The organism is Gangjinia marincola, from assembly GCF_039523415.1.
Classification (GTDB): domain Bacteria; phylum Bacteroidota; class Bacteroidia; order Flavobacteriales; family Flavobacteriaceae; genus Gangjinia; species Gangjinia marincola.
The window spans coordinates 1-57,671 of record NZ_BAAAFG010000012.1; the positions used below are offsets into that span (position 1 = coordinate 1).

40 protein-coding genes are annotated in these 57,671 nt (G+C 38.8%); 25 read left to right on the top strand and 15 right to left on the bottom strand.

Annotated elements, in window-relative coordinates; all coding sequences use genetic code 11:
- Positions 1-252: 252 nt before the first annotated feature.
- The 4 genes from ABD000_RS04635 to ABD000_RS04650 form a co-directional block, all read right to left on the bottom strand.
- On the bottom strand, positions 253-969 hold the full coding sequence (locus ABD000_RS04635; protein ID WP_343764459.1) for a sugar isomerase domain-containing protein: 717 nt from the start codon (positions 967-969) through the stop codon (positions 253-255).
- Positions 970-1,194: 225 nt separating this feature from the next.
- Entirely contained in the window at positions 1,195-2,103 is a 909-nt protein-coding gene (locus tag ABD000_RS04640; protein WP_343764461.1) for a hypothetical protein, read from the bottom strand.
- A gap of 584 nt (positions 2,104-2,687) precedes the next feature.
- Positions 2,688-5,045, bottom strand: a complete 2,358-nt coding sequence (gene tamL, locus ABD000_RS04645) for a translocation and assembly module lipoprotein TamL (RefSeq protein WP_343764463.1) — start codon at positions 5,043-5,045, stop codon at positions 2,688-2,690.
- On the bottom strand, positions 4,984-9,912 hold the full coding sequence (locus tag ABD000_RS04650; RefSeq protein ID WP_343764465.1) for a translocation/assembly module TamB domain-containing protein: 4,929 nt from the start codon (positions 9,910-9,912) through the stop codon (positions 4,984-4,986). The genes tamL and ABD000_RS04650 overlap by 62 nt, the downstream gene beginning before the upstream one ends.
- Positions 9,913-10,206: 294 nt before the next feature.
- Here ABD000_RS04650 and ABD000_RS04655 point away from each other — a divergent pair, with 294 nt between their 5' ends.
- The gene (locus ABD000_RS04655; protein ID WP_343764467.1) at positions 10,207-10,701 is read left to right on the top strand and encodes a phosphoglycerate mutase family protein; all 495 of its coding nucleotides are present in this window, start codon (positions 10,207-10,209) and stop codon (positions 10,699-10,701) included.
- On the opposite strand, the gene ABD000_RS04660 is transcribed toward ABD000_RS04655, so the two are convergent.
- A complete protein-coding gene (locus tag ABD000_RS04660) occupies positions 10,698-13,091 on the bottom strand; it encodes a TonB-dependent receptor (protein ID WP_343764469.1) in 2,394 nt (797 codons plus the stop codon). The genes ABD000_RS04655 and ABD000_RS04660 overlap by 4 nt on opposite strands.
- A gap of 185 nt (positions 13,092-13,276) precedes the next feature.
- Here ABD000_RS04660 and ABD000_RS04665 point away from each other — a divergent pair, with 185 nt between their 5' ends.
- From ABD000_RS04665 to ABD000_RS04690, 6 genes are all read left to right on the top strand, one after another.
- Positions 13,277-13,876: a hypothetical protein gene (locus ABD000_RS04665; RefSeq protein WP_343764471.1), complete on the top strand. Its 600-nt coding sequence runs from the start codon at positions 13,277-13,279 to the stop codon at positions 13,874-13,876.
- 6 nt (positions 13,877-13,882) lie between these two features.
- The gene (locus ABD000_RS04670; RefSeq protein ID WP_343764473.1) at positions 13,883-14,941 is read left to right on the top strand and encodes a sensor histidine kinase; all 1,059 of its coding nucleotides are present in this window, start codon (positions 13,883-13,885) and stop codon (positions 14,939-14,941) included.
- Positions 14,938-15,663, top strand: coding sequence for a LytR/AlgR family response regulator transcription factor (locus ABD000_RS04675; protein ID WP_343764475.1), 726 nt, complete (start codon positions 14,938-14,940; stop codon positions 15,661-15,663). Before ABD000_RS04670 ends, ABD000_RS04675 begins: the two co-directional genes overlap by 4 nt.
- 109 nt (positions 15,664-15,772) lie before the next feature.
- Positions 15,773-16,621, top strand: a complete 849-nt coding sequence (locus ABD000_RS04680) for a GLPGLI family protein (RefSeq protein WP_343764477.1) — start codon at positions 15,773-15,775, stop codon at positions 16,619-16,621.
- 43 nt (positions 16,622-16,664) lie between these two features.
- Positions 16,665-19,373, top strand: coding sequence for a carboxypeptidase regulatory-like domain-containing protein (locus ABD000_RS04685; RefSeq protein ID WP_343764479.1), 2,709 nt, complete (start codon positions 16,665-16,667; stop codon positions 19,371-19,373).
- A gap of 90 nt (positions 19,374-19,463) precedes the next feature.
- Positions 19,464-20,570, top strand: coding sequence for an adenylate/guanylate cyclase domain-containing protein (locus tag ABD000_RS04690; RefSeq protein ID WP_343764481.1), 1,107 nt, complete (start codon positions 19,464-19,466; stop codon positions 20,568-20,570).
- A 12-nt stretch (positions 20,571-20,582) separates the two neighbouring features.
- Here the strand turns inward: ABD000_RS04690 and ABD000_RS04695 are convergent, their stop codons facing one another.
- Positions 20,583-20,846: a SemiSWEET family sugar transporter gene (locus ABD000_RS04695; RefSeq protein ID WP_343764483.1), complete on the bottom strand. Its 264-nt coding sequence runs from the start codon at positions 20,844-20,846 to the stop codon at positions 20,583-20,585.
- Between the two features lie 95 nt (positions 20,847-20,941).
- Between ABD000_RS04695 and ABD000_RS04700 the strand changes: the two genes are divergently transcribed.
- The 4 genes from ABD000_RS04700 to trxB all read left to right on the top strand — a co-directional run bounded on the left by ABD000_RS04700 (position 20,942) and on the right by trxB (position 23,977).
- Positions 20,942-21,523 carry a TetR/AcrR family transcriptional regulator gene (locus tag ABD000_RS04700; protein ID WP_343764485.1) on the top strand — a complete coding sequence of 194 codons (582 nt, stop codon included), beginning with the start codon at positions 20,942-20,944 and terminating at the stop codon, positions 21,521-21,523.
- A gap of 67 nt (positions 21,524-21,590) precedes the next feature.
- Positions 21,591-22,007 (top strand): antibiotic biosynthesis monooxygenase family protein, encoded by a 417-nt coding sequence (locus tag ABD000_RS04705; RefSeq protein WP_343764487.1) that lies wholly within the window; start codon positions 21,591-21,593, stop codon positions 22,005-22,007.
- Positions 22,008-22,027: 20 nt separating this feature from the next.
- Complete coding sequence (locus ABD000_RS04710) at positions 22,028-22,780, top strand: glucose 1-dehydrogenase (protein ID WP_343764489.1); 753 nt, start codon at positions 22,028-22,030, stop codon at positions 22,778-22,780.
- 216 nt (positions 22,781-22,996) lie between these two features.
- Positions 22,997-23,977 carry a thioredoxin-disulfide reductase gene (trxB, locus tag ABD000_RS04715; protein WP_343764491.1) on the top strand — a complete coding sequence of 327 codons (981 nt, stop codon included), beginning with the start codon at positions 22,997-22,999 and terminating at the stop codon, positions 23,975-23,977.
- Between the two features lie 187 nt (positions 23,978-24,164).
- Here the strand turns inward: trxB and ABD000_RS04720 are convergent, their stop codons facing one another.
- The 6 genes from ABD000_RS04720 to ABD000_RS04745 all read right to left on the bottom strand — a co-directional run bounded on the left by ABD000_RS04720 (position 24,165) and on the right by ABD000_RS04745 (position 31,845).
- Positions 24,165-27,197 (bottom strand): CHAT domain-containing protein, encoded by a 3,033-nt coding sequence (locus tag ABD000_RS04720; RefSeq protein WP_343764493.1) that lies wholly within the window; start codon positions 27,195-27,197, stop codon positions 24,165-24,167.
- A gap of 373 nt (positions 27,198-27,570) precedes the next feature.
- Positions 27,571-28,110 (bottom strand): hypothetical protein, encoded by a 540-nt coding sequence (locus ABD000_RS04725; RefSeq protein ID WP_343764495.1) that lies wholly within the window; start codon positions 28,108-28,110, stop codon positions 27,571-27,573.
- 181 nt (positions 28,111-28,291) lie between these two features.
- Positions 28,292-29,995 (bottom strand): gamma-glutamyltransferase, encoded by a 1,704-nt coding sequence (ggt, locus tag ABD000_RS04730; protein ID WP_343764497.1) that lies wholly within the window; start codon positions 29,993-29,995, stop codon positions 28,292-28,294.
- A 32-nt stretch (positions 29,996-30,027) separates the two neighbouring features.
- Positions 30,028-30,549: a hypothetical protein gene (locus ABD000_RS04735; RefSeq protein ID WP_343764499.1), complete on the bottom strand. Its 522-nt coding sequence runs from the start codon at positions 30,547-30,549 to the stop codon at positions 30,028-30,030.
- Positions 30,550-30,703: 154 nt separating this feature from the next.
- Positions 30,704-31,174 carry a hypothetical protein gene (locus ABD000_RS04740; protein WP_343764503.1) on the bottom strand — a complete coding sequence of 157 codons (471 nt, stop codon included), beginning with the start codon at positions 31,172-31,174 and terminating at the stop codon, positions 30,704-30,706.
- Between the two features lie 80 nt (positions 31,175-31,254).
- Complete coding sequence (locus tag ABD000_RS04745) at positions 31,255-31,845, bottom strand: acyl carrier protein phosphodiesterase (protein ID WP_343764505.1); 591 nt, start codon at positions 31,843-31,845, stop codon at positions 31,255-31,257.
- A 471-nt stretch (positions 31,846-32,316) separates the two neighbouring features.
- Here ABD000_RS04745 and glmM point away from each other — a divergent pair, with 471 nt between their 5' ends.
- The 4 genes from glmM to ABD000_RS04765 all read left to right on the top strand — a co-directional run bounded on the left by glmM (position 32,317) and on the right by ABD000_RS04765 (position 41,239).
- Complete coding sequence (gene glmM / locus ABD000_RS04750) at positions 32,317-33,705, top strand: phosphoglucosamine mutase (protein WP_343764507.1); 1,389 nt, start codon at positions 32,317-32,319, stop codon at positions 33,703-33,705.
- A gap of 29 nt (positions 33,706-33,734) precedes the next feature.
- Positions 33,735-35,330: a helix-turn-helix domain-containing protein gene (locus ABD000_RS04755; RefSeq protein ID WP_343764509.1), complete on the top strand. Its 1,596-nt coding sequence runs from the start codon at positions 33,735-33,737 to the stop codon at positions 35,328-35,330.
- Between the two features lie 83 nt (positions 35,331-35,413).
- Complete coding sequence (locus tag ABD000_RS04760; RefSeq protein ID WP_343764511.1) at positions 35,414-38,002, top strand: T9SS type A sorting domain-containing protein; 2,589 nt, start codon at positions 35,414-35,416, stop codon at positions 38,000-38,002.
- A gap of 78 nt (positions 38,003-38,080) precedes the next feature.
- A complete protein-coding gene (locus tag ABD000_RS04765; protein ID WP_343764514.1) occupies positions 38,081-41,239 on the top strand; it encodes a right-handed parallel beta-helix repeat-containing protein in 3,159 nt (1,052 codons plus the stop codon).
- Between the two features lie 176 nt (positions 41,240-41,415).
- Here ABD000_RS04765 and ABD000_RS04770 read toward each other — a convergent pair whose 3' ends face one another.
- Complete coding sequence (locus tag ABD000_RS04770) at positions 41,416-42,504, bottom strand: M42 family metallopeptidase (protein ID WP_343764517.1); 1,089 nt, start codon at positions 42,502-42,504, stop codon at positions 41,416-41,418.
- Between the two features lie 105 nt (positions 42,505-42,609).
- On the opposite strand from ABD000_RS04770, the gene ABD000_RS04775 reads away from it, so the two are divergent.
- The 5 genes from ABD000_RS04775 to ABD000_RS04795 all read left to right on the top strand — a co-directional run bounded on the left by ABD000_RS04775 (position 42,610) and on the right by ABD000_RS04795 (position 48,167).
- Positions 42,610-43,296, top strand: coding sequence for a DUF4294 domain-containing protein (locus ABD000_RS04775; RefSeq protein ID WP_425545348.1), 687 nt, complete (start codon positions 42,610-42,612; stop codon positions 43,294-43,296).
- A gap of 428 nt (positions 43,297-43,724) precedes the next feature.
- Positions 43,725-45,047 carry a M24 family metallopeptidase gene (locus ABD000_RS04780; RefSeq protein WP_343764519.1) on the top strand — a complete coding sequence of 441 codons (1,323 nt, stop codon included), beginning with the start codon at positions 43,725-43,727 and terminating at the stop codon, positions 45,045-45,047.
- A gap of 60 nt (positions 45,048-45,107) precedes the next feature.
- Complete coding sequence (locus ABD000_RS04785; protein WP_343764521.1) at positions 45,108-45,674, top strand: DinB family protein; 567 nt, start codon at positions 45,108-45,110, stop codon at positions 45,672-45,674.
- Positions 45,675-45,780: 106 nt separating this feature from the next.
- The gene (locus ABD000_RS04790; protein ID WP_343764524.1) at positions 45,781-46,638 is read left to right on the top strand and encodes an OmpA/MotB family protein; all 858 of its coding nucleotides are present in this window, start codon (positions 45,781-45,783) and stop codon (positions 46,636-46,638) included.
- 305 nt (positions 46,639-46,943) lie between these two features.
- Positions 46,944-48,167, top strand: a complete 1,224-nt coding sequence (locus ABD000_RS04795; RefSeq protein WP_343764527.1) for a S41 family peptidase — start codon at positions 46,944-46,946, stop codon at positions 48,165-48,167.
- A gap of 200 nt (positions 48,168-48,367) precedes the next feature.
- Here the strand turns inward: ABD000_RS04795 and ABD000_RS04800 are convergent, their stop codons facing one another.
- Positions 48,368-49,996, bottom strand: a complete 1,629-nt coding sequence (locus ABD000_RS04800; RefSeq protein ID WP_343764529.1) for an acyl-CoA carboxylase subunit beta — start codon at positions 49,994-49,996, stop codon at positions 48,368-48,370.
- A gap of 160 nt (positions 49,997-50,156) precedes the next feature.
- Between ABD000_RS04800 and ABD000_RS04805 the strand changes: the two genes are divergently transcribed.
- The 5 genes from ABD000_RS04805 to ABD000_RS04825 all read left to right on the top strand — a co-directional run bounded on the left by ABD000_RS04805 (position 50,157) and on the right by ABD000_RS04825 (position 54,647).
- Complete coding sequence (locus ABD000_RS04805) at positions 50,157-50,315, top strand: hypothetical protein (protein ID WP_343764531.1); 159 nt, start codon at positions 50,157-50,159, stop codon at positions 50,313-50,315.
- Positions 50,302-50,484, top strand: coding sequence for a CAL67264 family membrane protein (locus tag ABD000_RS04810; RefSeq protein ID WP_343764533.1), 183 nt, complete (start codon positions 50,302-50,304; stop codon positions 50,482-50,484). The genes ABD000_RS04805 and ABD000_RS04810 overlap by 14 nt, the downstream gene beginning before the upstream one ends.
- Before the next feature lie 32 nt (positions 50,485-50,516).
- Positions 50,517-50,906 carry a four helix bundle protein gene (locus ABD000_RS04815; RefSeq protein WP_343764535.1) on the top strand — a complete coding sequence of 130 codons (390 nt, stop codon included), beginning with the start codon at positions 50,517-50,519 and terminating at the stop codon, positions 50,904-50,906.
- Positions 50,907-51,037: 131 nt separating this feature from the next.
- Entirely contained in the window at positions 51,038-52,732 is a 1,695-nt protein-coding gene (ettA, locus tag ABD000_RS04820) for an energy-dependent translational throttle protein EttA (protein WP_343764537.1), read from the top strand.
- Positions 52,733-53,021: 289 nt separating this feature from the next.
- Entirely contained in the window at positions 53,022-54,647 is a 1,626-nt protein-coding gene (locus tag ABD000_RS04825) for a DUF4139 domain-containing protein (protein WP_343764539.1), read from the top strand.
- A gap of 376 nt (positions 54,648-55,023) precedes the next feature.
- Here the strand turns inward: ABD000_RS04825 and ABD000_RS04830 are convergent, their stop codons facing one another.
- Positions 55,024-57,603: a phosphoenolpyruvate carboxylase gene (locus ABD000_RS04830; RefSeq protein WP_343764541.1), complete on the bottom strand. Its 2,580-nt coding sequence runs from the start codon at positions 57,601-57,603 to the stop codon at positions 55,024-55,026.
- Between the last annotated feature and the right edge of the window lie 68 nt (positions 57,604-57,671).

Below are 57,671 nucleotides of genomic sequence, written 5' to 3' on the forward strand. Positions count from 1 at the left end.
ATAGACAATTAGATTCAAATGGGGTGCGATGTACAAATCCCGTTGAAGGCGATGGAGCAAAAAGGGAAACGCACAGCGTGCGTGATTTTTGCGTCCCCCTAGGGCCATTGCCTTCAACGGTCTGGGCTATGCTCAGTGCGGGGTTAAAGGTCAGTATCTTTCAGTTTTCTGGCCCGATTTTCAAGAGATAAGTCTCTCAAAATTAATGTATTGCCCGCATTGATTATAGCCGTTGTTAGCATTAGTTCTTTTTTAAAGATGTTTAATCCTTGATTCAAATCTTTCATAAAGTCTGTCATTATCAGTCTCATCAATATTTTGACTTTGAAAAATTGGTACAGATATTCCTTGTTTACGATTAATTTTTATTGCTTCGGTCGTAAGAATGTTGACAATCAAAATGCCAAGAACAGATGACGCAGGCCCAATAAGCTTTTGGTCAGACTTCATTACTCCGTCTCCAGAAGGAACGCAATTATCAATTACTAAATCGGCAATCTCAAAGAGTCTTTTACCGCTTTTATGTCGTGATTCATATTTCTGGGATTGTTCAAGAGACGTGATCGCAATTACTTTAAGTCCTTCGTTTCTAGCTTTGATTGCCATTTCGATTGGTATCGCATTTCTTCCAGAATTAGATATTACAATTATCAAGTCTGATTTTTGGATTTTATAATTGTTCCAGAGTATTTCTGCAATACCGCTTACTTGTTCAATTTCTGCTGATCTTCTTGCTCCACCAGTGAGTAGCACTAAGTCGTCCATAATTGCATTAACATTCGCTATATTAGATGCCCTTCCAAACATTTCCATTGCAATCATTTGAGAGTGACCGGTTCCGATCGTGTGAATAATTCCGTCATCGGCAACAATTTTTGCTACCATTCGTGATGCAGTTTTTAATTTCTCGCTTTGTGTCGCTGAAAGTTTATCTATTAACTTTTTGATTTCATCTAAGTATTCAAACATTTTAATCGTATAGTTTTAATTAATGCTAACGGTTGAGCTATGAACAGTATGGGAGCAAATTAGCGTTTGCTTTCCGCCACGCACATAGCGAAATCTTATTGTTTTGATTTATTTTTTCTTGTCCAGAGCAAAATCCATAAGATTTTGCGGACTTCATAAAAATACGCAAACCTTTCGATTGAGCCCGAAGCCCTTATTGTTTATAGGTTGTGTTGTAAAACGTTTTTATTTCAGTCCTTTTACGATTTCTTTCAAATCTTTTATCTCCGACTTTTCTTCATTTATTTTTTTTATCACAAACTCAAGCAGAACTAATATTTTGCTAGCTTTTTCTAAAGATTCTGATTCTGTTAAAGAATGAAGTCCTTCCGAAGTTTGGTTATACAATAACTTAATTGGATTGTCCCCAAGTACTTTCAACGAACTTGGTAAATGTTCAAATATGTTGTCGTAGATAGTGCTGACTTTGGGGTTTTCATTATGCTTATCTAATAGTTTTTGAATTTCAGAATTATGAGAATCAGGTAGTTTTTTGATACTCTCAACAATATGAATTAGTTCCTTCTCAACGATTCTGCGAAAGTATGCTAATGCTCCTATGCCAAAATTTTGAGCTAACGCATTAATACCTTTGTAATACCATTTATTGGATTCTCTGTCAAAATAATTTTTGATTATTTTGTTAGGAAGAATACTTATTTCTGGAGAAGCTCCAATTTTTTCTATTAAAATGTCAGGCTTATTTTTAGGAGGAGGAGGTTCGGGAATATTAGAAATGGGCTTACTAATACGACCCAAATCTTCTAGTATAACATTGTTAGAATATACATGAAGTTGAAATTCTACGTGATACTCATTGCAAGACTTACACTTACATATTGCTTTGAAAGTATGATTTAATTTTCCATCTATTATAAAATCATTGGATAAATTGTACATAATCCCATAGTAGGGTTCGTAGGATGGCTCTAATTCAATTTCAAAAGTTCTATATGCCTCTTCCTTTTCGCATTTGTATTCAAAGGTTTGTCCAATAAAATCGGTTGGAATGACAAATGTTTTCCCTCCTGGAGTATATTCTTTGTGTAGTACAAATTCTTTGTAAAGACCATAGTCTTCTAAAAACTCTTTCATTTATTTTAAATGTTTTACAACGGGATTTGTGTATGGCGTGTGGGGCGCAGCGCCACGGGTAGCCATCATCGCGCCCCATAGGGTATACACTGTGTTGAAGGCAGTGCTTTTTGCCTTTACACCTTGGGATAAAAATAGACAATTAGATTCAAATGGGGTGCGATGTACAAATCCCGTTGAAGGCGATGGAGCAAAAAGGGAAACGCACAGCGTGCGTGATTTTTGCGTCCCCCTTGGGCCATTGCCTTCAACTCGTTTATATCAGCAATACTACTAAAAAAATGATATAAGACATCGTTGTAAATGTAAAATTATGACAATCAATATGTTGAAAATACAGAATTTTTGATATTGCGTATATCCACCTAGTTGTTGATATACTCCTTGAGGAAGAGTTATTTCACTATATATCCAAAATATTAAATTTTTAATGTGCTAAAAAATAATGGAATACAAATAAAATTAGTTTTAAACATGATGATTGTGCAAAGATATGTCGATATACGTATAGAATTGATAATATAGGTTGTCAAGTACAATGTCAAAAAAGCGATGGATGTAAATCAAACAAAACCTTGAACCATCTAAAAAGGATACCCAATCGCAAAGTTAAACACGGGTTCATCCCACCTAAAATCCCAACGTTCGCCTTCGTCAAGCTGAGGGTCGTGAATGGGAGCTGCTAAGTCAAAACGAATCACAAAACTCTGGATGTCAATCCTAATTCCTGTACCCACGCCAATACCCAGTTCATTGATAAAATCAGATTCAAAGCGGCTACCGCTGAGTTGGGTATTTTCAGGAGCGTTCCATACATTACCGGCATCTCCAAAGACCGCCCCGTTTACAAAGTTAAACAGCGGGAAACGGTACTCAATGTTTGCCTCCAGTCTAATATTCCCTGCCTGATCGTAAAAGCTGGTCTGATCACCATCCTCTGGCGTGTAGGTTCCCGGTCCTAAGGACCTGATTTGAAATGCACGCACACTGTACGGTCCACCACTAAAATACTGCTTTAAGTAGGGGAGGACGTCACTGTTGCCATAGGGTTTACCATAGCCAGCAAATAAGCGCGTAGCGATCTTTTGGCGTTTGGCGAACTTAAAGTGATAACGCACATCTACATCTGCCTTGGCGTACTGGGAATATTGCAGCCCAAAGATGGTCGCAGGATCATCTGGACTCCCCCCGCCACTAAACAGGCTTAGGGAATTACCGGCGGTATCCAGGTTGAAATTAAAGTAGAATTGGTGCGTATCCTTAGTGTCTACCATCCCATTGTAGGTAAACGAATACCGCATCCCGCTAATGAATTGCTGATCAAAACTACGCTGTAAGAACTCATTGTCATCCAACACCTCTTGGAAATCAGTCGTAACGTTACCCAGATTTACGTAGGTGCTCTCTACAGGAAAGAATTCGTGGGTGACATAACGGTTAGCCTGCCATAAATACCCCAGTTTGGCATTGAGAGAAGTAAGCGAAAACAACTGGCTGCGGTTTAAATATTCTGCTCCCAGACTCATCACCGTTTTTGGGATGGCGTAATCAAACCAATCTGTATTAATGGTAAAGGGTAAAATCATTCGTGGGAAGGTGAGCTTGCTTTCTACGCCTAGTAGCAAACTACTTGTTCCTAGATTTTGTTTGGTAGAGCCCAATTGTACTTCATACCCCACATTGGCCGATAGGTCCAGGATCTCTCCGCCTCCAAACAGATTTCGGTTGGTGTAAGAGGTTGAAAAATTTGGTCCGGCAAAATTATTAGATTTCGTCACTGCTTTTAACTCTGCCCTTAGTGAACGTTTGTTCAAGGGTGAAAGATAGATGTTGGCCTCCAGCAGTCCCAGGCTGTCACTGGGATTAGTATCCAGCTCATTGTATTCAATATTGATGAACTTATATAAACCGATAGAGGAAAGCCTTCGGCTGGTGTTGGAGGATTTTTTAGGACTGTACAAATCACCTTCTTCAATCAAAATAAACGGATCCAGTCGCTTGGGTTTAAAAAAAACTTCTTTTTGAAAATAATTCTTTTCGGCATACCTGTCTTTAAACTTCCGCGAAAGCGAATCTTCCTCAACCGAATAATGCGGATAGATATTGACGGTTTTGATCTTATAGGGAATGGTCGATTTTTCGGGGATTTTATTCTTCAGGCGTAGAAAGAGGTCAAACCTCCTGGTATCGTATTGATTCGTATCTGCCTCAAAAATTAATAATCCGGCATTGAAATGATAATATCCTTTACTCCTAAGTTCTCTCTCTAAACGTTCTCTTTCCGCCTTGAGCGCACTCAAATCAAAGCGCATCTTGTCTTTGATGATGTTGCCCGGCAGCTCTTTTTTAAGTTCAGAATAAATCAGCATGGTATCGGTATCCAGCTGATACGATTTAAGCAAATAGGGATTTAAGAGTTTTACGCGATAATCAACGCTGGCTTCTTTATTGGCGGTGTCGCGCTTAACATCTGACGCGACCACACTGTAGAAAAATCCATTATTCTCCAGCTTGCCTCTAATGAGATCTTCTACCTGGTAGGGTTCAACATCAGACAGGTATACAGGTTCCTTCCCGAACTTATTATTGAGGAATTTATTGATGAAACCGGGTTTTTCTCGTTGGGCTTTATAGTGAAAATACAACCCGGGATACATGCCTAAAAACTTGTTGTTGGTGGCAGGGATTAAACTGGCCGTCAGTGCATTTTTTAATTCTCCTTTGTCCTTAATAACTGTATCGCTCACCACTTCTACATTATCACTGGTATACAGGTATTCCCCCTCTGGTATAAAACGCTCTACGCTACAGGAACTTAGTCCCAATAGAAATATCCCCAGGACCAGAGCGCAGCAGATTCTTTTTGTATATGGGTAGCGATTATTCTTCACCAGATGATTTAATTTTTGTTTTTGTACTAAACAGGGAACGCCACAATTCATCAAATTGATTGAATTCGCGCGTAAATATGAGCGAAATTCCATTGACAATCAACTGCCCGTCAATGATGTTTTCAAATTGATTTCTTCTAAAGCCTTTTAAGCGATAGCGCCCGTCTTTAGTAAGTAAATAAGCGATGCTCACGTTACCAATCAAAGGTGTGGTTTCAGTATCGTTCGCATTGTTATTGCCGCCTTCTACATCTACCTGGCTGCCCACTCTAACCACTAATCGATCATCCAATAATTTCTTTTGAGCAGCGACATCCAGGGTGGTGCGTTGCTCTGGATTGTCTCCCTGATAATCGGTGTAGCTGTCCAGTCCAAAGTCCAGTGAAAAGCCGCTGTCTCCTAATAATTTATCTGAAAATACATTTAATTGATCAGAGATTGCGTCATTAAGGTTATCCCGCGCAATATTGGCACCGCTAATGCCTGATCCGTCACTGCCTGAAGCCGAAAATTTATTCAACACCAGCAAGCTAAAGACTTGTTTATTGAGCTGCGCCTCTTGTTGGTTGACCTGTTGCACATAGCCATAAACTTCTCCACCGGCTAATCCACGCTCACTCTCTGGCATGTCTAATCCAAACGATATTTTAGGCTGAAGGATTTCACCGTCAATATTTAAATACACATAGAACTCAGCTTCCTGCCTAAACCGTTGACTGTCAGCGCTACCTAACGAACTAGTTTGCAGCGCCATTAATCCTGAAGCCGAGGTTTCTACATCATATCGTGCTTTTACGTCCAGTTGAGCTCCCAAAACGTCTCCATACCAGCTTACTTTACTGCCTTCCAGGATTTCAAACCTGCGCTTGACCAGATTGTAGAGGCTCATTTCATAAAACCCATCGGTGATCGTGTAGCTTCCATTTAATCTCATCCTGCCTGAAGCATCCATCCCAAAATCCAAATTACCGTTTCCTTGTACCTGTAGTTGATCCCCGGTTTGTTCGTTGAGAATTATGCTCACTTTAGCCCCTTTATTGATCAATAATTTAGCGGTGATGTCCAGTCCCGAAACGGTGTAGACTTCTTCTTCAGACTCGGTTAAAATACTATCGGGGTTTTCTTTGTTTACAAACATGACAACACCCTGCATAGACGCGATTTGAGTTTGTTGGGGAGGCAGCACATAGGAGACATTGGTGTCCTCTTTCACCACCAGTTTTCCTTTTAACACCGGTAATTTGAGATCGCCGGTAAGTGTGGCATCGGCATTAAAACTTGCAGTTCCATAGAACAGATCAAAATCATCTTCATCTGAGTTTAAGATGTGAAAATCATCTGCTTTGAGGGTTAAATCAAATGTTGGATTAAGGAAATTTTCTGTTCCTATTTTTCCGCTAACGACCAAGTCATTTTTCTTTTCATCGGTAATCGTGAAACCATTCATAGCAATCGCTTCGTTGTTAATCTTAATGCGTTCATTGGCAAGTGTAAACGCGGCATTGAGTTTTTTAATTAAAAAATCTGCTTCTTTAAAGTTGAGTTGACCGTCGTACTGAGGATCTGCTATGGTACCATCAATGTCTATTTTACCTGTAATCTCACCTTGTGCATTTTGAAGTTCGCCTAATGAAAACGCCTCGACTGCTTTCATATCAATACGATTGAGGTTTAAGTCCAGGTCAATTTGAGCAGAGGTAGGATTGGGGCGATAATCCCCGGTTAAATCTATGTCAATGAGTCCGCCATTTATCTCCATGTCGGCCGTGTAGTCGATCCCGTTTTTTGATTGAGCATTCAAGGCAATCTTGCCCATATCTTGCTCCATCACCTTAAACTTATTGACCGTTAAGTCTGCCACTAAAGCAGGCTTTTCAAATGGAAATTCTACTGCGAAATAACCGTTTACATCACCTTCGGCGAGTTTTTCATCCGGATTTAAGTAAGTAAATAAGGTTTGAAACGGCCAATTTCCCAATTCCATTCCAATATGTTCTCCTTTGATATTGGGAACATTGTTGACTAATTCAACTCGTTTGGTATTTCCTGCTTGACCTTCAGGTTGGCGAGTTAGTACAAAATCGTAGGCTTCAATATTGGTCTTTGTAATGACGAGTTTATTATTGGGATTAACGTTCCATTGGTTTCGGTTAAAAATTAATTCTGAAGTGTCTAAACTAAATTCATACCGTTGCTCTTGGTTTTGAATGATTTTTGATTTTATATGGATGAGTTTTTCGGCGTCTGCATAGGAGATAAAGTCAAGATTGACCACATTATCGGCCACCTTGCCGTCAAACACCGTTTTTTGGATATCTATGGGCCCCGACTGAATATTCTTAAACGCCAGTTCAAAATCTAAATGTTCTTTGTCGCTATCAACCACCGCATGAAGGCTATCTACCGTAGTACCCGCGTAAATAATGAGCGGTGCATGAAGACTGGATGTTAATTTACGCTCCTTTTCTTTAAAATTCATGTTGATGGAAATGGTATCCATCTCAGTAATGCCCGGTAGGAATACCTCACTCAAAATAGGAGCTTCACTTAAGGTAGCACTCACCGTGAGGTTCACAGGGTTTGTAATTGTATCGGTTTGAGGAGTTTCGGTGACGTAACGCTCAAAATGGTTTTGGAGCGCAGCGCCTAATCCGCCGGGATCTGTATTTGAATTTAGGGTAAGATCCAATATTCGGTTTTGTATCTTCACAGCTGTGGTATCTGGCTCAACGTGAGCCTTGAGATCAAAATTCCCCAGCAAATACGCTTCATTGTTTAAGACAGCGACGCCATCGATAATTTCGGCATCAACATCATAATCTTTGGTGTTGCCTTCAAGACTGGCATCTAATTTAAAAGCTGTTCTTACATCGCGTCTGGTAAGACCTATGCCTTTTAAATTTGCACCTATAACACCCAGGCTAAGATCAATTTTTGAAGTAATAGAATCTAACTCCACGCCTGCCGTAAGGTTGAGGTTTAAGAATTCATCGGTGTAATCAGATCGTATTTCTCCCTGCCCGTTTTTGATATCTCCGGTTAACGTGAGATCATTAATGTTGTAGTCTTCATAGGTGAATCCTTCTACAGTTGCATCTAGTTTGGCATCCAGATCGCTTAGGGTTGAACCGCTGCCTGTAGCCGTAAGACTAAGGTTGAGCTTTCCTAACTTTTCATTTTCTAACAGCGTGCCCAGGTTAAGGGAATCCACGTTAAGTTTTCCATCAAACGCGAGTTGATCCCCAAAGGCGGTAGATGCATCCACTGTGATACTTCCTTCATTTGTAGCCAAAAGGACATCTGCATCTACCTTAGTCATGGTCCCCGCTATATCCCCTTGAAGACGTATTTCCTTCGGAAGATTTATACTGAGTTGATCCTGCGGAACAAAAGCCAGGACATCTGATTTTTGCGTGGTAATCTGTACATCTGGCAGACGAAAGGATAAGGAGTCTGGGACAGTTGGATGTTGTAGTGATCCCGAAGCCGTGATACGGGTCGTCCCTCCCCAATTAAAATTAATTTCTTTAAATTGAATATCATCCATTTGACCCGAAGCAGTCACATATCCCGTAATATTCTTTTTCGCTAAGGTTTGCACGTATGGGTTTTCTTGTAACGCCGGTTGAAAACGATACAATTCCTCAAGATCAATTTTTATTTGGTTGAGATCAAGAGCGGCGTTTACTGTGCTGGGACGATCCATAATCGCTTCAAGAGAAGGATAACTCATCGTAACAGAACCTGCCAATCTGTTACTATTGACTCTTGCGTTTAAACCTTTAAGGTCTAATCCTTTGTTTGAGAGTCGCGCATCGAACTGCAATTGATTTACGCTAATACCAGATCCTTCTTTTAGAAAGAGATGTGCCAAATCCAGATTCACAAACCTATCTTTCAAAACAAAGTTCGTGGCGTTGAGTTGTAATTGGGAGAGCCGGATAGCATTAGGGTTAAAATTACCTTCACTTACTTTTGCACCATTGAGGTAATACTCAAACGTATAATCATCCAAACTCAGCCGATCTACGTCAATATCAATGGGTGGCCACGGAATTTCACCAGAGGTGGTCTTATCTGTCGCCGCATCATTCGATTCTGTCATATCAAGGCGCAGATCACTGTTGTTCATCGTTAGCGAACTTGCCTTATAGCTCATTTCACCTAAGTTTACCTGAGCTTCTTGAACATTTAAGGTACTAATATCTGTGTTGAAATCAAGATTGTCTGGGGTAGAACTATAATCAATGTTAGTATTTTTGACTCTAAAATCTTCTACCACAAAGCGAGGTAATGGGGTAGACGTAGAATCATTAGATTCTGGCATAGGACCGGTCTGCTCAAAAGAAAAATCAGTATCATTAAGATAAACCCTGTCTGCCACAAAAACCATACTGTCAAGTTTTGTTTCGCTCATGCGCAAGTCAAAACTTCCTAAATCTACCTGCATGTCCATATTGGTCACCTCGTCTACATAACTCACCTTAATATCTTCCAGTTCAAAATCACCCAGGGTCAGTTGTGTTGATCCAGATGAAGTCTCTTCATTTTGAGGTGTTGTTTGTGATGGATCACCGGCTAACGCATCGATTAAAAACTGAAAATTATATCCACTCATCGTATCCTGGCGTGAGATATTAGCCCTTACGTTACTCCATTCTACATCATCAATGGTAATCCCGTTTCCTGTAATTAGATCCCACAGGGGTATATCAGCTTCCAGCGCTCCGGAATATAAGAGTGTATCGCCTTTTTTATCTTCAAGGTACAATCCGTCTAACGCGACATCTCCATCAAATGTGATGAATAACCTTTCAATCTCGACTACGGTGTTCGTTTTATCAGATACGTAACTGGTGAGTTTATTCTTAATGATATTTTGACCCCAGGGACTGCGAATGAACAGTATAATTGCCATAAAAAGAATTACCAACGATAAAAGTACGTATAGAAAAATCTTTACGGCTTTTCGTTTTTTAGAAGACTTCTTTTTACGTGAATTGGAATTTGACGTTGCGATTATAGTTTACTTAAAAGTAGAACAAAATTAACACTATAACGCGGGTAGGAATGGGATAGCTTATTAAAACCTTGTTATAATTATACCCCGGCGCGTTAAATAATCCTAAATATTCTATATTGCCCGCCAAAGTTTTATGATAAATAGCCACATAGTTTTATTTGTAGTAATTTTGACCTAAATAAAATAGTCATGAAACGTTTTTTACTTTTATTCGCCTTAGCTAGTTTTTCATTCTCATATGCCCAAACCGAAGATGACAGAACAGTTTATTATTTTATACGACATGCTGAAAAAGCTACTGTAAAATCTGAGAATCCTCACTTATCGGGAGCTGGCCTGGAACGGGTGGAAAAATGGAAAACGTACTTTGAAAATAAATCTCTGGATGCTGTTTTCTCTACCAATTATCATCGCACCATGGAAACAGCAACGCCTATTGCTGAAATTCAAAACCTGGAAGTGAGAAACTATAAAGCTGAACGTTTAAACGTAAAGGATCTGGTAAAGAAACCAAAAGGAAAACGCATTTTGATCGTTGGACATAGCAACACCATCCCAATGCAGGTGAATGCCCTGATTCAAGATGATGTATATAAGGATATGGATGAGAGTATTTACGACAGGCTATACATTGTAACATTTCAAAATGGAAATGTGAGCCATAAGGTTACCGAGATCAACTAGCCCCCAATTCTGTTTTGTTCGTCCTTTGCACTGGATTCGCGATTACGCTTATTTTTAACCTCTTTATTACCAAAACTATAGCTCAGGTAGGCTTGTACGGTACGGCTGTCGCTTCCTCCATTCCCATCAATAAATAGATCACCAAACTGGGTCTCTCCGCGCCATGGGATGGTATATAAAATATCATTGGCCGAAAGTTTTGCTGTCCAGTTAGTCCATTTTTTTTGAACACCTACGTTTAATGAACCTAAGGACTCTGTTTGATATGTTCCTCCCCAAATGGATGGACTGCTGTACCAACCACTAATTTCAATCGTGAAATCTTTAGGCAAGCTAAAGGTACTCTGGGCATAACCGCCATAGGTGGTTTGATCTACGGCCAAAAAAGCAGGATTGGTGGGAGTATATTTACTGTAATATCCATAAAGGCTCACATAAATATTCCACCATTCCTTAAGTTTCTTAGGATAGGATACGCTCAGGTTATAAATCTCCTGATCAGCTACGTTTCTCGTGCTTAGGAAATTTTGATTTTCCCCGACCGCCTCAGTCACTTGTGCAAAGAAATCACTTACATAAGAATAGCTAAGACTTGTAGTTAAAGTGTATTTGTAGGTATGTGATAGCTTCACATTCTCAGTATATTGAGGTTGTAAGAAAGGATTGCCTCGTCTAAAACTCAATTCATCCAGCTGATACTCAAATGGGTTGAGATCCTGGTAATTGGGTCGCTGTATTCTTCTGCTATAAATAAAAGCTAATGAATGATGTTGACTCGCCTGATAGGTAAGTCCTCCAGATGGAAACCAGTTCGTGTAATCCCGTTCTACCAGTTCATCATCATTTTGGGTCATGGTGGTTAATTCTCCCAAAGAATGTGTGTTTTCCATACGTATTCCTGCCTGAATTTTCCACTTCTTCATAGAAACATTATAATTGACATAAGCAGCCAGGATGCGTTCATCGTAGACAAAATTATTGCTTCGGGTGGTATCCAATATGGCTTCATCATTTTCAATGCTAAAAAACTCAAACGTATTATCTGTATTGACTTGAGAGAATTTACCGCCGGCGGCAAAGGTACCCTTGCCTAGTTTTTGTTCGTAATCAGCCTTAGCGACATAAATAGCAATGTCTATAGGCGTATTTTGAGCGGTGATGTTTTGGTTAAGTATTTCATCTTGAGGAGTAAGATAAAAATTGGGCTGGTCATTAGTTCGTTCGCGGTCAAAATAACCATACGTAAGATCAACATTTAGACTCGTGCCCAGCGTATCTTTGTATTGATAATATAAACTGGTATTTGTATTTAGGCTGTTGCTTTCACTTGAATTAGGTGCAAATAAAATACTATCTACAGCGTTAGTACCACGATCAATAATAGGAGTTCTTGACGTAGATCTGGATTCAGCATCCCTCCAGTTGGCACTAAATTGAGCTCCTACAGTATTTTTTGTATTGACAACATAATCTGCAGAGGTCCTTATATTATTGTTGAATCCATCAAATTCTGATTCTGTTTGTGCGTCGAATATTTTGTCTCCCTGTATTCTAAAAAGATTAATAAATCCGGTTGATCTACCGGTATAGTTGGAATAATTCAAACCCAGATTCCACTTTTTTGTTTTTTTCGTTAGCGCAAGACTGCTATTATTTCTAAAGAAATCACCATAGGTCAATGTACTGGAGATGCTACCTCGTGTCCCCAATCCTTTTTCTCGTTTTAAGCGAATGTTAATGATTCCCGCATTACCGGCAGCATCGTATCTGGAAGAGGGTTGAGTAATAATTTCAATGGATTCTATATCATCGGCTTGCAGTGATTGAAGAAATGCGGTAAGATCATCTCCAGATAAAAAGCTTTGTCGATCATCAATGTAAATAAGCACTCCGCTTTTTCCTTCTACAATGATGTTATCATTGTTATCAATGCGAACACCCGGTGCTTTTCGTAGTAAGTCAAGGGAATTATTTCCGGTTGCGGTGATGGTTTCAGATACATTAAATACGGTTTTATCCGGCTCAACCTGTACAATAGGTTTTCTTGCTTTCACAACAACTTCTTCAAGCGCTTCAGCATCTTCTCTAAGTATAATGGGATCTAATATTTTATCGGTCTTTCCCATGTTGAGTCCATTGCTGTAAGTGGTGTAACCCACAAAACTTACATTGATCTTATAGTAATCTTCAGGAATATCCTTCAGGATGAATTGACCATCTTCCTGCGTTACTCCGGCTTTGATGAGGTTACCATAGGCATCATTTAGTAGGATGTTGGCAAAGGCAATGGGTTGATCCTTTTGATCAACTACTCTTCCGCTTAAAGACTGACTGTAATACGCTTCCGCGGAAGCGAAAAAAACGATGAGTACAAGAATGTATTTTTTCATGGTAGTTTTATTTGAGTTCAAAGATGGATCAATGACAATCCACACTCAATCGATTTCTGCCGAAGCGCCCAATGGGCAGTTAAACGGGCGATGGACAATTCATCGGCCTATAGTGCAACTCAACTTTTTAAGTTTTATCAAAGGGGATAAGGAGGGTAAATTTGTAGCAAACAAAATATATAGACATGAAAACGATTATCACACTACTCATTAGCTTACTAAGTATAAACGGGATCGCTCAAAAAAAATCGTATTTAAAAATAAGTTTGGACGATAACAACAGTGAAGTGAATTATCCACCTGATACGCGCTTTATTTTACAAGATGAACAAGGAGAGACGATTTTGAATCATGAGGAACTTGAAAAAATCAAATCCTATGAGGTAACATCTCCATCGACCTTATACATTTTCACCACCTGGAACACTGAACCCGATCGTTTTGAATTAATGAATTCAACCCTAACATTGCCTGCATCTGCGACTGTAAAGGAAAAGAGGGCTACGCAAAATTTTCAGTTTAGTGAAGTTAAATATGGGGACCCTATTTCTATCGAGAAAAAGCGACTCATATCTTCTTCTAAAGAGAATATGACCAATCTTAGTTTGGTTTTTAGTAACGGTATAATTTTTTATTTTAAGGACGGCAATGCGCAAGCCTGGCTGGATGGAACTGAATTAGAGATCAAAGGAGAATACATAATAAATAGTACCTTAGGGACATTAAAACTAAGTTACGATCCATATACGACAGATTTATGGTATGTATTTGAAGCTGCTAAATAACACGCTATGTGGAAAAAAAGAATTAGAGGAATACAGATAGGCGAGATAGCGATTGTCATCGCCATCTATCTGTTAATGGCCTCTATGTATCGATTGACAATCTGGAGAAGTTACCCCGATGAATATAGATCGTTAGATGAATTATTTAATGCCTGGGCATGGCTTGATGGAGCAGGATTACAGTACATGATCATGTTTGTAGGAATGGCGGTAATCTGGACCCTTATTTTTAAGGTGTTTAGGCACTGGAGATTAGCCTATCGTCTCCTGATCCATCTAGTAACCATGCCGTTGTACATTGTGCTGGCATGGCGAGGGTATTACGCTATTTGTGATTATTTTGGAATGGGCCACTTGGGCGGTAACGGTCAGGTTTGGGATGTATACATTCCGGGATTGGTGTATCTCCTGCAGTTTGCAGCGTTTCATGCGTATGAGTACTACGTATCGAACCAACGCCGACTTAGAAAAGAAATTGAGTTGAAGAATATTGCCCTTAAAAGTGAGCTTAGTGCGATTAAAGCGCAACTCAACCCACATTTTTTATACAATGTATTTAATACAATTAATGCCAGTGTACCGGCAGCGATGGAGGATACACGTGAGATGATTGCAGAACTTTCAGACTTATTTAGGTATCAATTGCGCGCCAGTCGTGAGGATGTTGTGCCACTTAAGGACGAACTGGATTTTGTACAAAAATACCTTGATCTGGAACAAAAACGTTTTGAAGATCGGCTGGAAATATTAGTAGACGTTCCCGGTGAATTGCTGGATAGAGAAGTACCTCCAATGATACTACAACCATTAGTTGAAAACTCTGTAAAGCACGGTATTTCTCCGTTAGTAGATGGTGGTAGAGTGACTATCAAAGTGGATGAAAAAGAGGGTAGACTTCATTTTGAAATCAAAGATACGGGAGTAGGAGTAGTAGACAAAAGTGAAGTCATGCATACGGGTGTGGGATTGAGTAATACTCAAAAACGACTTGAGAAAATGTACAACTCTGGTTTATTTTTATTGGATAATTCACCGCAAGGCTTAATTGTTCAGTTTAGTCTATGAAAAAAGTAGTAATAGTAGATGATGAAAAGTCTGGCCGTAATCTTATCAAAGAATACTTGGAGGCGTACCCTGATCTAATTTTGGTTGGCGAGGCAAACAATGGTGTAGACGCCATTAAAATCATCAATGAATTTAAGCCGGATCTGGTTTTTATGGATATTCAAATGCCGGGAATGACAGGTTTTGATGTTTTACAACACCTGGATGAGATCCCAAATATCATATTTAGTACTGCGTACGATCAATATGCTTTAAAAGCCTTTGAAGTACATGCGATTGATTACTTACTTAAACCATATACTAAAGATCGGTTTGAAACGTCCATTAAAAAAGCATCACTGGGAATGACAAAAAAAATCATTCCTCTCGCCGAAGAACACATGGCGAAAAAACAAGACTTTCCTGAACGAATTATTGTAGAAAAAGGGAATAAATACGTCACTTTATCCACAGCAGATATACATCATATTGAAGCTTATGGGGACTATTCTAAAATACATTCTGCAAAGGAAACCTATTTGAGTAATCATGGGATTGGCGCATTAGAGGAGCGTTTACATCCAACGCGATTTTTGCGTATTCACCGTAGTAGCATTGTACATTTAGAAAAGGTGGCAGAAGTGGCTAAATATGGTAAGAGTTATCTACTTGTTTTAACGAATCAGGAGAAAGTTAAAGTGAGCAGAGGCTATGCAGATAAAATTAAGGAATTGATTTTTTAATATATGCTGTGTTAAACCTTTTGACCAAACAAAGGTTAATAGTATACCAAAGGCAGAAGATGTATTTAGTTCAATGTGTATCTTTTTCCGAATTTTTATTTTACTATCTATGAAATCAGTACTATTTAAGTCGTTGGCAATCTTTGGTCTTATTTCCCTTTTCTTTTTGCCAGACGTAAACTTTTCTCCCGTTCAAGAGTTTCAAGGGCAGGCCATTTACTCCTACAAAGCAAAAATGGAGCTTGGTAGGTGGGGAGCACGAATGAGTGAAGCCCAAAAAAAACAGATGCAGGCACGACTTCAAAATAGGCTGGAAAAAACCTACGTCCTTAATTTTAATAAAACAGAATCTGTTTTTGATGAAGAAGAAAAACTGGACGCGATTTCTGGAGCAACAGATTCTTGGGGAAAGAATTTTTCACAGGGTGAACAGTACAAAAATGTAAAAGATGTGGCATTAGTGCAGAGCCAGGAATTTTATGGAAAACAATTTTTAGTCAAAGACAGCTTGCAAAAGATTGACTGGAAAATGGGCAAGGAGTCTAAACAGATTGGTCAATACATGTGTTTTAAAGCAACGGCATCTATCCCTACAAAAGAATTAACCTGGTACACTTTTTCTTGGAGTGATTTACGAAGAGCAACTGAAACGGTCAAAGATTCTACCGGCGTAGCCAAAGAACCAGAGGTTGCCATGACAGATGTTGAAGCGTGGTATACTCCGCAAATACCGGTAAGTCATGGACCGTCAGAATATTGGGGATTACCCGGATTAATCTTAGAAATAAGTGCAGGAAATACAGTAATGTTATGCTCTAAAATTGTACTAAATCCTAAAGATAAACTGGACATTGAGGCACCAAATAAAGGAAAAGAAATCACCAAGAATGAATACCAAGCTACGATACAAAAAAAGATGCTTGAGATGAGAAATAACCGCGGCAGGCGTAGGAGTTAGATCTTTCATTGCTAGCTTATGACCATTAATCTCAAACACCCTTATGAAAAAATACCTGTTGATCCTTCTGCTTTTCGCAGTCAATACGTGTATTGCTCAAGTAAAGCTGAGCGGTGTTGTGCAAGATAGTCTAAAAGCACCCTTAGAAATGGCCAATGTCATTGCCATTAATCAAGCGACTAGTGGTTTAGAATCCTACGGAATTACAGATGCTCAAGGACGATATTCTCTGTCTTTGGGTAAAAATGGCACCTACAAGATTCAAATAAGCTACATAGGATATAAATCCGTTGATCAATCAATTATCACTAAGGAAAGCGATCTCACTAAAAACTTTATTCTACTGCCAGATAATGCACTGGATGCCGTAGAAATCGTCTATGATATGCCGGTTACTGTCAAAGGCGATACGCTTATTTATAATGCAGATTCTTTCAACACAGGGACGGAGCGCAAGCTGGAAGATGTATTGGAAAATTTACCGGGAGTTGAAATTAATGAAGATGGGCAGGTGGAAGTAGAAGGTAAGATAGTAAACAAACTCATGGTCAATGGCAAAGATTTTTTTGATGGGGATACCAAGTTAGCGACCAAAAACATTCCATCTAAAGCGGTAGATAAAATAGAGGTCTTGCGAAATTATGCAGAGGTAAGGCAACTTAGCGGAGTTGCAAATAATCAAGACAATGTGGCCCTTAATATCAAACTTAGAGAGGGTAAAGAGAACTTTTGGTTTGGTGATGTTACGGTAGGAGGCGGGGCTTCACCAGATGAAGGTCGTTATTTGGTACAACCAAAGTTATTTTATTATAACCCAACATACAGCATTAATTTCATTGGGGACGTTAATAATATTGGTGAACTTGCCCTCACCCGAAGAGATATTAGAAGTTTTGGTGGTGGCTTTAGAGCTCCAAGCAGGAGTAGTGGTACTACCTTAAATCTTGGTGATAACAGCCTTAACTTTTTAACTAATCAAACCAATGCGGTAAAGATTGAAAATCAATTGGCCGCAGCCAACTTTAGTTATGCGGCAAAAAAAACGCTGGATTTTAGCGGTTTTGTGATCGCTAACAGCAGTCAAATACAATCCAGAGAGATTAGTGAATTACGGTATACAAATATAGATTTAGACATTCCAGATGAATTTACAGAGCAATCCACAATGGAGCGCTCCAATCAAGGATTGGTAAAGCTTAGTGCCTCCTACCAGCCTAATTTTAGTAATCAATTGGATTACGATGTACTAGGTAGATTGTCAGATGATAGTCAGGACCAAACCTTACTCTCATCGGTAGTAGGGAACACAACTCAGTTAGAAGAGGTGACACCCTTTAGCCTAAATCAAAATATAAATTATTATTACACCCTTGATGAGAATAATATTTTCGCGTTAGAAGCACAACATCTTATCAAAGATGAAGATCCGTTTTATAATGCGCTAATCCCAAATGATCCTGATTCACAAACTGATGCATTTGATGCAACAGCCGAAGCGTTAGGGCTGGACACAACCGAAGACAACTATAACTTAGCCCAGGACAGGCGGATCAAATCCAATCAGCTAGATGCTAAATTGGATTACTATCGTATTTTGAACCCCAAGAGTAACCTTAATTTTACGCTTGGTACTATTTTAAGTCGCCAAGAATTTTCATCTGCTATTTTTCAATTTTTGCCGGGGATGAGCCTTCAACCCACACCCATGGAGGGAAATGCCACCAATGATACCGACTATAATTTTAGTGATATTTACCTGGGTGCTCATTATAGATTTAGAAGCGGAAAGTTTACCGTGACTCCGGGATTTTCGGTGCATGCCTACGGGAATAAAAACACCCAATTTGGTGAAACCTATGAGGATGATTTCTTTAGAATATTGCCCGATGTTGAGACACGTATTCAGTTTAAAAAAAGTGAATCACTCACCTTTAGCTACAACATGCAAAACCAGTTTACCGATGTTACTAGATTGGCAGAAGGTTTAGTATTAAATAGCTACAATAGCATTCAATCTGGGGAACCAGAGTTACAAAATGCGCTCTCACATAACCTGAGCTTGTTTTACAGCAGCTTTAATTTGTTTAATTATACTAATGTTTTTGCCCGCGCAGCCTATTCAAACAATGTGGATCAAATACGAAGTAGTACAGATTTTGATAACGTCATACGTACCAGCAGCTTTTTCAATTCTAATTTTGCAGATGAGAGTTTGAGTGTTTTTGGGAGGATCCAACGCACTTTCGGCAAAGTAAGAGCTAGTCTTAGGACAAGCTTTAACTATACTAAAATCAATCAATTTATAGAAGATGAACGATCGCTAAATGAGGGTTTTACGCAAACCTATACGCCAGAGTTACGCACCAACTTCAAAATTGCGCCTAACGTAACCTTTAGATATAATTACAGCATAAATGACAATAACCAGGGAAATAGAAAAACTCAAATTATTACCAATTCACCTTCAGTAGAATTTGATGCTTATATCTGGAAGAAAGTTACCATAAGATCTAACTACGCCTATACGAATCAGGATTTAGGCGATGATAATTCGCAATCATTTCAAACCTGGGATGCAAGGATATCTTATCGAAAGGATCGAGATGCAAAATGGGAATATGAGCTCAAAGCAACAAACCTATTAAATATAGACGCTCAGGTAAGAAATAGCGCTAATAATGTTGCTGTAATTTCTTCTGAAACATTTATCCAACCAAGATTTGTAACGTTTCGATTTATATACACGCTTTAGATAGTAAACAGGGTAAAATAGAGACAACATATGCTGCTGCATTTGTTTTACATTATCTCATGTAATACATTGTTATTCGAATTGTAGCATATGCCAAAGAATTTCAAACGAAAGAGACTTTTATACAGCGCACTTACTTTTGCTTTGGCGTGGACCTCATTTGCGCTCATTTACGCGATGATTGAACGCGGAATTTTAGGATCTTCGTCGCACTATCCGGGTACGAAAAACCCGTATAATTTTACCGATAATGTACTTTACGTTCCGGCGTTTTCTTTTATCATCGGTTTTATACAAGGATGGCTTGAATTTACACTACTTAAAAACTGGCTAAGATCGCGGCCTATAATCATAAGAATACTGGCAAAGACATTATTTTATGTCATTTTCATTGTCTTTTTTATGGTTATGATGTCATTCATCATTAATTCTCGTGCACTGGGTTTGTCTCCATTTGATCTTAAAGTCATTCGCACAGTAGGTATATTCTTTAGGGATTTCGCGTTTTGGAGTATTATCATTTATATCTACGTGGTTCTTAATGTCACCCTATTATTTTATGAAACTTCTCATTATTTAGGTCAAACCACATTTAAGAATTTGGTTTTGGGAAAATATACTCGCCCCTTTGAAGAAAGTCGCATTTTTATGTTTTTAGATATGAAATCTTCTACTAAAATCGCAGAGCAAATTGGGCACGAAGCTTATTTTAATTTACTTAAAGATGTATTTAGTGACATGACCCAAGCCATTGAGCATAACGCAGGTGAAGTCTATCAATACATCGGAGACGAAATTGTCATTAGCTGGAGTGAAACTACTGGCATTAAGGATAATCGCTGTTTACAATGCTTTATTGACATTTTAAATCAGTTTGAGCGTAAGCAATCTAGCTATTTACAGAAATACCAGGTAGCACCTGTTTTTAAAGCAGGATTGCACCTTGGGACAGTGGCAACGGGTAAGATCGGTATTTTAAAAAAGAATATTATCTACACGGGAGATGTGCTTAACACTACGGCACGTATACAGGAGCTATCTAAGAAACTAAAGGTGTATGTATTATTTTCTGAAGACTTAAAAAGAAAATTGAATATCCCTGAGAGCTTTAGCGTAGTGCCTCACGGGCAATTCGAACTACGCGGAAGAAATCAGCCCATTGAATTATATAGTTTAACTATACCAGCAAGAATGTAATTTGATCTTGGATTAAGTCTTCTTTAGTGTATTCTTAATTTTCACAAACAAAATAAGGGCGGCCAGGACTATAGTAATGCTATTAGCAAAAATGATGGGACTATTTTCAATCTGAATCCCATAAATCAACCAGCTTAATACTCCCAAAAAGAAAATAATGTACATGGTGAGTGAAATTCCCGCGGTATTTTGGGTTTTTAGCGTAATATACGCCTGGGGCACAAAAGAGAAGGTAGTTAAAAAAGCTGCGATATGTCCTAAAGTTTCACTTGTCATCAGAACTGCAAAGTAACATCAATTAATTAAAATATTTCAAAAGTTAGTTTTGTACTGTTCATTTCAGTATATTTGTACTGTTCATTTCAAACAGTATGGCTAGGACACTTGCTTTTAATAAAGAAGATATTTTAGATAAGGTAACTAAACTGTTTTGGTTAAAAGGGTTTAATGGTACTTCTATGCAGGATCTGGTAGAAGTAACCAGGCTAAATCGTAGTAGTATCTATAATACCTTTGGAAGTAAGGAAGAGCTCTATCAGGCAGCACTCAGTCATTATTTGTCGAAGAATCAGGATCATTTTAAGCCGGCTGTAAATGCAACCTCAAATTATAAAAAAGCCATAAGAGCTATTTTTGAAAGTTATCTGGACGAAATAACCACCGATAAAGATCAAAAAGGATGCATGACCATTGGTTGCCTTACCGAAATGGGAAATCAAAACACTACGATCGCAGAATGGCTTTCGCATAATGATCAGCAGATGCAAAAAATCTTTGGAACATTAGTACAAAAAGGAAAGGAGAGCGGGGAGATCATAACCACTATTGAAACACCTATTTTAACCAATTATTTAATCAGTTCGTTTCAGGGTTTACGCGTTCGCGGAATGAGCATCACAGACCGTAAAACTTTACAAGGAATTATCAATACGATTATGAACGCAATACATTAATCATTTTTTTTAACCTATTCTGAAATGATTGTTTCAGAATAAATTTTATTCACTTAATTTATTTATTATGAAAATTAAACTTTTATCACTAACACTTATCGCGACTACGCTAATTAACGCAGCAGGATTGATGATCAGTTCATCCCCCAAAGCGACAATTTCTACCGCTGGTTCTCATTTAACAGTAGTTAATGTGCTTAGTCCTAAACCTGAAGAACAGCAAAAGATAGTCAATCTTTTACAAGATGGTATTTCAACTGTAATCAGCAAACAAAAAGGGTTTATTTCAGCTTCGATACATAAAAGTATGGACAGCGAACATGTTGTTGTTTATGCGCAATGGAAAGATCAGCAAGCACTTAACAATGCTGTAAAACTTATTGAGGCTGGAGGTGCCCCGTCTATGTTGCAGGTATTTAGCAGCGCTAATCCAGATTATCATCCCTATAAAGTAGTATCAGTGAATGAATTCAATAAAAAATAGAAACAATTAAATCAAAGATTATGAGTAAATTAAAAAACAAAGTAGCCGTTATTACCGGCGGAAATTCAGGAATCGGTTTTTCAACCGTACAATATTTTTTAAATGAAGGGGCCAAGGTTGTTTTCTCCGGAAGGAGACAAGAAGCATTGGATCAGGCATCTCAAGAGCTTTCAGGAGAGTTCATCACCGTATTAGCCGATCAGGCAAAGCCGGCAGATAATGCAAAACTTATTAAGAAAGCGGTAGATGCCTATGGAAAAATTGATGTGCTTTTCGCTAATGCAGGAGTGGCTCAATTTATGCCCAGTGATCAGGTGACTGAAGATTTCTTTGATAATCAATTCGATATCAACATCAAAGGACCGGTATTTTTAGTGAAAGAAGCAATTCCTCACCTTAAAGACGGTGCCAGTATTATTTTCAATACCTCTATTGTACATCAAAAAGGATTTGAAGGAAGCGGTGTCTACAGTGCTTCAAAAGGTGCATTACGTGCATATGCACGGGTACTTACAGCAGAACTTGCTCCAAGAAAAATACGTGTAAACAGCATCGCACCTGGACCTATTGGCACGCCAATTTACAGCAAAATGGATGGGATGAGTGAAGAAGAAGTAGAACAAATGGGCGCCAATATGGCACAGAGTGTACCACTGAGTCGTTTTGGTGAACCCCAAGAGATTGCCGCTGCAGCAGTATTTTTAGCGAGTGATGATGCGTCTTATGTCAATGGAATTGAACTGGAAATTGACGGGGGAATGAGTCAAATTTAAGTCTCACTAGAATATCGGTCAAGATATACCTGTCTCTACCCAATTGATTTTTCTGCCTGAACCTCTCTTGTACACAAGAAATGTTCCAAAGGTCAATCAAAATCGTAGAGACAGTTTTTCGTTGAAATTCTTGATAGTTTGATCATAACTTTCAATCTATTTCCTTTTCCATAACGAGACATTCTCGTTATTTTTGACACAACTTAAATTACTCTTATGTCTGATACGATAGAACGACTAAAATGCTTAATTATAGGATCTGGTCCTGCGGGATATACAGCGGCGATTTATGCAGCCCGTGCTGATATGCAACCGGTGATTTACACAGGGATGGAGCCCGGCGGACAATTGACTACCACAACCGAAGTGGATAATTTTCCCGGTTACCCGGAAGGAATCGATGGACCGACAATGATGGTGCAACTCCAGCAGCAAGCAGAACGTTTTGGGACAGAGGTAAGAATCGGAATGGTGACTGAAGTTAATTTCTCAACCGAAGAAGGTGGTATCCATCGCATTACTGTTGATGGCGATAAGCAGATTGAAGCACAGAGTGTGATTATATCCACAGGGGCTTCTGCAAAATACCTGGGCCTACCCAGTGAGCAGCGTTTACGTGGCGGCGGAGTTTCAGCCTGTGCCGTGTGTGATGGCTTTTTCTACAAGGGGCAGGACGTAGCGATCGTTGGGGGAGGAGATACCGCAGCCGAAGAAGCTACCTATCTCGCTAAGATTTGTAAGAAAGTGACCATGCTGGTGCGTAAAGATTATATGAAGGCCAGTAAAGCCATGCAACATCGGGTGACTTCTACGCCAAACATTGATTTACGTTATAATACTGAAATTGATGAAGTGCTTGGAGAAAATGTGGTAGAAGGTTTGCGTATGGTCAACAACCAAACCGGAGAGAAAGAAGAAATTGAGATCACCGGTCTTTTTATTGCCATTGGCCATAAACCCAATACCGATATTTTTAAAGGTCAGGTTGATATGGACGATACCGGGTATATCATTACAAAAGGTAAGTCAACGCACACAAATATTCCCGGTGTATTCGCCAGTGGAGATGTACAGGATAAAGAGTACCGCCAGGCGGTTACCGCTGCAGGTACAGGATGTATGGCCGCGCTTGATGCAGAACGTTATTTAGCAGAGGTTGGTGCCATTGAAGAGGTGAGCACACAAACCAACTGGTAAACCATCAAGGTAAGAAGTAATGAAAACCCGTTTCAACTCAATGAAACGGGTTTTTACTAATTGGTAGTTTTTAGAAGGGCTATATGTGCTCACTAGTAACGCAATGAAAAATCATCTACAATCAGAGCAACTTTTTTTGACGCTGTATGAGAGCGGGTTCTATACTAAACATAAGGATTCGTCCTATTCAGCTGGTCCTCTTTCTCAATTTCCTCTTCCAATAAAAAACACTGATTCCTAAAACTAGCATAATCACAGCTACAAGAGCATAGGTGTAATAATTAGGCGTAGATACTCTACTAACATCACCAGAAATGATAAAACCAGCCCAATAGTAGGGGTGTTTTAATTTTTCATCATCTGTCTCTTTTAAGTAGGTGAGCTTAGCTTTTTGTAATGCAGTGTCTTTGTTCATCCCATTCTGTAAATTTCTATAGAATCCAATCATTAGAGTGGAGGTTTGTGCATCACTAATATTCCAAAGGCTTGTGAGCGTACTTGTAACTCCTGCATAATTGAAAGCTCTTGACAAACTCATCAAACCGTCGCCATTAGAAAACGTTCCATTACCCGTATTACACGCGCTTAAAACAGCTAATTTGGCAGATAAATCTAATCCATATATTTCTTGAGTAGTCAATTTGACTGTTTGTTCTTCTTCATCATTAAAATTTGAAAATAAAAGGTGATTATTCATAGGGTTCTTATGATCAAGCACCCCATGTACAGCTAAGTGCAATAAATCATGCTTGGGCCCTTCTTCTAAGAAGTTTGCTTTAGTTGCTAAGCTGTCCACGCGTGATACTCCCTCCATGAGTTTTGAAATAGCATCAACTTCAGTTTCGTTTGAGGGTAAGGGCAAATCTTTATAAGTACCTGCATATCCCAACCAGTTGTTCGTACTAGTTCTATCTTTTTGTCGCGTTTGCTCAAAGAGCAATTGTACAGAACCACCGTAGCGAACTGGCATGGATTGAATCAAATAATCATTTTTGAAGGTCAAAATCTCCATCGGTATTTTGGTTAACATACCATCTAAAATAAAGGTTAGCCTTTTAATGCCATTAGGTATTTGCGGTAAAATAACGGGTGAGATCGTGTTCAATAGTTTATCTAAAGGCGCCCTATTCAGAATTTTTTCTCTTAATAAATTGAGCTGGTCTTCAAATAAATGATTTATACTTTTTTTTACAAAATTTACATCTTGTTTGGTCAGTGTTAACGTATACAGGTCAGTTGGTGTCAAGAAGTATTCAACTAACATTTCATCATCTGCTAATAAACGGTCTTGATAAAAGGTAATGTTCTCTGCCAATTCCAGTGACTTTACTTCGTGGAATTCGGGATACTTCTGTTGTACCAAGATACTCAGACTATCCAATTTGGTTTGAAAGTAGAGTTGTTGGTTTGTTAAAACCTGTAATTTTTCCGTATCACCCTTATCTGAGTCTTGAATTTGGTTAAAGGTATTATCTAACTTAATCATAGAGTCTTGAACAGCACTTTTTAAAGCGATAATTTTAGGATCAACTTGGAATTGCATAGCAAGTTCTTTTTCTCTTAGACCATCCAATAAAGCTGAGTTTTTGTTGATCTCCATTAGCCTCAAAGCATAATCAAAATCTTGTTTTTCAGCCTTAACAGTATTTTTTAAATAAATTAGTTCAAGTGATTTTTCAATAGAAGGAATTATTTCTGCCCCATAGAAAATCTTAGATTTTTCACTATCGTACTTGTTTTTACTTTTGACCAGAAGATGAATTAATTGATCTAAGTTGTTTTGCGCTTTTATGAGTTGGGTGATGTTTTGCGTTTTCTTAAATTGTTTGATCTGGAGATCTACCAGAGCCGTTTGAGTGTCTCTAATGTTTTGCTCCATCCCTTTAAATTGCTCCCACCCCATAGAAACAGATTTAAGTAAAGATTGCGCTTCAGTAATCTGATCTAATCCTAGTTTTGCTTGGGCTCTATAAAGTTGATTTACATAAAACTTTACAGATAAAGTGTCCTTATTTTCAATGAAAAGTGCTTTTTCTTGATCTAAGTATTCTTGAGCCCTCTCAAATTTTCGGTTAGTGATAAGATAAAAATTGTATTCATTAAGTGCCGCCGTAACAGAGTATAGCCTCCCCGTATTCCTGGCTATTACAATCGCTTTTTCGTAGTATTCCTGGGCCGTAGAATGATCTCCTCTTGCGGCTTTAACAGTAGCTAAGTCAATTAAAAAAGCAGAGGTAATTGAATCAGCATCGCCATAGTTTTTAAGTGCGCCTTCGTATGCACGCTGTGCGAAGTATTCAGCTTTTTCATAATTCCCTAATGAGTTATAGACTCTACTAAGACTTGATTCTATCAATCCATTAAGATAAGCATTATGAGTTTTCAACGTTGAATTGGTTAGTGCAAAACCTCTTTCAGCATATATTTGAGCACTTTTGATGTCATTGTTATAGAAATAACAATCTGCCAATAGCGCATATCGTGATAGTAAATAGGGATTTGATGGATCAACTTCTTCCATATATTCCAGCGATTTTTTTAAATAAGGTATTGCTTCATAATACTCACCTTCGCTTACAAAGAGTACACCGATATTCCATAGGTCTTTGGTGAGGTATTTTTTTTCAATATTTCCACTTTTAATACGTTCTTGATAAGCACTCACAAAATCATTTCTAGCAAAATCTCGTTGTGCATTTTGGTAGTAGGCATTTCCTCTGGAATTGTATATACTAGAGGGATTGAAGTCGTTTGGTTTTATTAATTCAATTGCGGTTGAAAATACGCTTATGGCCTCATCATAACGTTTATTACTCGAATAATTGCTTCCAAGGTTAAAATACAAATCTGCTAACCACAAATTTTTTGATTCAGCATAAGGTATTGTAAGCCTTTCCAGAACATTTACATTAGGTAAAGTTTCGACTTCAAGAATTGTTCTGTAGGCATCAACAAGTTCTTCTATGCCATCAAAAAGTTTCGGCGAGAAGCCTTTTATGCTATCTATTGTTTTTACAAAAGGCGGATGCAAAATTGCATAAATAAGCGCGTGTTCTTTTGATAGTTCTTGAGAATTTGAAGAAACAATCGAGTCGATGGTACCCTTAAGGTTATTATTATCCTCAAAACTCAGTTTAAAATATAATTGTTCAATCGTGGTAGTCGTTTGACCGAAAAATTGAAGAGAACATAATAGCAGCAGAAACGTAATTTTTTTCATTCACTTTTTTTGCTAATATAATTAGATCAAGGCGAGAACTTTACATATAGGAGAAAATATTAAACTAACCGTTAAGAGTATAGAAAATTTGCGCGTTATAGAAAGTAAATTGGAATATACCCATATCGTTTGGTTCAAACTCTATGTATGGGGAAGAAGCAGAGTTGGGTTGTATGGCCGTATTAGATGCAGAACGTTATTTAGCAAAGGTTGTTGCCATTGAAGAGGTGAGCACATAAACCAACTGGTAAAACCAAAAAGCGTAAAGCAACATCCCTATTCAATGCGTTGGATAGGGTTTTTTATGTCATCAAAGTTATAAATTTATAATTTAAATTGATCCAACTTCTATTTCTCTAATCATATTCTCCACTTACAAATCCCCAAACCCATAGATCGCAGCTTCTTTTTGAAATAATGGGAAAATCACGTTTAATTTTTGGGTATTATTTTCTTCGATTAGTTGCTTTATGATTTGCTGAGGTTTTCCAGGTCTATTGAAGCCTAAATTTCTGGCTAGATGTGCCTCTACCGCAGGTAGAACAAAAGGGTAGTCCGGGCTTAAATCTTTAGCGTTTGTCAGCAACTTTTCATGTTGTTGGGTGGCGTAGTATTCATATAATTCTGAAAACGTTTTAGTATCCTTTATCTCCAGCTTTCGCTGAAAGGCTTCCACTAATTCTTTGGTATTGCATGCAGCAAAACTAAAAGGAGAATCTGGTTTGGGTCGTACGAGATACACTAGATTCCTCTTCGCATGTTGCTGAAGAAAATATACTAAGAACCAAAGATTGGTCTGACAAAATAAATCTTCTTCAAACCGGCAATAGATGGTATCTTCAGAACCATAGCCAATCAATTGGTTGAGCTGAGATCTTATCATAAGATCATAATCAACTTCTACATTCTCCATACGTTTGTGTAAGATAGTCTGCTCTTTGTTGAAAAAAGACTTCGTCTATCGTGGCAGATAATGGACCTTCAACCAAACATTCACGCATGATGAGTTGCTCTCCTTCTAACGCTTTTGGAAAAAAGCCAGCTAGCGCATCACCATTAAGACATGAACTGTTTTAGTTAACATCATAATTTATCTAAAAACCCACCGCCGCATCATCGCCCCTGCGGTCGGCTCCACCTTCCAATTTTCCGTTAGGCAGTACTTTAATTCCGTCGACTTTTCCAATGATAGGCGACTGATTTTGATTGACATTGTATCCTTTCGCCTTAAGGCTATCTAACACCGCTTGCTCAAAACTTTCAGGTTCAAATAGCACCACATCGGGCAACCATTGATGATGAAAACGCGGAGCGTCTACAGCTTCTTGCATAGTCATATCGTATTCGTGTACATTTAAAATAGTTTGCAGGACAGAAGTGATGATCGTAGAACCGCCCGGCGTGCCAAGCGTCATCCATAGTTTACCTTCTTTCTCAACAATGGTTGGAGTCATAGAGCTAAGCATACGTTTTTCGGGAGCGATTTCATTGGCTTTTGCTCCAATTAGTCCAAACATGTTGGGAACTCCGGCTTTTGAACTAAAATCGTCCATTTCATTGTTTAAAAAGAAACCTAACTCATCGGCATACAGCTTAGAACCATAGGCACCGTTGAGGGTCGTGGTTACTGCAATAGCATTTCCAAATTGATCTACAATTGAATAATGCGTGGTTTCATTAGACTCGTAACCCGGTATTGCTCCGTAGGTAATGCTGGATGAAGGTGTCGCCTGCTCAAAACTAAAGTCACTCAAACGATCCTTAAGATAGAGCTGACTGAGTAATGTATCTGTGGGGATTTGTACAAAATCTGGATCACCTAAAAAATAGTTGCGATCAGCATAGGCGCGCCGTTCAGCTTCAGTGAGTACTTGTATGCTTTTTTGCGAATTATGCCCGTAACTTTCAAGCGCATAAGGTTCGATCATACGCATGATCTGCGCCAAAGTGATTCCGCCACTAGAGGGAGGAGACATGGAAATAATTGTTAAATCGTCGTAGGTAAATTTAACCGGTTCCCGCCAAACAGCTTTATAGGCTGCTAAGTCCTCTTTGGTAATAATGCTGCCGTGGCGTTGTAAGAAAGCCACCAAAGAATCGGCGGTTTTACCTTTATAAAACTCAGATCGACCATATTGGACAACACGACTTAAGGTATTGGCAAGAGCTTTATTTTGCACTGTGTCATTAACATTAATATGGTCTCCGTAAAGAATTTCTTTTCCATTTACGGCGGTGACAATAGAATCGATATTGGCGAAACGCTGTGCTTGGCTTTTAGTCACCACGTACCCCTTTTTCGCCAATTCAATGACCGGCGCTAAAAGTTGATCAATAGGAACTGTTCCAAATTTCTCATGGGCAGCAAAGATTCCGGCTACGGTACCCGGCACGCCTACGGCCAGACCACCAAGTGTGCTTTTGTTTAGGATAACATCACCGTTTTTATCCAGATACATATCTCTTGTAGCTGCTTTTGGGGCTTTTTCACGATAATCCAAGGCGCCTGTTTTACCATCAGCCAGGCGATAGACCATAAATCCGCCGCCGCCAAGATTCCCGGCAAAGGGATAGCACACGGCTAGTGCCATTTCTGTCGCAAACATGGCATCAAAGGCATTTCCTCCCTGCTGCATGATTTGCGTACCTATTTTAGAGGCTTCTTCACGTGCCGAAACAACCATGGCACTATCAGTCACCATCCCTAACTTTTTTTTTGAATGTGACTGTTCTTGAGGTGGATTTTTACAGGTGGTGAGCAACACGCCACATAGAAGAACTACACTAAAATATTTCATAAATGTTGGAATAGAGAATTGGTTGATCGGTTTTATGGTTCTATTAATTCAGCACTTAAAAACCTATATTTTTTATCGTCAATGGTTACAATGATCTGATCTCCGCGCAGTTTTTGAAGTAACTCACTACTGCTATCGTAATCAATCTCAAGGGTTAGTAAAACCTGGCTATAGTTTTCACCTTTGGTGGACACAGGCTGATCGGTAATTTTTAACGCTCCAAACTTTTTAGATGTAGCAGTAACCTGCCTATGCTTTATAGGGATTCCGGTATTTTCTGCATCCCTGATCATGACAACCAACACATTCTTATTTGATCCTAATCTTCTCTCAAAATCAACGATGAAATTGTAATTTTCAATTGAGTTATATCCTAGGTTATAAAAGTCACCATCAATTCCATTAAACTCTTTAGAAATATTGTAAAACAAATAGGGAACAAGATCAAAATAGTTGGACTTAAAATCTGCTTTTGGTGGGATAAGATTTTTTTGAAGTAATTGCGCAACGCTTAACTCTTTCTTTACATACGATTTATCCTGAGCTAATCTCAAGCCGCATGATGTTGATATAAAGAAAGCAAACAAAATAAATATACATCTGATCATATAGAAATTAAAGATAGCAAAAAGGGATTTTTATTTTACAAAATGCCAACAGATTTTTGAAGTGGTGGATTTTACCTCGCTTCACTAGGTCATACTAATGCTATGATACGAGTATATATATTAAGTTGCCCGTACTAAGTACAATAAGTACAAAAGATAGCATTACATATCTTGTCGGAAAGATCAAACTGGTCATGAATACTAAGATTGCAAGTAGTGGAATCACCAGACCTGAAACATACCGCAAGGAGTAAATTTCACTTGTTGCTGAAGGTATGTGCGTTACCCGATTGATTTCCTTGAATAGACGAGACTCTTTGAGCAGCAGCATATCGCCTTTGTTTACGATATTCGCTAAATCTTCAGATGAGAAAAGGATAAAATTTTTGGTGATTAAATGATGGCTGTAGTGGACATTTTGAGCAGCGTTATAATAGCGTTGCATCTTTCTCTCTTTTTCAAGAACGCCCTCGGTATACTCCTTCCCCGGAAGGGTAAAATCAACTAATATCAGCAAGCATATCACTGCGCTGATAATTTTCGCCCATTTAAACATATGGTCAACCATCAAAGCATACGTGTTAAAAGAAAGGGATTTGTTACAGTACGATTTAGAAACGCGATGAACTTTTATGAAAAAGGATAAATATATTAAGAATCTAATTTGTCCATCTCGGCCTGGACGAATGTAATTAAATCTGGAAAAAAAGTAAAAAACTCATTTTTAAAAAGGGCATAATCAGCCTCAATCTCTGTAATGGATTGGTCCAGTTTACCTTTTTCGCCGGTACGCCTGTTCATCTGTCCTAGAATCTTTTTAAGGCCGGGTAAGGTAGTATAACTTCCTAACCAATTATCTCTAATCATATAGGGATAGAAGTTTTTGACCCGATTGGGCAAAACTTCAGCATTTGCGCTAAGTAATTCATAGAATTGTTTAATATAGCTTTCTAACTCCTGTGTATGAAAATCATTCCAGTATTTTGCCAAAAAATGATCGTATAATACATCGATGATGACACCACTGTAATGGCGATAAACAGGAAACAATCTACTAATGCTCTGGCGAACAACAGGGTGTGTATCAGTATAATAATCTATGGCGCGGTGCAGAATAATCCCATTTTGAATCGGCTTAGGATACGTAAGGTATTTTTTACCTTTTACAGCATCTGCCATAAAATTTCCCAGCATAAGCTCAGGGTCTTCTCCTGATAAGTAAATATGTGCGAGAAAATTCATGCTACGAAGATAGGGCTTGTTTTTTAGTATCCAGTATTCAGGATGCAGTCGTAGTATTCAGTTTTTATAGTGACTGGATTGTAGTCTATTGATAGAATTTGGTTGACAGTAAATTCCAAAAATTAAATCTTAAATACCAATTTCTTTAACGTTACAGTTAAATAATGTAGTTTTTAGTAGAAAGGTTTCAGCTTAATAGCTATGATCATCAGCCATTACAAGGGAATTAGGAATGGCTATAATTTCTAATATCTCATTTCTATTTTCTTTTTTCTATTTTTTGTCCTCAATTTCTATTAACAACTAACCCAATAATCGAATAACCCCAATAACCTAATAACGTATAAACCAATAACAAATCACAAATAACAAAACTCCAAGCCATAGGCAAAAGGACATCATCTTCGACCTCCTCAGGCTTGCCTTCCAAAAAAAATAGTAATAGTTTCGCAAGACTCAAATACGAATCACATGACACTTATAAAATCAATTTCAGGAATTAGAGGAACCATTGGCGGTGCAGTAGGAGAAAACCTAACTCCAATTGACGCAGTAAAATTTGCGGCAGCATACGGTACGTGGCTTAAGCAATACCGAAATAAAGACATCTACCGGGTGGTTATTGGTCGGGATGCGCGAATATCTGGTGAGATGATCCAACAGTTGGTGATGCAAACACTGGTGGGTATGGGCATTCATGTGATTGATCTGGATCTTTCTACGACTCCAACAGTAGAAATGGCCGTACCTATGGAGCATGCCGATGGCGGAATCATTCTCACGGCAAGTCATAACCCAAAACAGTGGAACGCCCTCAAACTCTTGGATCAAAAAGGAGAATTTCTAGATGCTCAGGAAGGAGCTAAGATTTTGGCTTTCGCCGAAAGTGACGCGTTGGAATTTGCAGCCGTAGATGATTTAGGAAAAATTACGCGTAATGATGCATACATAGATTTGCATATTGAGGAAATTCTAGACCTTGAATTTGTAGATCAAAAAGCCATCAAAGCTGAAAAATTTAAAGTGGTGGTTGATGGAGTAAATTCCACAGGAGGTATTGCCATTCCACGATTACTAGAAGAGTTAGGTGTTGATGTGATTAAGCTCTATTGCGAACCTACGGGACACTTTCCGCATAATCCTGAGCCTTTAAAGGAACACCTTACCGATCTTTCTAAAAAAGTAGTAGAAGAGCGCGCAGATCTGGGGATCGTTGTCGATCCAGATGTGGATCGTCTGGCGTTTATGGATGAAAAAGGGGAGATGTTTGGCGAAGAATATACGCTGGTCGCTGTGGCTGACTATATCTTAGGAAAGAAAAAAGGAAATACCGTAAGCAATATGTCTTCTACCAGAGCACTACGCGATGTAACCGAAAAACATGGCGGCACTTACCAAGCCAGTGCGGTGGGAGAGGTGAACGTAGTCAAAATGATGAAGGATACCAATGCAGTCATCGGTGGTGAGGGAAATGGCGGAATTATTTATCCAGTGCTTCATTATGGTCGAGATGCTTTAGTTGGGGTAGCTTTTTTCTTAACCCATCTGGCTGAAAAAAGAATGACCGTTTCAGCATTGCGGGCAACGTATCCATCGTATTTCATGAGTAAAAATAAAATTGAGCTTACGCCGGAATTAGATGTAGATCTACTTCTTAAAAAAATGGCAGAGAACTATGCCGGTGATGAGATCAATACGATTGATGGAGTGAAAATAGACTTTGCCGAAGAATGGGTGCACTTAAGAAAATCCAATACAGAACCCATTATTCGTATTTATACTGAAGCTCAAACCCAGGATAAGGCAGATAAATTAGCCAAAAAGATTATGAAGGAAATTGAGACTATCGCAAATTCATAGACGACATCTAATAACTTTTAGTACGTTGGATGAAAATAAATACGCACCGTAGAAAAATTATCTTTGTTGTATGTTTTTTAGTAGCATCAACCTGTTCTGTTGTGGCTGGAGCTACCGCAAATTCTGTTATTTCTTTAGATCAATCTTTGTCTGCTGATCCTAAGCAAAAAGCACAAGGATATCTAGCGCGTTTACAAGAACGATATGCCAAAGGTGATTTTGAGGGACACAAAAAATACAGTGATTCTCTTTTGAACATTGCGCGAGAACATGATTTAATTGAACTGGAAATTGTCGCTCTTTCTAATTTGGCCGTATCATACAATAACAAAGGAGAACGAAAGGAAGCGATACGATGCTATCAACTGGCCTTGGATCGATGTGAGATGATCCCTAATAATCCTCGACCTAAGATTATTGCGTTGATCAATTTGGGAAACACCTATAATGAAATGGATGCTTTTGAAAAGGGCTTAAGCTCAATGAAAAAAGTGTTGAGCATAATGGATACGATCAACGCGCCAGATCATGTTAGGGCAGGAGTTCTGATAGGAATTTCAGAAAGCTTTATAGGCTTAGCTAACTTTAAGGATGCTGAAAAGTATGCTAGTCAAACCAAAAATATTGCCGAAAAGGAAGGAAATCAAGCTCTCTTATCTGCATCCTATAATAATCTTATGGATGTATACATCAGTGCCGGTGATTATAATGTTGCGCTTAAAATTGGCGAGGAAGCAAACCAGAGAGCAGTTTTTGAAGAGTCTTCTAAACGAAAAGCATGGTACCTCTTGTTTATGGGTATTACACATTATCATTTAGATAATTTGAATAATTCACTGGATTATCTAAAGACTGCTATTACACTGTCCCAAGATATTGAGTTAGCCGAAATTGAGATGAGAGCTCATGAGATGTTGGCTAAAGTATACGAAGCTAAAGGTGATTTTAAACAGTCTTTAATCGAACAAAAAGAATACGCCAGACTTAATGAAAAATTACTTTTAGATAGAGCAGAAGCTTCGGTTCAGGATGTTTCTACTGATAATACCTCCAAGACATCAAATGGGCAAGGAGATAGTAAAGAGCGTTCCACATACACTTGGATTTTACTAACGGGTATTGTTATTCTTTTAGTAGTCGTTGCGGGATATATGTCAAAAAAAATTCTATCGGCCTCCTCTCAAATGATGATTAAAGATGTTGATGAGCTCAAGACAGAGAACGTTCAAAAAGATGATCTTCCGTATCAAAACTCATCCCTTACACCGGCAAAGCGTGATGAGATCAAAAATGACTTGCTTCAATTGATGAATGAGAAAAAACTATACCTTGATGCAGAAGTATCACCTCATCAAATCGCAGATGAGCTCAGGATTAGCAGCAATCATTTATCTGAGGTGTTATCATCTTCTTTTCAAAAAAACTTTTACGCCTTTATCAATTCGTATCGAGTGAATCATGCGAAAAGTTTAATTGATTTATCTATAGAGGAGAATACAAAGATTATTGCGATTGCTTTTGATTCAGGTTTTAAAAGTAAAACGACGTTCAATCGCGTATTTAAGCAGACCACGGGATTAACACCGACAGCATATCGACAACGAATAATCGATAATTTGAGTTAAAAGAGGTTCCATTCACGTGAATGGTACGTTTGGAACGGCTAAGAAGATTAGTATTGCGCTATTAATTTCAAATAGCCCTCTACATGAAGAAGTTTTACCTACTCGTATTTTTTATTCAGATTTTAAGTATCAACGCGCAAACCTTATACGTTGATCATAGTGTCGCTTCCAGCGGAAATGGTTCCAGTTGGTCACAGGCTTTTCAAACTATTCAAGAAGCCGTGGATGCTGCGACGCCAAATGATGAAATTAGGATAGCTGAAGGAATTTACCAACCCGACGATCAAATAGATATTGATATACCTCTAACCATTAAAGGAGGATATCCTGCAGGAGGAGGTGACCAGGATATTGATCAATATGTCACTCAACTGCAAGCGGATGCCAATCCTAATAATTTAGAAAGTACGCTTATTAGAATATTTCCGGATTCGCCTACCAGTATTGATGGGATTAAAATGCAAACTGTAGAAACAGCTATATTTCTACAGTCTTCTTTATCGCTCTCACAAATGATATTTGATGATGTGATAGAAAATGCCGTAGAAATTTCTGGGACGATAGCCTCACTATCCGTCACAAATTGTAGTTTCTCTAATGCACAAGATGAAATTATAGATGGATCATCAGGCAGTGCATTTATTGGTGATTTACTGGTTTCAAATTGTACATTCGAAAATAGTTCGAATCGCGCTTTAATCATTAAAAGTACGGTAAGTGCTTTAATTGAAAATGTTGAGATAAGAAATTACACCGATGGTGATAACATTATTCAAATTTCTGGACCTAACACAACCATAGATAATCTCTTAGCCGAAGATAATCAGCAAGTTGATGAAATTGTAAGTTGTAGTAATACAACTACAATAACTAATTCAGTTTTTCAAAATAATATTAATGATAATTTTGGAGGCAACAGCACAGTTTGTATTACAGCAAGTGGTACTGTCAACGTGGATAATTGTGATTTTTTAAATAACACGCGAACAAACAATGCAAATGTTTCTAAAAGTACCTCAACGAATGAAATAATACGTTTGGTGGATGCTAATTTTATCATTTCAAACTCAAGATTTCAAAATAACATACACAACACATCAAGCAGTTTCAGTAGAGTCATTGGTGGCACTGGAGGATCAAATCCAAATCGAAGTGCACGAATAGAGAACTGTGAATTTGTGTCAAATAGTAATGTAACTGATACATCTGCTGGATTAATCTATTTTAATGGATATCTGTTCGAGTTTGAAGACAATTTGGTTCAAGATAATAGCTATCCCATTAGCACAAACAATAACTTGATAGAATTAGAACGAGTTCCAAATGCCTCATTTATAAATAATGATTTTATAGATAACAGTTTACCTGATGCAAACCTGATATATTTAAACAAAGCTTCGTTAGATGGTTTTAATGACTCGTTTGTGCTAATAGAGAATAATATTTTTACTCAAACTGATTTTTCGACCGTTGAAATTGAAGAATTTAATGAAGTCCTTGTACAACAAAATACCGTTTTGGCAAATTTAGAATTCGATATAAAAGAAATAGGAAACTTATTAGTTAGTGATAATTATATTCAAGGTAATACTGGTGGAGAAAGATTCATGTCGATTGAAAGTACAAACACGACAATAGAAAATTCTGCTTTTATCTCCAGTTCAACTGTTGGAGAGCACGAAGTTATATATACTAGAGGTTCTTCTAATATAACTATTAAAAACGCTACATTTTCGGCGATTGATAATGAGGTAAATGTCGTTATGCGTGGATGGCCTTTCTCTGGAGATACGCCATCTGTCAGCATTCAAAATTCCATATTTTGGTCTAATGACCTTAGTCAAAATTCTATTACAGGTACTTTTGAAAATTACGCTGCAGAAAACTCTTTAATCAAAGGTGAAAACCCAGCTGGTGCAGGAAATCTTGATGGAACAGATGCAAACAATGCACCTTTTTTCATTAATCCAGCCGAAGGCGATTTTAGAGTATTTGAATGCTCGCCAACGGTTAATGCCGGGAACAATGATTTTGTTGACTTTACATTAGATCTGGCAGGCAATCCACGTATCTTTGACAGCACTGTAGACATGGGGGCTTACGAGAATCAGGGAATTTTCACCTGTAGTCCGCCACCTTGTACAGTGTTATTAGATCCAATGCCTGATAGTATAGATATTGATCCTAATAGTGATCTTACCTGGGAGAGTATAACAAATGCTGATGGGTACACCATTAATGTAGGTACTTCTCCCGGAGGTTCAGATATTGTCCAGGATGAACTGGTTGAAGATGCTACTATACTAGAGTTACCCACACTGCCATTAAGCACCGAAATTTTTGTGCAAATTAATTCCTTCAATACGTTCGGTGAAGCTCAAAACTGCTCAGAATTTAGTTTTACGACAGATAATGGACTAAGCATATCACGACCAGAAGTTCTAGATCAGTTAACGATTTATCCAAATCCTTTACGAGATATGTTACATATAAATACCCCCGATAATATTGCTATAGCTCAAATTGACATCTACGACCTTAGCGGAAGAACAATTATAACGGCAATAAATCCTCCTGCAAAAATTGATCTTTCGTCCCTTCAAACGGGGAATTATTTGGTACGCATTTTGACAAACGCAGGATCAAAAATTCAACAATTAATTAAGAAATAAGCTAGTTACTATTTAGCTGTATTCAGGGAGTGTTGAGTTACTTTAATAGAATATCTTAGCATTTCAAACGAATCAACTATGAAAAAAACAATACTCTTTTTTTTACTCTTGACTATTAGCATAGGTACATCAGCTCAAACCATTTATGTGGATCAAAGTGTCGCTTCAAGCGGTGATGGGTCCACATGGTCTCAAGCTTTTCAAACCATTCAAGAGGCGGTGGACGCTGCTTCTCCCAATTACGAAATTCGTATCGCCGAAGGGATTTATCAGCCAACTGCAGAAATTGAAATTGAAATACCCTTAATACTTAGAGGTGGCTTTCCCATAGGTGGAGGGGATCAGGATATTGAAAATAATATTACTCAGATCCGGGCAGATGCTGATCCTGATAATTTGATTTTTGTCATTTTTGAGATTCAAGAAAATTCACCTGTAAGTTTAGAGGGAATTACATTTAATACCATCAATAGGGGTATAACGTTAAGATCAGAACTTACGCTCAGTTCGTGTATTTTTGAAAATGCCGCTCAAGAGGGTATTTCATTAAGAGAAGAAGCCAAAAAACTCTTTATAAATGGGTGTAGTTTTAATAACATAATAGGTAGAACAATAACAAGTTTATCAAGTGATAATCAATTAGAGGAGGCAGTCATTATAAATACCACATTTCAAAATGGTTCTGCAAGTGCAATCTCTATTGGTGGCACCAATAGTAATGTAAATAGAATCGTAATTCAAAACTGTTCTATCGATAATTATAGCTTAGATAGTTTGGATATTTTAAGACTAGATGCTGCTCTAATTACGGTTAATGATTTTATTAGTCAAAACAATGTAATGTTGGGTACTGGAAATGATAACTTAAGTTATGAAGGAGAACTTATCATTTCCAATGCTAAGTTTTTAAACAATACAGGCTTGTCATCAAATCAATTAGGCGTTTTTGGAATCGGGAACATGGATATGAGCAACTGTCTTTTTTCTGGTCAGGAGAGTACTAGTGGATCAAGCGTAAGTGCCGGAGTAGAAGCGGCGGGAGATATCATGATCGACAACACAAAATTTTTGAATAATAATATAGGTGATTCTTTTGCTACATCAGGTGTTAGTGTAATTGACGGTTCACTAACACTTACGAATTGCCAATTTAAAAATAATATAGCTACAGGTTCTTTTAGTCATACGATTGAAATATCTTCAACTATTCCTAATACACCTTCAATCATAGAGAATTGTACGTTCGAAAATAACAGTGTTGACAGTGGTTTTTCTGCCGTTGTAGCCCTAAGAACAGGTGCCCAGCCAATCATTTCGAATTCAACATTTATGAATAACACGGGATCCATTGGGGGATCTTTAATATTGGCCTATCAATTTGGCGATAATGATATCACGTTTAGTAACAATGCTGTTTTAAATAATACTGTTGCAGGTGCGATTATAGAGGGTCCTAGAAATTCATCAGGAACAATACAGGTAGAAAATAATTTATTTGATTCCAATGTAGGAAGAACATTACTCATAGAGGATAATCCTCTATTTATAGGTAGTGGGAATGTATATCGTGGTTCGGTTACTAATGATTTTGATGCGGTAAGTACGGTGAGGCTTAGAAATGAATATTATGAGGGGAATAGTGATGAATCGGCATTCATTAGGTTAGAAGATGGTATTTGTGATATGGAAAACATCTTGATGATTTCTAGAGCTTCTAATGCCAATCATAGGCTTATTGATTCAAGAACCGATGCACAATTAAGAATTGACAATAGTACGTTTTCAGCGAGTGATTTTAGCAATACCAATGTGCGTATCGATTTTGATGGAAATCTTAATTCTCGTTTTAGAAATAGTGTCATATGGTCAGGTAATGATTTAACTGATAGTGGTTTTACAGGAGATATTTCAAATGTGAATGTTCGCCGTTCTTTAGTAAAAGGAGAAGATCTACCGGGAGCAGGAAATTTAAATGGTACAATAGCAGATAACGCGCCAGATTTTATAAATCCTGTGCAAAACGATTTTAGAATGTTACGCTGTTCACCCACCATAAATGCAGGATTTAACGATTATGTGGATGAAACCCAAGATCTAAATGGAAATCCGCGTATTTTTCAGTCAACCGTAGATATGGGAGCCTATGAACTTCAAATTAATGCAAACTCAACCTGTAATACTGAAAATATTCCTGTGTGCACAACACTCTCTTTTCCGTCAAGCGGAAGTACAGACATCCCAACAGACACTTCTATTTCGTGGGATGCCGTGCCAGAAGCAATTGGCTACTTCGTTTCTATAGGGACCACAAGTGGAAGCACTCAGCTTTTAAATAATCAAGAAGTAGTAAATGCAACTTCCTTAACTCTAGCTGACGCTTTACCTGAAAATACACAGATATTCGTAACGATTATTCCATACAACGGCGCAGGAAGCCCTGGGAGTTGCTCTTCTCAAAGTTTCACAACCCGCGAAGAAAATGATACTGGTACGACCCTTACGCTATTAACACAAAACATTACGATATCATTAGACAATGATGGAAATGCTATGATTACAGCAGCAGATGTTGATGCGGGGAGTTCTTCCACTGTCGGTGGACTATCATTAACCCTGGATCAAACTACTTTTTCCTGTGATGACATTGGTTTTAACGCGGTTACTTTAACGGGATCTGACAATAGTGGAGACACAACTTCTCTTATTGCTGTGGTTACTGTGGTGGATAATCTAGCGCCAATAGTTACTTGTCCCGGTAACATCACGGTTACCGAAACTTTACCGTACTCAATACCAAATTATTTTGACACAAATCAAGTAACAGCTACTGATAATTGTACGGGAACTTTCTCTAATGTCGTTCAAAATCCTAATCCTGGTACCTCCCTAGATGCGGGTGAATATACAATTACCACTATTGTGACAGATGATTTTGGAAACGAAATTGAATGTAGCTTTATCCTAATGGTGCAGGATGCGTTATCGATTCCAGAGAATGATGCTGCCTTGCAGCTTATCTCAGTATATCCTAATCCCGTGAAAGATATATTAACTATTTCTAACACTTCCAATATTATACTAGAACGACTAAGAGTTTTGGATATATCAGGAAGATCTGTAATTGAAGCACAATCAGTATCTAATACCATGGATATATCAAGACTCCAATCAGGAAATTATTTTGTGATGATTCAGACAGAATACGGTCAGGTCACCAGACGAATCGTGAAGAAGTAGATTTTCGCAATAGTATAAAAAAGAAGCTGTCTCAAAAGTAATTTCAGTTGTCAAACTGAGCCTGTCGAAGTTTTTTGAAGGCTTATTCTTAGCCATTTCGACAAGCTCAATGTGACATAAGCACTAAAATATATACTTTTGAGACAGCTTCTTTTTTGTTGAAACCAATATGTCAATTACTCAAAATAACTAAAGGTATCTCCGTTTTTAATCTCTAGTAACGAGTTATAAATCAATTTAATTACATTTTCTACATCATCACGGTGTACCATTTCAACCGTAGTATGCATATAGCGCAAGGGTAAAGAAATTAATGCAGAGGCTACCCCGCCATTACTGTATGCAAAGGCATCAGTGTCTGTTCCTGTAGCGCGTGATAAGGCAGCGCGTTGGAATGGGATTTTATTATCTTCAGCGGCATCTATAATCAAATCCCGTAGTTTTTGTTGCACAGCAGGTGCGTACGCAATGACCGGTCCTTTACCAATTTCGGCATGACCTTGCTTTTTCATATCGATCATTGGGGTGGTCGTATCGTGCGTTACATCGGTCACGATGGCTACATTAGGTTTTATCGTTTCGGTAATCATTTGGGCACCACGTAATCCAATTTCTTCTTGAACAGAGTTGGTGATATACAGTCCAAAATCCAATTTCTTTTTGTTCTCATGAAGCAGTCTGGCAACCTCGGCAATCATAAATCCACCCATACGATTATCTAGTGCACGACACACAAATTTATTGTCATTTAGAATGTGAAACGTGTCCGGATATGTAATGACGCATCCCACATGGATTCCCAGTTTTTCGACTTCTTCTTTATTCGCGCAACCCACATCAATAAAGATATTTTCAGGTTTGGGTGCTTCTTCTTTAGATTTATTGCGGGTGTGAATAGCAGGCCAGCCAAAGACACCTTTTAAAATACCCTTTTTCGTGTGAATGTCTACAATCTTACTTGGTGCAATTTGATGGTCGCTTCCTCCGTTGCGAATTACATAGATCAATCCATTGTCTGAAATATAGTTTACGTACCATGAAATCTCGTCTGCATGACCTTCAATCACGACCTTAAATTTTGCATCAGGATTAATCACTCCAACGGCAGATCCGTACGTATCTGTAATAAACGTATCTACGTAAGGTTTCAAATACTCCATCCACAGGTTTTGTCCGCTCCATTCATAGCCCGTTGGAGAGGCATTGTTAAGGTAATTTTCTAAAAAGGAAAGTGATTTTTTGGTAAGGATGCTTTTTTCTGCCATCGTGTATGTTGATTTTTCACGAAAATAATCATTAATCTATGGAAGACAATACACTAATACGTAATTTTGGAACAGTTTTAGCAACGCATTAAGAAAACAATTGCCTTGAAAAAGAGAATATTTTTTGTTCTTATCGCCATTATTTCACTTGGAATTAGCGCCCAAGAAAAAATTGATACGACTCAGGTTAAATATTTGATGATTGAGGGTGATAGCACCTGGCGTGAATCTATTGATTTAAGTGAAGTACTGATTCTCCAAAAACTCAAATTTGATTCTGATCTTGACCGCAGGCGTTACCTGATTTTGCGAAGAAAAACCCGTAAGGTTTGGCCATACGCCACTATGGCTTCAGAACGACTTCAGGCGCTTAATGAACGACTGGATAGTATAGATTCTAAACGCAAGCGTAAAAAATACACCAAACAGGTTCAAAAGTATATTGAAGAAGAATTTTCTGAAAAACTAAAAAAATTCACCCGTACCGAGGGTCAAATCCTTATTAAACTCATACATCGTCAAACCGGTGACACCGCCTATGAATTGATAAAAAACCTTCGTAGTGGCTGGCGTGCCTTTTGGTATGACACCACCGCCAGTATGTTTGATATCTCTTTAAAACGTGAGTTTGATCCCATGAATGATAAAGAGGATTATCTCATTGAAGATATTTTACACCGTAGTTTTAGTTCCGGCAGATTAAAGAAACAGGATCCTTCATTGAACATAGATTTTATAGAGTTGTTAGAGCATTGGGGTACCAAAGAAAAGGCTAAGACGGTTTCTAATTAATACTTATTCCCGCGAAGGCGTGAATCTTTTTTGGCACTCTACTCATATTCTAGCAGTGTTATTCCATTTATGTATTGTCACACCCGTGATGACGGGATTTTATTCTGGTACATATCTAAACTTACTGTCATTCCCGCGAAGGCGGGAATCTTTCCACGTATAACAGATTATTTAATGGTATTCACACGAATGCGCGAATGACAAACAAAAAACACGACATGAAACTTTGTGCTCCATTGAGATTCTTTGAGATATTTTGTATAAGACCAAGGATTTTTAAATTACAATGACTTCAGCTTTCACATAACGTTTAAGAGCAAATTGATCTTCGTCTTCGTCTTCATCTTCGATTTCACATTCAAGTTCAAATTCACTCTCCGTAGTCTTAGCGAAGAAGAACTTTATATACTTTTTCTTACATTAGGATCATGAAAAAAATAATTCTTCTTCTGCTAATTAGTTTAAGTTTTCAACTACATGCTCAATTGCTTCCCGAACGTGAACGCGCTCAAGTCATAGACGAGGTGCTTAAAGATCGTTTTAATAACCTACTGCCTAAACTTATGGATCGTACGGGTTTTGATATGTGGGTAGTCATCTCACGGGAGTATAATGAAGACCCTGTGCTCAAAACAATGCTTCCTGCCACTTGGCTCAATGCACGGCGAAGAACCATTTTAGTCTTTTACCGCAATAAAGAACAAAACACCATTGAAAAATTAGCTATTGCGAGGTATAATGTTGGGGAAAACATCACTTCGGCCTGGGATAAAGAGAAGGAACCTGACCAGTGGAAGGCGCTCATAGACATCATTAAAGACCGCAACCCGGCAAAGATCGGACTCAACTATTCAACCAATTTTGGATTAGCAGATGGGCTGGTAAAAACAGATTATGAAGAATTCATGCAAGCCCTTCCTGCAGCATATAAATCTAAAGTAGCTTCTGCAGAAAAATTAGCCATTGCCTGGTTAGAAACCAGAACGAAAAAAGAAATGGAGATTTTTGAGAACCTGGTGCAACTCACTCACGATGTGATCGCAGAAGCTTTTAGCAATAAGGTCATTACCGTAGGCAAGACCACTACAGATGATGTGGTGTGGTTCTTACGCCAAAAGGTGACCGATTTGGGAGCCGAAACCTGGTTCCATCCCACGGTAGATATACAGCGCACCAATGAAGAGTTGCAAAGTCATATCACCTCGTTCTCTAACCGACCTAAAGACAAGGTGATTCAGTACGGCGACCTGCTCCATTGCGATTTTGGGATTACGTATTTGCGCATGAATACAGATTGCCAACAACATGCATACGTGCTAAAACCAGATGAAGACAAAGCGCCTGATTTTTTGGTGTCCGCTTTCGCGGAAGGAAACAAAGTGCAGGATATATTCACCAAGAATTTTGAAACCGGCAAAACCGGAAATGAAATTTTACTCAACTCCTTAGCTGAAGCCAAAGCCGAAGGTTTACGTCCCAGTATTTACACCCACCCGCTTGGTTTGTACGGCCATAGTGCCGGTCCTACCATCGGGATGTGGGACAGTCAGGGTGGTGTCCCGGGAACAGGGGATTATCCGCTGTATGAAAATACAGGCTATGCCATTGAACTCAACACCACGGTAACTATCCCGCAATGGAAAAAAGACATCCGCATCATGTTAGAAGAAGCCGGCTTTTGGGGAGAAAATGGATTTAGATATGTGAATGAGCGACAGGAGGAGTTGTTATTAATAAACACAGACCAATAAACATTTATTGAACACACTGCAACAACTAATACTTAGAACAATCTTTTTTTAAACAAAGTCATGAAAACATATTTTAACCTTTTTATTCTATTTTCATTTATTGCTTCAAGTCATTTCACTTATAGTCAATATGAAATCGTCCCACCAAAAGGCTACGATCTTCAAATAGGAAACATGGTGAGCATGCTTGAAAATCTAAAGGGGAGGGTAACTCAAAGCGTAGCTACAATTTCTCAAAAAGAAACTGATTTTCTACTGGATCAGGATGCAAATCGCATCGGGGCTATGATCTATCATCTTGCCGCTACAGAGAAGGTCTATCAGCTTATCACATTTGAAAACAGACAGTTTAATAAAGAAGAAGAAAAAACGTGGGGAGTCGCATTGAGTTTGGGAGAAAATGCACGAGAACAATTTAAAGATCAACCCATATCGTATTACCTGTCCATTTGGGATGAGGTAAGAGCCGAAACCTTAAGATTACTCAAAGAAAAAGACGATAAGTGGTTCAGTAAAAAAGCAAAAGGAGCCGGTGGAATGACCAATCATTGGGCATGGTTTCACGTGATGGAGCATCAAGCAAACCATATGGGACAGATTAGATTAATTCAAAAAAGAGTGAAGTAGCGAATATACTTTTTTAAGTTCTTAGGATAGGCTTAACATAAACTTAGCCCGTCAATACAAATAAATTGTTTTCTCATACGTTATAGATGAATTAAATCCAAAAACTATGAAAACAAACATTATAAGTATAAGTCTAGTAGCGACGTTATTGGTAAGCTGTGTCTCAAAGAAAAAGTACACCGAGTTAGAGGGTAGATACAACAATTCTCAATCTGAATTACAACAAGCCCGCGTAGAAAATGAAGATCTCAACGCCAGGATGCAGGAGATTGAGATGCGCGTAGAACGTTACAATTCCAAAATCGAAAGCCTTCAAACAGATAAAGAAGGTATGATGGTTAAATCTGCAGAGGGTGATCTCGTAATGTCTGAAAAGAATAAAGCGACCATGCGCTCAACGCTGGCAAAAGTTCCTGCATCAAAGTTGGCCGGAGCTACAACACTCAAAGACTCCTTGAATGTTGCCATTGCCTATACCTTATCTCAAAAAATAGGAGTGGACGCTCCAGATGACTTTAAAGTAAATATTGATGAAACTGTAGTCATGATTGACATTGACGATGACATGTTGTTTAAGGATAGCAGTTATCGTATAGGCAGTGATGCAGATGAAATTTTGCAGCGCATCGCTAATGTGGTTAATTCAGAACCCTCATTAGAGGTTCTGGTTGAAGGACATACCGATAGCCGTACGGTAAAAGAAGGTGGTTACATTAAAGATAATTGGCAGCTAAGTACAGAGCGTAGTGCTGCTATCGTACGACGTTTACAGGATAAATTTGGCGTAGCTCCGGATCAATTAATCGTTGCAGGAAGAGGAAGTTTTGATCCTGTATCTCCTAATGATAATGCCGAAAATATGGCGAGTAATCGTCGTACACAAATCGTGATTATGCCTAATCTGGATAAGTTTTTTGCACTCATGGGTGCTGAAAGTGATACTACACAAGCAAGTTTTGAATAATTGATATAGAGAACATCATCTATTATCGCTAGAATTTGCTTTAAAACAAATAAAATTTCTCAGCCATAGTTTCTTTTTGTAGCTATGGCTGATTTTGTTTTATATAATAGGTAGTAATTTTCAAGATCTCATCTAATCCAGATCTTTTTTTCACAACAGCTGTATGTTTGAAATGATGAAGAGAATTCAATGGTCTCTTCATCGTTGTATAGCGAGGAGCACTTTGGCATTTTACGTTAGAATAATGATAGAAAATTAGCTTTCAGAAATTAATACGCTATTTTTCAGGTGTAAAATAGATATTCATGTATCAATTATCTTCTACCTTCTTTGTAATGCTAGTCAGCTCCTTTAGTCTACTTTCTGCTCAAAAAAATAATGAATGTTCTTGCAAACAGGATTTGCATCAGCTGCATTTAGAATTGATCCGTACCCCGGCTTTTAATGAAAATAAAGAAGCCTATAAAGCAAAACATCGTGAGGCGCTTGAAGAGGTAAAGAACATTAAAACCACCTTTGATTGCTTTGAAATGCTTTCTCGACTGACCCTTCCTTTAAATGATAATCATTTACGGGTATACGGTCCTGCGACGACTAAAAAGCAGGATTCGGTTGCATTTAATAGACTTAAGGTGGTAAATCTGGTAAGTGTAATCCCCAACGTAGATATTGATTTAGATAGTTTGGAGCAGCGCTTGGAGTTTAGAAAATCAGAAGACTTAGAGGGAATATACCACAGTGCAACACTTAAGGTAGCCCTGTATCATGATTTGGATCGCAAAGAATATGTGGCTGTGGTATTAGAAGCAGATCATCCACTTTGGGAGCGGGGAGAAGTGTTTAGTACCTATGTTCCTTACGGAAAAGAATACCTCCTGGCGACAGGCACCAATTTTAACACCCGCCGACTCATTAGCTACACAGAACAGATCTTAGAGGGAAGATTACTTTCTGCCGGATTGAAAAAAGATACCTTAAAACGCTATTTTGATAAGGCGCCTAATCCTGAAGAAACTTACCTGCGAAAAGAGCTGAGCGATCAAGTGACCTACCTCAAAATCGGAAGCTTTAAATCTTTTTATCCAACCCTCTCAGAGGCTGAAGCTTTTTATGAAACCTTAGAGGATTCCCTCAACAAACCAAATTTAATTATTGATTTACGGGATAATACGGGCGGGGGAGATCGAAACTCTGACATTTTATACAAAATAATCAAGAAATACATCAAGGATAATCAATTATACATTTTGGTCAATTACAACACCGCCAGCAATGCAGAACAATTTGCCGTAAAACTCATGCAAAAAGATAATGTTACCGTGTTAGGGCAACAAACCAAAGGCACCATAGCGTATGAGATCAAAGACGATCCAATGAAATTATCCTGCACCAAATTCATCGCCATCCTGCCTTCAAAAAAACACGCTGAATTCTTACGCTACGAGTCACAGGGCATCCAACCAAAGGTTGAACTCACCACAGACCTCTCCTGGATGGAGCAGGTGATGGAGTTTATTGAAAAAAAATAGTTTTGAGTCTTTGAGTCTGTGAGCGTTGAGTAAAAATGATTGTTAAAGTACTTAGGAGTAAGGATAAGGCATTTTATTACGTTTTATTCCTACACTTACAAAATAGCTTTGCGACTTAGCGTCTTTGCGTGAATTAAAAGTTGCGATTAGCCTTGCTCAAATGTATAACGTTCAACCTTGAACTTTCAACCTTAGAACCGCTAAACCTGTAACACTCCCATATTAAAGGGCTTTTCAATCGGCTTGTGATTGGCAGCCTCAATACCCATACTGATCCATTTGCGGGTATCCATCGGATTGATAACAGCATCTGTCCAGAGTCTTGCAGCAGCGTAATAAGGGCTGATTTGCTCGTCATAGCGTGCTTTGATGCGGTCGTAAAGTTCTTTTTCAACTTCAGGAGTTATTTTTTCACCTTTCTTTTTAAGCGATGCCGTTTCAATTTGTAGTAATACTTTGGCGGCACTATTCCCGCTCATCACCGCTAATTCTGCACTGGGCCAAGCCACAATTAATCTTGGGTCATAGGCTTTACCACACATGGCATAATTGCCTGCACCATAGCTATTCCCCATCACCACCGTAAATTTTGGTACCACAGAATTACTTACGGCATTGACCATTTTAGCACCGTCTTTAATGATCCCGCCATGTTCACTTTTACTACCCACCATAAAGCCGGTCACGTCCTGTAAGAACACCAACGGAATCTTTTTTTGATTACAATTTGCGATAAAGCGGGTGGCTTTATCTGCCGAGTCACTGTAAATAACTCCGCCAAACTGCATTTCTCCTTTTTTAGTCTTGACCAGTTTACGTTGGTTGGCAACAATCCCAACAGCCCATCCATCAATACGCGCATAACCGGTGAGAATGGTTTGACCGTAACCGGCCTTATATTCCTCAAAGGTTGAATCATCTACCAGGCAATCAATGATTTCCATCGTATCATATTGGTCCTGTCGTGATTTTGGGAGGATTCCGAAAATTCGTTCAGGATTTTGAGCGGGTTTTTTAGCTTCTTTTCGGTTAAATCCGGCTTTGTCAAAATCACCAATTTTGTCTACGATATTCTTGATTGTATCTAGTGCATCTTGATCATCTTTTGCTTTATAGTCTGTGACTCCGCTAATTTCGCAGTGCGTTGTAGCTCCGCCTAGGGTTTCATTATCAATACTTTCACCTATAGCAGCTTTAACGAGGTAACTCCCTGCCAAAAAAATGCTTCCGGTTTTATCCACGATCAGGGCTTCATCGCTCATGATGGGGAGGTAGGCTCCGCCGGCAACGCAACTGCCCATCACAGCGGCAATTTGAGTGATGCCCATACTGCTCATCACGGCGTTGTTTCTAAAGATTCGACCAAAGTGTTCTTTATCTGGAAAGATTTCGTCCTGCATGGGCAAATAGACTCCGGCACTATCTACTAAATAAATGATGGGGATATTATTCTCCATCGCGATTTCTTGTGCTCTTAAGTTCTTTTTGCCGGTAATTGGGAACCAGGCTCCCGCCTTGACGGTAGCATCATTTGCCACTACGATACACTGCTTTCTGCTTATGTGTGCTATCTTAATCACGACTCCGCCACTTGGACAACCCCCGTGTTCTTCATACATTCCTTCACCGGCAAAAGCCCCAATTTCAATGGCTTTTTTAGGATCATCCACTAAATAATCAATACGCTCACGTGCGGTCATCTTACCTTTAGCTTTGTGCTTATCGATACGTTTTTGTCCGCCGCCCAGTTTTACCTGGTTGAGTTTTCGATTAAGGTCTGAAATAAGGAGTTTATTGTGATCTTCGTTTTTATTGAACTTGATGTCCATGGAGCTTGTTTTAATTTTGAATGGGCAACGAAAATACGAAAACGGTTTCGTTTTTTTATAGACCGTCTTGCGCTGTAACCGATAAATTTAAAGTCCTCCCTATTTTTACCTGTTTAAGCTGAAGCTTTTGACTAAAGCAATATACTTAAACCACTTTCTTTTGAAATCTGCAGCAAAACACGATATTTGTAGTTATGCGCTAGTGATTGCAGCGGCATCCCCCTCCCCAATATATTGGGGAGGGGATACAGCGAAAAGCACGGTCGACCCAATAGATTGGGGAGAAGCGCCCAAAAAATTTATGTATGAGTATGAATAAAAATACAGTGTTGGCTTGGGCCACATTTATTATGATTGTTGTGGGATTAGGATTAATCGCAATGGGTGCATTTAGGTACAATGAAGTTGCCGGCTGGGGATTTGCTGCTGTGGGTGTGGGATTTTTTGCCATCGCCTGGGTATTCAATGCTTTAAAGGGTAGGGTTTAAAATGTTCTTGGTTTATCGTTTATGGTTCAATAATGGCAAAAATCACCAAATTTGAAGAATTGGAGGTATGGCAGCGTTCTCGTAAACTGAGTTCACAAGTCCATGAACTTATAATATCTACTAAAATTTTATCTAATTTTAGGCTTAGAGATCAAATGGAAGGAAGTTCAGGATCAATAATGGATAATATTGCAGAGGGGTTTGATCGTGATGGTAATAAAGAATTTCATAACTTTTTAAGTTACGCTAAGGGGTCGGCAGGAGAATTGAAATCGCAACTATATCGATCATTAGACAAAGGTTATATCACGAATGAAAATTTTGAAAGCCTCTCTCAAGAATGTGAAACAATCAAAAACAAAATTGGAGCACTTATGTTTTATTTAAGAAAATCTGATTATAAAGGAATAAAATTTAAATAAGCTATTTTCTTAACCACGAACCACGAACCACGAACCACGAACCACGAACCACGAACCACGAACCACGAACCACGAACCACGAACCACGAACCACAAACCACAAACCACGAACCACAAACCACAAACCAATTATGGCTGACGATAAAAAAATAATTTTTTCGATGTCTGGGGTCACTAAGACGTATCCCAGTGCAAATACACCTGTACTAAAAAATATTTACCTCAGTTTTTTCTACGGGGCTAAAATAGGAATACTGGGACTTAACGGTTCTGGTAAATCTACCTTACTGCGCATTATTGCGGGTGAGGAAAAGAACTTTCAGGGTGATGTGGTGTTCTCACAGGATTATTCGGTGGGATACCTGGAGCAGGAGCCAAAACTGGATCCTGAAAAAACCGTATTAGAAGTGGTCAAAGAAGGTGCCAGTGAGATCGTGGGTGTGCTGGAGGAGTACAACAAGATCAACGATATGTTTGGCTTAGAAGAGGTGTATAGCGATCCAGATAAGATGGAGAAGCTCATGAATAAACAAGCCGAACTGCAAGATAAAATAGATGCAGCAAATGGCTGGGAGCTGGATACCAAACTAGAGATTGCGATGGATGCGCTGCGCACTCCGCCAAGTGATATGAAAGTTGGTGTGCTCTCTGGTGGGGAGAAACGCCGTGTCGCTTTATGCAGATTGTTGCTTCAGGAGCCAGATGTATTGCTGCTGGATGAGCCTACCAACCACCTGGATGCAGAATCGGTGCATTGGCTGGAGCATCACTTATCCCAATATAAAGGTACTGTAATTGCTGTGACGCATGACCGTTATTTTTTAGATAACGTGGCGGGTTGGATTTTAGAATTGGATCGAGGCGAAGGCATCCCGTGGAAAGGGAATTACTCCTCTTGGCTGGATCAAAAGTCTACTAAAATGGCGCAGGAAGAAAAGCAAGCTAGTAAACGCAGAAAAACGCTGGAACGCGAATTAGAATGGGTGCGCATGGCACCAAAGGGTCGTCAATCCAAGCAAAAAGCACGTCTAAACAACTACGATAAGTTGATGAGCCAGGATCAAAAGCAGATGGATGAAAAGCTGGAGATTTATATACCCAATGGCCCCAGGTTAGGAACTAATGTGATTGAAGCCAAAGGAGTGAGCAAAGCCTACGGCGATAAGCTGCTGTATGAAGACTTGAACTTTAAACTTCCACAAGCCGGGATTGTTGGAATTATAGGACCTAACGGTGCCGGTAAGACCACCATTTTTAGAATGATTATGGGAGAGGAAACTCCTGATAAAGGCACCTTTGAAGTAGGAGAAACGGCAAAAATCGCTTATGTGGATCAGACCCACAGTAATATAGATCCTGAAAAAAGTATTTGGGAAAATTTTTGTGACGGGCAGGAACTCATCATGATGAGTGGGCGAGAGGTCAATTCCAGAGCCTATTTGAGCCGATTTAATTTTAGCGGGAGCGATCAAAACAAAAAGGTAAGCACCCTATCTGGTGGACAGCGCAACAGATTGCACTTGGCGATGACCCTAAAAGAAGAAGGCAACGTATTGCTGCTGGATGAGCCTACCAATGACCTTGATGTAAATACCCTGCGTGCCTTAGAAGAAGGATTAGAAAACTTTGCCGGCTGTGCGGTAGTGATTAGTCACGACAGATGGTTTTTAGATCGTATTTGTACGCATATTTTAGCGTTTGAAGGCGATAGTCAGGTGTATTTCTTTGAAGGGAGTTACAGTGATTACGAAGAAAATAAAAAGAAACGCCTGGGTGGTGATTTAATGCCGAAGCGTATAAAGTATAAAAAACTGGTGAGGAATTAGGTTTGGGGAAAGAGCCTTAATTTTAAGAGTCGACGCCTTACGAATGATTAGAATGAATGGATTCCCCCTTTGAAGGCCTTTGCTGAGCTAAGTCTAAGTAGGGCGAGGGGGATGTTTAAGCATTAATTATATTAGTCCTTAATGTGGCGAAAAGCACTTTATTAGTATCCCTGTTTTCAGTTAGTTACCAGACTCTTGAATCAATTAATTTAGTACTCTAGTTATATATTAAGATGCTCTAATCTCTAGCATCTAATTTTTAATATCTTATTTACTAATAAACCATATAATGAAACATATCACTTTATCCCTTGCTCTACTAGCACTTCCTCTTTTAGCTACAGCCCAATCCCTCCCCGAAAAATCAGTGAAGAGCGATATTGAAGAAGTAAAGGTTTTTTTACAGGGAGCACAAATTACCCGAAAAGGAACAACGACCACACGATCTGGCAAACAGGTCATAAAACTCACCAACTTATCCCCGCATATAGATAAAAATAGTATTCAAGTGAAGGCTAATGGAAACTTTACGGTATTGGGCGTAAAGCATGATATTAATTATTTAGAAGAACTGGATAAGAATAAAAAAATAGATAGCCTTACGGCGGAAATAGAAGCGGTAGAAGATAAGCTGACCCTTAAACGATCCAGGTTAGAAGTATTAGCCGAAAAGAAAAGTTTGCTGAGTGCCAATAAGAACCTTGGCGGAACAAATAATGGCACATCCTTAACTCAGCTGAAGCAGGCGATTGATTTTTACGATCGTGAACTCACTGCGATCGAAGCCGATGAATTAAAAACTCAGAAGAATATTGATGATCTCAATGAGCAATTAGGTAAGCTTAAGCGTGAGTTGCAAAGTGCACAGCGTATTCAGGAATTTCCCAGCGGCGAGATCCATGTGCGCATTGACGCACCCAAAAGCACTCCGGCGAGTTTTGAAGTCCGTTACCTGGTGAGTAATGCCGGCTGGTATCCAAAGTATGACGTAAGAGCCACTAAGGTCAATCAGCCCATCCAATTGGCGTACAAAGCCGAAGTCTATCAAAACACAGGTATTAACTGGAACAATGTGAATCTAAGACTATCTAACGGAAACCCCAATCAAAGCGGCACGATGCCGGAGTTAGGGACGTGGTATTTAAACTACTATCAACCCAACAGAAGATTCGGATACGATGATGCTCAGCTGGATGAGGTAATTGTGACTGAGGCTTTAGAGGGACAAGTAGCTAGTGTGAGAATGAAAAAAGAAGCTGCACCTGCTCCAGTAGCGAGTCGAGTGCAAGCTAACGCGGTAGAAAATCAAACTACAGTAGATTTTGTGATTGACCGACCTTATTCTGTAAATTCCAATGGTGAAGCCATTACGGTCGATTTAAAAGAACATACCATTCCGGCGACCTATCAATATTATGCAACACCCAAGTTGGACACCGATGCATTTTTGGTAGCCCGCATCACCAATTGGGATCAATATAATTTATTGGAAGGAGAAGCTAACTTATATTTTGAAGATGCTTACGTGGGTCGATCTATTCTAGATGCAAAATCTCTATCTGATACGCTCAATATTTCCTTGGGTAGAGACAAAAGTATTGTGATAGGGAGAGAGAAAGTAGATCAGTTTTCAAAACGCAGAACCATTGGCAGTAATAAAGTAGATAGTAGAGCTTTTGAAATTACGGTGCGCAACAAGAAATCTCAGCCTGTTGACTTGATTTTATACGATCAAATTCCGGTTTCCACCCGTAATGAAATTGAAATAGAAGCAGAAGAGCTTTCTGGCGGAAAACTAGACGAATCCACCGGAAAAGTAACTTGGCAACTCAAGCTTCCTGCCGGGGAGCAAACGAAACTTACCTTAAGCTATGAGGTGAAGTATCCCAAAAGGGAGAAGGTTATTTTAGAGTAACTCATCCCCGCGTTTAAATGCTTCCGGAGCTTTTCAGCCTTCGTAGCCGTGACTACTTCGGCGAAGTGGGCAAGCGGAGGAGTAATGCGGGGATCACTTTGTCATACCTGCGAAAGCAGGTATCTTTTAAATGTAACATAGATCCTATTGTGGAATAACTGTCTTCTAAAGCATGACAGACAGTCTTTTGTCATTCCTGCGCATGCGGGAATCTTTATGACTTTAATGCAGAGTTTATTATGAGATGCCTGCCTTGTTCCTTCGCTACAGCTTCGGCGACATGCGGACGTAGGCATGACAGATCAACACTTATTAATTCCCCCTTTCCTCGGTTGCTGAGCTTGTCGAAGCAGGGATAGGTTAGGGGGAGAGGACCTTAAGCCGAATTCCGTGCGGCATTAATATTCCCGAACAAACTACGGGTGACCATCTTTTCATACACCTCAAGTGCTGCTTGGTGATCACCAGACTCTGTTTGTAATCGCTGAATTTCTCTCAAGGCATACTGCTGAATAGTCAAAAGAGGCAATACGATCTGTTCACGCACTGCAATACTGGCTTTCATCGCAGGGGCATCCTCCATTAATTCTGAATACCCCGTTAATTTAAGCAATAAGCGTTTGGTACGTTTGTATTCTTCATGGATTATGGTCCAAAATGCACCAAATTTTTCATCCTCTTTCATGTAAGCGGTCAGCTTGAAATACGATTTACTTAAACTCATCATACTGTTCTCAATAAGCGCTCTAAAAAATGCCGAGTGATCATAAAGGGATTGTACCTCATGAAACCGATCTTCCCTTTCAAAGGCTTCAATGGCTGTTCCTACTCCGTAGAAACCGGGAACGTTTTGCTTTAACTGACTCCAGCTACCTACAAAAGGAATAGCCCTTAAATCTGAAAATACCAATTCATCACTTTTGCCTCGCTTTGAAGGACGACTCCCAATGTTGGTTTTAGCGTAATACTTTAACGTACTCATCTCTTGTAGGTAGGGTAAAAAACAGGGATGGTTTTTAAAGTCTACATAGGTTTCATAGCTTTTTTGAGCCAGCGCGTTCATGGTGGAACGATTTTCTTTAGAAAGCGGCTGTTGTTTAGCTGTAAAAAGTTCATTTACGATCCCGGAGCTTATCAATTGCTCCAGATTATAACGGCAGGAGTCCAAGGTTCCAAAATTAGAGCTTATGGTTTGACCTTGAATGGTTAATTGCACTTCTTTTTGTTCTATTGTGGGGCCTAAGGATGCATAAAACTGATGCGTTTTGCCTCCACCGCGTGCCGGGGGTCCACCGCGACCGTCAAAGAAGAGTACTTCTACATTGTATTTTCGGGAGATGGTGGTGAGTCGTTCTTTTGCCGTAAAAATTCCCCAGTTTGCCATAAAATATCCACCGTCTTTGGTACCGTCCGAAAAGCCTAACATAATGGTTTGAATATTATTTCGGCGTTTAAGGTGTTCCGCGTAAGCGGGATTAGTATATAATGTTTCCATCACCTGATCTGCCATATCCAGATCGTCTACGGTTTCAAACAAGGGAACCACATCTGCCGTAGGTTTTTGCCAATCACATAAGCGTAAAAAAGTGAAGGCTTCCATTACATTAAGGACACTGCCGTTATTGCTAATGATGTAACGATTGCATCCCTGTTCTCCATTTTCTAGCTGGATTTGTTTCATGGCGTAGATGGAACCTAAGGTCTTATTTGCCATTTCATCGCTAATCTCTTCGGCTGTAATAGATCCTTTAAGTTTGGTGAGAATGTCTATTTGCTCTGCTTCAGATGTGTTGAGGTAATCCTTCGGAAAAATATCTTTTCCGGCAGCAGTGGTTTCACTTACAATAGCTTCCATGACCCGGTGGTGTACCCTGGAATCCTGCCGAATATCAAGCGTAGCGAAGAACATTCCGAATAATTCTACTTTATTGATCAACTCCTGAAGCTTATCCACAAACAGAGATTGATGCTTTTCGACAAGCATTTGCTTCATCTCATGTAAAGTCGAGAGAATACTATCGGCAGAAAGCGGTGTAGCATCATTATCCATAAAGGCATGTTGATACAGTGTAGCTTCCAGGTTTTTTGCAGATTCATACACTCCTTCAAAGGTTATTCTTCGGCTTAAGCGTCTTAAATCTTTATAGTAATTCTTAAGTAAGGTCTTGCGCAGTCTTCGGGCGACATCTAGCGTTATTTGAGTGGTCACAAAGGGGTTTCCATCCCGGTCTCCACCGGGCCAGAAGCCTATATTAATTACTTGATTTTGTAATTCTTCTCCAGAAATATTTTGTTTGATATACGAATAGATACTGCTCATGGCGTGGTAGAAAATATTTTCCAGGTACCAGATTAGATTTACCGCTTCGTCATAAGGTGTAGGTTTTTGATCCTTAAAGAAGGGAGTTTTTCCCAATTGAGCCAACAGCTGTTTGATGGTAGAGAGGTCATTTTCTTGAATGGCGTTTCCCAGATCTGTAATGATTCCTAAAACAGTTCCTGGATAAAATTGTGTGGGATGAGCAGTTAAAACTGTTCTGGTTTTAAAGCGTTGTAAGTATTGATTCAATTCATCAAACTTTTGCTGTGCCTGTGCCTGTTCCTTTATATTTCGAAGCGTACCCTGACCGTTCATATTGTTCATGGTGGTGAAGGAAGCATCTTCAATCGCATCAAATAGGACGACCTGGCGTTCTATATATTGGATAAATCTAAAGAGGAGTCCGATTTTATCTTTATCTGAGGCTTGTTGCACGTATTGCTCAAAAAAATCATCAATGATTTGAGTTGGATTCTTGTCCTGCGCAAAGCCAGCTTGGCAGTGCTCACTAAATAGCGGTAATAAGGCTCCTGTATTTTTAATATTATCAAACGGGAGTGTTATAAAAATACTGTTATAGATTTGATATTTTGAAAGCACTTGTTCATCAAAGCGCTCTGATTTTGGTTGATTCATGGTAAAAATATTGACGTGTTAAGGTATACATTTACAATTGAAAACCCTACAGTGCCAGTAGGATTTAA

Bases quoted from the DNA above. Each gene is read 5' to 3' on its own strand.
- ABD000_RS04635 (WP_343764459.1), bottom strand. From the start codon at position 969: ATGTTTGAATACTTAGATGAAATCAAAAAGTTAATAGATAAACTTTCA.
- ABD000_RS04640 (WP_343764461.1), bottom strand. From the start codon at position 2,103: ATGAAAGAGTTTTTAGAAGACTATGGTCTTTACAAAGAATTTGTACTA.
- tamL (WP_343764463.1), bottom strand. From the start codon at position 5,045: ATGAATTGTGGCGTTCCCTGTTTAGTACAAAAACAAAAATTAAATCAT.
- ABD000_RS04650 (WP_343764465.1), bottom strand. From the start codon at position 9,912: ATGGCAATTATACTGTTCATTCGCAGTCCCTGGGGTCAAAATATCATT.
- ABD000_RS04655 (WP_343764467.1), top strand. From the start codon at position 10,207: ATGAAACGTTTTTTACTTTTATTCGCCTTAGCTAGTTTTTCATTCTCA.
- ABD000_RS04660 (WP_343764469.1), bottom strand. From the start codon at position 13,091: ATGAAAAAATACATTCTTGTACTCATCGTTTTTTTCGCTTCCGCGGAA.
- ABD000_RS04665 (WP_343764471.1), top strand. From the start codon at position 13,277: ATGAAAACGATTATCACACTACTCATTAGCTTACTAAGTATAAACGGG.
- ABD000_RS04670 (WP_343764473.1), top strand. From the start codon at position 13,883: ATGTGGAAAAAAAGAATTAGAGGAATACAGATAGGCGAGATAGCGATT.
- ABD000_RS04675 (WP_343764475.1), top strand. From the start codon at position 14,938: ATGAAAAAAGTAGTAATAGTAGATGATGAAAAGTCTGGCCGTAATCTT.
- ABD000_RS04680 (WP_343764477.1), top strand. From the start codon at position 15,773: ATGAAATCAGTACTATTTAAGTCGTTGGCAATCTTTGGTCTTATTTCC.
- ABD000_RS04685 (WP_343764479.1), top strand. From the start codon at position 16,665: ATGAAAAAATACCTGTTGATCCTTCTGCTTTTCGCAGTCAATACGTGT.
- ABD000_RS04690 (WP_343764481.1), top strand. From the start codon at position 19,464: ATGCCAAAGAATTTCAAACGAAAGAGACTTTTATACAGCGCACTTACT.
- ABD000_RS04695 (WP_343764483.1), bottom strand. From the start codon at position 20,846: ATGACAAGTGAAACTTTAGGACATATCGCAGCTTTTTTAACTACCTTC.
- ABD000_RS04700 (WP_343764485.1), top strand. From the start codon at position 20,942: ATGGCTAGGACACTTGCTTTTAATAAAGAAGATATTTTAGATAAGGTA.
- ABD000_RS04705 (WP_343764487.1), top strand. From the start codon at position 21,591: ATGAAAATTAAACTTTTATCACTAACACTTATCGCGACTACGCTAATT.
- ABD000_RS04710 (WP_343764489.1), top strand. From the start codon at position 22,028: ATGAGTAAATTAAAAAACAAAGTAGCCGTTATTACCGGCGGAAATTCA.
- trxB (WP_343764491.1), top strand. From the start codon at position 22,997: ATGTCTGATACGATAGAACGACTAAAATGCTTAATTATAGGATCTGGT.
- ABD000_RS04720 (WP_343764493.1), bottom strand. From the start codon at position 27,197: ATGAAAAAAATTACGTTTCTGCTGCTATTATGTTCTCTTCAATTTTTC.
- ABD000_RS04725 (WP_343764495.1), bottom strand. From the start codon at position 28,110: ATGGAGAATGTAGAAGTTGATTATGATCTTATGATAAGATCTCAGCTC.
- ggt (WP_343764497.1), bottom strand. From the start codon at position 29,995: ATGAAATATTTTAGTGTAGTTCTTCTATGTGGCGTGTTGCTCACCACC.
- ABD000_RS04745 (WP_343764505.1), bottom strand. From the start codon at position 31,845: ATGAATTTTCTCGCACATATTTACTTATCAGGAGAAGACCCTGAGCTT.
- glmM (WP_343764507.1), top strand. From the start codon at position 32,317: ATGACACTTATAAAATCAATTTCAGGAATTAGAGGAACCATTGGCGGT.
- ABD000_RS04755 (WP_343764509.1), top strand. From the start codon at position 33,735: ATGAAAATAAATACGCACCGTAGAAAAATTATCTTTGTTGTATGTTTT.
- ABD000_RS04760 (WP_343764511.1), top strand. From the start codon at position 35,414: ATGAAGAAGTTTTACCTACTCGTATTTTTTATTCAGATTTTAAGTATC.
- ABD000_RS04765 (WP_343764514.1), top strand. From the start codon at position 38,081: ATGAAAAAAACAATACTCTTTTTTTTACTCTTGACTATTAGCATAGGT.
- ABD000_RS04770 (WP_343764517.1), bottom strand. From the start codon at position 42,504: ATGGCAGAAAAAAGCATCCTTACCAAAAAATCACTTTCCTTTTTAGAA.
- ABD000_RS04780 (WP_343764519.1), top strand. From the start codon at position 43,725: ATGAAAAAAATAATTCTTCTTCTGCTAATTAGTTTAAGTTTTCAACTA.
- ABD000_RS04785 (WP_343764521.1), top strand. From the start codon at position 45,108: ATGAAAACATATTTTAACCTTTTTATTCTATTTTCATTTATTGCTTCA.
- ABD000_RS04790 (WP_343764524.1), top strand. From the start codon at position 45,781: ATGAAAACAAACATTATAAGTATAAGTCTAGTAGCGACGTTATTGGTA.
- ABD000_RS04795 (WP_343764527.1), top strand. From the start codon at position 46,944: ATGTATCAATTATCTTCTACCTTCTTTGTAATGCTAGTCAGCTCCTTT.
- ABD000_RS04800 (WP_343764529.1), bottom strand. From the start codon at position 49,996: ATGGACATCAAGTTCAATAAAAACGAAGATCACAATAAACTCCTTATT.
- ABD000_RS04810 (WP_343764533.1), top strand. From the start codon at position 50,302: ATGAGTATGAATAAAAATACAGTGTTGGCTTGGGCCACATTTATTATG.
- ABD000_RS04815 (WP_343764535.1), top strand. From the start codon at position 50,517: ATGGCAAAAATCACCAAATTTGAAGAATTGGAGGTATGGCAGCGTTCT.
- ettA (WP_343764537.1), top strand. From the start codon at position 51,038: ATGGCTGACGATAAAAAAATAATTTTTTCGATGTCTGGGGTCACTAAG.
- ABD000_RS04825 (WP_343764539.1), top strand. From the start codon at position 53,022: ATGAAACATATCACTTTATCCCTTGCTCTACTAGCACTTCCTCTTTTA.
- ABD000_RS04830 (WP_343764541.1), bottom strand. From the start codon at position 57,603: ATGAATCAACCAAAATCAGAGCGCTTTGATGAACAAGTGCTTTCAAAA.